Annotated in this window: 56 protein-coding genes (1 of these 56 only partly in view); 55 read left to right on the top strand and 1 reads right to left on the bottom strand. The window is 46.5% G+C overall.

What is annotated here, in order from left to right; all coding sequences use genetic code 11:
* From flgK to hpf, 31 genes are all read left to right on the top strand, one after another.
* Positions 1 to 741, top strand: partial view of a flagellar hook-associated protein FlgK gene (flgK, locus tag EV210_RS14005; protein WP_132081751.1) — the final stretch only. Its footprint begins 762 nt before the window's first position; 741 of the gene's 1503 nt are visible here — the last part of the coding sequence; its start codon lies beyond the left edge, outside the window; the stop codon is at positions 739 to 741.
* A 39-nt stretch (positions 742 to 780) separates the two neighbouring features.
* On the top strand, positions 781 to 1743 hold the full coding sequence (flgL, locus tag EV210_RS14010; protein WP_132081753.1) for a flagellar hook-associated protein FlgL: 963 nt from the start codon (positions 781 to 783) through the stop codon (positions 1741 to 1743).
* A 3-nt stretch (positions 1744 to 1746) separates the two neighbouring features.
* On the top strand, positions 1747 to 2316 hold the full coding sequence (locus EV210_RS14015) for a DUF6470 family protein (RefSeq protein WP_132081755.1): 570 nt from the start codon (positions 1747 to 1749) through the stop codon (positions 2314 to 2316).
* Between the two features lie 314 nt (positions 2317 to 2630).
* Entirely contained in the window at positions 2631 to 3089 is a 459-nt protein-coding gene (fliW, locus tag EV210_RS14020) for a flagellar assembly protein FliW (RefSeq protein ID WP_132081758.1), read from the top strand.
* A gap of 1 nt (position 3090) precedes the next feature.
* Positions 3091 to 3321, top strand: a complete 231-nt coding sequence (gene csrA, locus EV210_RS14025) for a carbon storage regulator CsrA (RefSeq protein ID WP_132081761.1) — start codon at positions 3091 to 3093, stop codon at positions 3319 to 3321.
* 216 nt (positions 3322 to 3537) lie between these two features.
* Positions 3538 to 4743, top strand: a complete 1206-nt coding sequence (locus tag EV210_RS23335; RefSeq protein WP_279388506.1) for a flagellin N-terminal helical domain-containing protein — start codon at positions 3538 to 3540, stop codon at positions 4741 to 4743.
* 74 nt (positions 4744 to 4817) lie between these two features.
* On the top strand, positions 4818 to 6731 hold the full coding sequence (locus EV210_RS14035; protein WP_132081764.1) for a tetratricopeptide repeat-containing glycosyltransferase family 2 protein: 1914 nt from the start codon (positions 4818 to 4820) through the stop codon (positions 6729 to 6731).
* A 29-nt stretch (positions 6732 to 6760) separates the two neighbouring features.
* On the top strand, positions 6761 to 7537 hold the full coding sequence (gene rfbF / locus EV210_RS14040; RefSeq protein WP_132082050.1) for a glucose-1-phosphate cytidylyltransferase: 777 nt from the start codon (positions 6761 to 6763) through the stop codon (positions 7535 to 7537).
* Positions 7538 to 8611 carry a CDP-glucose 4,6-dehydratase gene (rfbG, locus tag EV210_RS14045; protein ID WP_132081767.1) on the top strand — a complete coding sequence of 358 codons (1074 nt, stop codon included), beginning with the start codon at positions 7538 to 7540 and terminating at the stop codon, positions 8609 to 8611. It begins immediately after the preceding gene.
* Positions 8612 to 8617: 6 nt separating this feature from the next.
* Positions 8618 to 9505, top strand: a complete 888-nt coding sequence (locus EV210_RS14050; protein ID WP_132081770.1) for an NAD-dependent epimerase/dehydratase family protein — start codon at positions 8618 to 8620, stop codon at positions 9503 to 9505.
* A 25-nt stretch (positions 9506 to 9530) separates the two neighbouring features.
* On the top strand, positions 9531 to 10541 hold the full coding sequence (locus EV210_RS14055) for a CatB-related O-acetyltransferase (protein ID WP_132081773.1): 1011 nt from the start codon (positions 9531 to 9533) through the stop codon (positions 10539 to 10541).
* 38 nt (positions 10542 to 10579) lie between these two features.
* Complete coding sequence (locus EV210_RS14060; RefSeq protein ID WP_165898906.1) at positions 10580 to 12100, top strand: glycosyltransferase; 1521 nt, start codon at positions 10580 to 10582, stop codon at positions 12098 to 12100.
* 3 nt (positions 12101 to 12103) lie between these two features.
* Complete coding sequence (gene rfbC, locus EV210_RS14065; protein ID WP_132081779.1) at positions 12104 to 12634, top strand: dTDP-4-dehydrorhamnose 3,5-epimerase; 531 nt, start codon at positions 12104 to 12106, stop codon at positions 12632 to 12634.
* Positions 12635 to 12762: 128 nt separating this feature from the next.
* On the top strand, positions 12763 to 14013 hold the full coding sequence (locus EV210_RS14070) for a glycosyltransferase family 4 protein (protein ID WP_132081782.1): 1251 nt from the start codon (positions 12763 to 12765) through the stop codon (positions 14011 to 14013).
* Between the two features lie 16 nt (positions 14014 to 14029).
* The gene (locus tag EV210_RS14075; protein WP_165898907.1) at positions 14030 to 15139 is read left to right on the top strand and encodes an FkbM family methyltransferase; all 1110 of its coding nucleotides are present in this window, start codon (positions 14030 to 14032) and stop codon (positions 15137 to 15139) included.
* A 26-nt stretch (positions 15140 to 15165) separates the two neighbouring features.
* Positions 15166 to 16167 (top strand): radical SAM/SPASM domain-containing protein, encoded by a 1002-nt coding sequence (locus EV210_RS14080; protein WP_165898908.1) that lies wholly within the window; start codon positions 15166 to 15168, stop codon positions 16165 to 16167.
* Entirely contained in the window at positions 16157 to 17590 is a 1434-nt protein-coding gene (locus EV210_RS14085) for an aldo/keto reductase (RefSeq protein WP_132081792.1), read from the top strand. The genes EV210_RS14080 and EV210_RS14085 overlap by 11 nt, the downstream gene beginning before the upstream one ends.
* Positions 17580 to 18593, top strand: coding sequence for a radical SAM/SPASM domain-containing protein (locus tag EV210_RS14090; protein ID WP_132081795.1), 1014 nt, complete (start codon positions 17580 to 17582; stop codon positions 18591 to 18593). Before EV210_RS14085 ends, EV210_RS14090 begins: the two co-directional genes overlap by 11 nt.
* 2 nt (positions 18594 to 18595) lie before the next feature.
* Positions 18596 to 19747 carry an FkbM family methyltransferase gene (locus EV210_RS14095; protein WP_132081798.1) on the top strand — a complete coding sequence of 384 codons (1152 nt, stop codon included), beginning with the start codon at positions 18596 to 18598 and terminating at the stop codon, positions 19745 to 19747.
* Between the two features lie 156 nt (positions 19748 to 19903).
* Complete coding sequence (locus EV210_RS14100) at positions 19904 to 20272, top strand: flagellar protein FlaG (protein WP_165898910.1); 369 nt, start codon at positions 19904 to 19906, stop codon at positions 20270 to 20272.
* A 22-nt stretch (positions 20273 to 20294) separates the two neighbouring features.
* Complete coding sequence (gene fliD / locus EV210_RS14105) at positions 20295 to 22160, top strand: flagellar filament capping protein FliD (RefSeq protein WP_132081804.1); 1866 nt, start codon at positions 20295 to 20297, stop codon at positions 22158 to 22160.
* Positions 22161 to 22193: 33 nt separating this feature from the next.
* Entirely contained in the window at positions 22194 to 22592 is a 399-nt protein-coding gene (gene fliS, locus EV210_RS14110) for a flagellar export chaperone FliS (protein WP_132081807.1), read from the top strand.
* Positions 22592 to 22918 (top strand): hypothetical protein, encoded by a 327-nt coding sequence (locus EV210_RS14115; protein WP_132081809.1) that lies wholly within the window; start codon positions 22592 to 22594, stop codon positions 22916 to 22918. The genes fliS and EV210_RS14115 overlap by 1 nt, the downstream gene beginning before the upstream one ends.
* A gap of 17 nt (positions 22919 to 22935) precedes the next feature.
* Entirely contained in the window at positions 22936 to 23547 is a 612-nt protein-coding gene (locus EV210_RS14120; protein ID WP_132081811.1) for a hypothetical protein, read from the top strand.
* Between the two features lie 327 nt (positions 23548 to 23874).
* Positions 23875 to 24162, top strand: a complete 288-nt coding sequence (locus EV210_RS14125) for a zinc-ribbon domain containing protein (protein WP_132081813.1) — start codon at positions 23875 to 23877, stop codon at positions 24160 to 24162.
* A gap of 172 nt (positions 24163 to 24334) precedes the next feature.
* A complete protein-coding gene (locus tag EV210_RS14130; RefSeq protein WP_424218045.1) occupies positions 24335 to 25072 on the top strand; it encodes a basic amino acid ABC transporter substrate-binding protein in 738 nt (245 codons plus the stop codon).
* Between the two features lie 185 nt (positions 25073 to 25257).
* On the top strand, positions 25258 to 26034 hold the full coding sequence (locus EV210_RS14135; protein WP_132081817.1) for a basic amino acid ABC transporter substrate-binding protein: 777 nt from the start codon (positions 25258 to 25260) through the stop codon (positions 26032 to 26034).
* A 174-nt stretch (positions 26035 to 26208) separates the two neighbouring features.
* Entirely contained in the window at positions 26209 to 26874 is a 666-nt protein-coding gene (locus tag EV210_RS14140; protein ID WP_132081819.1) for an amino acid ABC transporter permease, read from the top strand.
* Entirely contained in the window at positions 26861 to 27580 is a 720-nt protein-coding gene (locus EV210_RS14145; RefSeq protein WP_132081821.1) for an amino acid ABC transporter ATP-binding protein, read from the top strand. The genes EV210_RS14140 and EV210_RS14145 overlap by 14 nt, the downstream gene beginning before the upstream one ends.
* 191 nt (positions 27581 to 27771) lie before the next feature.
* Positions 27772 to 27969 (top strand): cold shock domain-containing protein, encoded by a 198-nt coding sequence (locus tag EV210_RS14150; protein WP_132081823.1) that lies wholly within the window; start codon positions 27772 to 27774, stop codon positions 27967 to 27969.
* Positions 27970 to 28172: 203 nt separating this feature from the next.
* Positions 28173 to 28709 carry a ribosome hibernation-promoting factor, HPF/YfiA family gene (gene hpf, locus EV210_RS14155; RefSeq protein ID WP_132081825.1) on the top strand — a complete coding sequence of 179 codons (537 nt, stop codon included), beginning with the start codon at positions 28173 to 28175 and terminating at the stop codon, positions 28707 to 28709.
* A gap of 57 nt (positions 28710 to 28766) precedes the next feature.
* Here hpf and EV210_RS14160 read toward each other — a convergent pair whose 3' ends face one another.
* The gene (locus EV210_RS14160) at positions 28767 to 28967 is read right to left on the bottom strand and encodes a hypothetical protein (RefSeq protein ID WP_207900740.1); all 201 of its coding nucleotides are present in this window, start codon (positions 28965 to 28967) and stop codon (positions 28767 to 28769) included.
* A 238-nt stretch (positions 28968 to 29205) separates the two neighbouring features.
* On the opposite strand from EV210_RS14160, the gene secA reads away from it, so the two are divergent.
* The 24 genes from secA to rd all read left to right on the top strand — a co-directional run bounded on the left by secA (position 29206) and on the right by rd (position 57656).
* Complete coding sequence (secA, locus tag EV210_RS14165) at positions 29206 to 31722, top strand: preprotein translocase subunit SecA (protein WP_132081829.1); 2517 nt, start codon at positions 29206 to 29208, stop codon at positions 31720 to 31722.
* Positions 31723 to 32027: 305 nt separating this feature from the next.
* Positions 32028 to 33132, top strand: a protein-coding gene (gene prfB, locus EV210_RS14170) for a peptide chain release factor 2 (RefSeq protein ID WP_207900741.1) whose coding sequence is annotated in 2 segments (ribosomal slippage) — positions 32028 to 32099 and positions 32101 to 33132 — 1104 coding nt in all. Because the reading frame shifts where the segments join, the coding sequence is not laid out codon by codon here.
* Between the two features lie 33 nt (positions 33133 to 33165).
* Positions 33166 to 33861: an LmeA family phospholipid-binding protein gene (locus EV210_RS14175; RefSeq protein WP_132081831.1), complete on the top strand. Its 696-nt coding sequence runs from the start codon at positions 33166 to 33168 to the stop codon at positions 33859 to 33861.
* Positions 33862 to 33898: 37 nt separating this feature from the next.
* Complete coding sequence (locus EV210_RS14180; RefSeq protein WP_132081833.1) at positions 33899 to 34240, top strand: hypothetical protein; 342 nt, start codon at positions 33899 to 33901, stop codon at positions 34238 to 34240.
* Positions 34241 to 34304: 64 nt separating this feature from the next.
* Positions 34305 to 36335: a DUF5693 family protein gene (locus tag EV210_RS14185; RefSeq protein WP_132081835.1), complete on the top strand. Its 2031-nt coding sequence runs from the start codon at positions 34305 to 34307 to the stop codon at positions 36333 to 36335.
* Positions 36328 to 37422 (top strand): polysaccharide pyruvyl transferase CsaB, encoded by a 1095-nt coding sequence (gene csaB, locus EV210_RS14190; RefSeq protein ID WP_132081837.1) that lies wholly within the window; start codon positions 36328 to 36330, stop codon positions 37420 to 37422. The genes EV210_RS14185 and csaB overlap by 8 nt, the downstream gene beginning before the upstream one ends.
* A gap of 11 nt (positions 37423 to 37433) precedes the next feature.
* Positions 37434 to 38276 (top strand): YitT family protein, encoded by an 843-nt coding sequence (locus tag EV210_RS14195; RefSeq protein ID WP_132081839.1) that lies wholly within the window; start codon positions 37434 to 37436, stop codon positions 38274 to 38276.
* A 60-nt stretch (positions 38277 to 38336) separates the two neighbouring features.
* Positions 38337 to 39173, top strand: a complete 837-nt coding sequence (locus EV210_RS14200) for a transketolase (protein ID WP_132081841.1) — start codon at positions 38337 to 38339, stop codon at positions 39171 to 39173.
* A gap of 12 nt (positions 39174 to 39185) precedes the next feature.
* Positions 39186 to 40121, top strand: a complete 936-nt coding sequence (locus EV210_RS14205) for a transketolase family protein (RefSeq protein ID WP_132081843.1) — start codon at positions 39186 to 39188, stop codon at positions 40119 to 40121.
* 76 nt (positions 40122 to 40197) lie between these two features.
* Positions 40198 to 40941, top strand: coding sequence for a site-2 protease family protein (locus EV210_RS14210; protein ID WP_132081845.1), 744 nt, complete (start codon positions 40198 to 40200; stop codon positions 40939 to 40941).
* 122 nt (positions 40942 to 41063) lie between these two features.
* Positions 41064 to 41750 carry a cell division ATP-binding protein FtsE gene (ftsE, locus tag EV210_RS14215; RefSeq protein ID WP_132081847.1) on the top strand — a complete coding sequence of 229 codons (687 nt, stop codon included), beginning with the start codon at positions 41064 to 41066 and terminating at the stop codon, positions 41748 to 41750.
* Entirely contained in the window at positions 41740 to 42627 is an 888-nt protein-coding gene (gene ftsX / locus EV210_RS14220) for a permease-like cell division protein FtsX (protein WP_132081849.1), read from the top strand. The genes ftsE and ftsX overlap by 11 nt, the downstream gene beginning before the upstream one ends.
* 40 nt (positions 42628 to 42667) lie before the next feature.
* On the top strand, positions 42668 to 43783 hold the full coding sequence (locus tag EV210_RS14225; protein WP_132082051.1) for a murein hydrolase activator EnvC family protein: 1116 nt from the start codon (positions 42668 to 42670) through the stop codon (positions 43781 to 43783).
* 150 nt (positions 43784 to 43933) lie between these two features.
* Positions 43934 to 45088 carry a S41 family peptidase gene (locus tag EV210_RS14230; RefSeq protein WP_132081851.1) on the top strand — a complete coding sequence of 385 codons (1155 nt, stop codon included), beginning with the start codon at positions 43934 to 43936 and terminating at the stop codon, positions 45086 to 45088.
* A 70-nt stretch (positions 45089 to 45158) separates the two neighbouring features.
* Positions 45159 to 46406 carry a PDZ domain-containing protein gene (locus EV210_RS14235; RefSeq protein ID WP_132081853.1) on the top strand — a complete coding sequence of 416 codons (1248 nt, stop codon included), beginning with the start codon at positions 45159 to 45161 and terminating at the stop codon, positions 46404 to 46406.
* Between the two features lie 394 nt (positions 46407 to 46800).
* The gene (gene uvrB / locus EV210_RS14240; RefSeq protein ID WP_132081855.1) at positions 46801 to 48870 is read left to right on the top strand and encodes an excinuclease ABC subunit UvrB; all 2070 of its coding nucleotides are present in this window, start codon (positions 46801 to 46803) and stop codon (positions 48868 to 48870) included.
* A 30-nt stretch (positions 48871 to 48900) separates the two neighbouring features.
* Positions 48901 to 51780, top strand: coding sequence for an excinuclease ABC subunit UvrA (gene uvrA, locus EV210_RS14245; RefSeq protein ID WP_132081856.1), 2880 nt, complete (start codon positions 48901 to 48903; stop codon positions 51778 to 51780).
* Between the two features lie 127 nt (positions 51781 to 51907).
* Positions 51908 to 53734: an excinuclease ABC subunit UvrC gene (gene uvrC / locus EV210_RS14250; RefSeq protein WP_132081858.1), complete on the top strand. Its 1827-nt coding sequence runs from the start codon at positions 51908 to 51910 to the stop codon at positions 53732 to 53734.
* Positions 53734 to 54318 (top strand): molybdenum cofactor guanylyltransferase, encoded by a 585-nt coding sequence (gene mobA / locus EV210_RS14255; RefSeq protein ID WP_132081860.1) that lies wholly within the window; start codon positions 53734 to 53736, stop codon positions 54316 to 54318. Before uvrC ends, mobA begins: the two co-directional genes overlap by 1 nt.
* 132 nt (positions 54319 to 54450) lie before the next feature.
* The gene (locus EV210_RS14260) at positions 54451 to 54825 is read left to right on the top strand and encodes a response regulator (protein WP_132081862.1); all 375 of its coding nucleotides are present in this window, start codon (positions 54451 to 54453) and stop codon (positions 54823 to 54825) included.
* 75 nt (positions 54826 to 54900) lie between these two features.
* Positions 54901 to 55458, top strand: coding sequence for a LemA family protein (locus EV210_RS14265; protein WP_132081864.1), 558 nt, complete (start codon positions 54901 to 54903; stop codon positions 55456 to 55458).
* A 421-nt stretch (positions 55459 to 55879) separates the two neighbouring features.
* Positions 55880 to 56641 carry a TPM domain-containing protein gene (locus EV210_RS14270; RefSeq protein ID WP_132081866.1) on the top strand — a complete coding sequence of 254 codons (762 nt, stop codon included), beginning with the start codon at positions 55880 to 55882 and terminating at the stop codon, positions 56639 to 56641.
* Between the two features lie 88 nt (positions 56642 to 56729).
* Positions 56730 to 57407: a TerC family protein gene (locus EV210_RS14275; protein WP_243650558.1), complete on the top strand. Its 678-nt coding sequence runs from the start codon at positions 56730 to 56732 to the stop codon at positions 57405 to 57407.
* A gap of 90 nt (positions 57408 to 57497) precedes the next feature.
* Positions 57498 to 57656, top strand: coding sequence for a rubredoxin (gene rd, locus EV210_RS14280; protein WP_132081868.1), 159 nt, complete (start codon positions 57498 to 57500; stop codon positions 57654 to 57656).
* The last annotated feature ends 15 nt before the right edge of the window (positions 57657 to 57671 follow it).

Genomic DNA, 57671 nt, shown 5'->3' on the forward strand with positions numbered 1-57671 from the left:
GCGGATCAGACATCGCCGCTGGTAACAACCTATGGTACGCCTGCTTATGAAGTTATCGTCAAAGAAACAGGAGAAAACGTAAAATTAGGCAAGGGTGAAATCCAGGGGATGATTGATTCCCGGGACGATGAAACTTATGGGATTAAGGGCTATTTGGATCAGCTCAATACCATGAGTAAATTCTTGCTGACAGATTTTAACGAAATTCACCGTGCCGGATATGGCTTGGATGCCAGTGCACCCGATAATACGGGCAATAATTTCTTTGGTGCCGATACCGGTGTAATTGGTACTCCGGCAAACGGCAATTGGATTGATGGTCTGAAAGTCAGCTCGGCCTTATTCGCGACCAGTCCCAATAATGGGCTGAATAAGATTGCGGCTAAAGCAAAAGCCACCGACGGCGATGGCAGCGGCGACTGGGCTGTCAAAATGTCGGAAGCGCTCAAAACTACGAAATTCAGTTTGCTGAATAATAGCACACTTGATGGTTATTACAATTCACTGGTAGGGGCAATGGGGGTTCAAACCCAAAGCGCGAAAAGTCTTACCGAGAATCAGAAGGTTCTGGTCAATCAGGTGAATAACTGGCGGATGTCTATCTCGGGGGTCAATATGGACGAAGAAATGACCAATATGATTCGCTTCCAAAAAGGCTATAACGCTGCGTCGCGGATAATGACGACAATGGATGAAATGCTGGACAAGCTGATCAACGGGACCGGCGTAGTCGGCAGATAGTGGTAACTTTTTTAAACTCTATTGTGAGGTGAGTTCCTAGTGCGTGTAACCAATAATATGATAACAGGCAACTATTTATATAGTCTTAATAAGTCGCTGGAACGGCAGAATACAATTCAGGAACAATTATCTGACGGCAAGGCAATTCACCGGGCATCCGATGATCCGATTAAAGCGATTCGCTCGCTCCGCTTCAATACCAGTATTGGTGGAAATGAGCAGTATACACAAAACTTGAAGGATGCTGTATCGTGGATGGATACTACCGATGGTGCATTGCAGGATATCAGCAGCATTACCATTCGGGCTAAAGAGTTGGCAATCAAAGCGGTTTCGCCAAATCCAACTGAGGCATTTAAGGCGATTGCCAATGAAATTGATGGTATTATTAACCAGCTGGTTCAAATCGGAAATTCAAAGCTGGGTGACCGGTATGTCTTTTCCGGACAGAAAGATAAGACTGAACCGTTTACCACTGTAAAGGATGCGGTAGGCAAAGTTACGCATGTTGTTTATAATGGTGACAACAATAAGCTGTCTATGGTAATTCAGCCTGGCTTGGCAGATGCCAATAAAGATAGTGTTAATCTGACTGGAACAGAAGTTTTTGGGCCAGAGATAACAAAACCTGACGGTAGTAAGACAGTGACAATGTTTGACAACCTGATTGCTTTACGGGACGAACTAATGAAAGAGCCACCAGACCTGACAAAGATATCCGGTGAACCTGCGGCTTCGACCATTCAAGGGAAAATGGATGCTGACCGCAATGCTATGCTGCTGCAGCAGACCTATATTGGAGCCCGGATGTCTACGTATGAGATGTCGCTGAACTTATTGCAAAATAATAACACGATTATTAGTGCTGACTTGGCCGCCAATGAGGATCTTGACATCCCTAAAGCGATCATTGATGCTAAATCGGCTGAAAATGTCTACAATATGGCATTAGCTGTTGGTGCCCGTATTATGCCGATGTCGCTTGTAGACTTCTTGAAGTAAGCCATGGCAATTTCGAATATTCGTCTTAACATGGAAAGTCAGCCTGTAAAAGCAGAACTGGATATTCAAAAAACTGTTTTCAATCTCAGCACAACTCCGGCCGTACTTTCGATTGATACAGAACCGGCCGTAGTAGAAATTACCAGTCGTCCCTATGGTACATTGGAAATTGATCAGTCGCCCTGCCGGGCTTCTATGGGAATCAAGGATTTGGAAACAATGTCCCGTGAGACTGCTGAAAAGGGAAAGCAGGCAGTACTGGAATATATGGCCAATCATGCTCAGATCGGTGACCGTATGGCTAAGATAAAAGAAGATATCATAGTTAATATTGCAGCTGAATCAACAGTCCAACCGATCCCCAGTATTTCCTGGGGGTGGAAGGACTCGCCAATCATTCGATATACAGCAAATCCGGTCAAATACAATCCACAGCCAGCTAAGCTCGATATATCTTCGGAGCGGGGCACAGTGGATATTGACTACCGGGAAGGAAAAGTGGGATTGCGAATGACTCAATATCCCAGTATCCGCTTCTGGACAACCGGCGGTAATGTAGATATTACAAAGTAGATAAGCGCTTGGAGCTCCCAAGCGCTCTTATTATGCCTATATACTGCTTAACTTAGCTTACTGTCATTGCGAGGAACGCAGTGGCGCGGCAATCTCATTATGCCTGTATGTTGCTTCACTTAACTTCTTGTCATTGCGAGGAACGTAGTGACGTGGCAATCTCATTATGCTTGTATACTGCCGCCTCAAAGATGAGATATAATATAAATACAATGATTATATGTTACTTTTACTTAGCTTACTGTTATTGAGAGGAACGCAGCGACATGGCAATCTCATCTTTTTATCTAAAAATAAACAAAAGAGGTGCAATAATGAAAATCCTATCCACTCGTTTTGGTGAACTAGAAATCTCAAGTGAAAATATTCTACACTTCGAGCAGGGAATCCCAGGTTTTCCTGATGAAAATGAATTTGCTTTTTTACCGTATGAGACAGGCAGTCCTTTTGGTTTTCTTCAATCTACACATGACGCAGATCTGACCTTCTTAATTGTTGAGCCGTTTTCATTCCTACCAGAATATACTTTCGAACTTTCCGATGAGTGGAGTAAAGAAATTGGCATATCAGCAGAGAATCCGCCTCAAATCTTCAATATCGTATCCATCAAGGAGCCATTGCAGCAGTCTACTGTCAATCTCCTTGCCCCGGTTGTCGTCAATTGGCGGGATCGTAAAGCCAAACAAATTATTCTCGAAAAAGTAGAATATACAACCAAACAGTTGTTATTTCCTAATGGTCTGCCGGATCAGAAGACCCAAGGGGGTAAATAATATGCTGGCTTTAACCCGACGCGTTGGAGAACGTATTGTTATTGGCGATAATGTAGTGGTAACTATTGTTGATATTAAAGGCGACAGTATCCGTCTTGCTATTGATGCACCAAGAGAAATAAAGATATACCGGGGAGAAATATTTGATGCCATAGCAGCGGAAAATAAAGAAGCTGCAGTGCCGCAGATACCGGCAGCTTTAGATGCTTTAAAAGGATTTCACAAAAAATAGGTTATCGTTAGGAATTATTAAAATTTCCTTTAGTTTTATTAACTTGAGGCGAACTAGTGAGCTAGGACAAGCAAAACGATTAGCGAAGGACATTTTAGTCAAAAATCGACAAATTCGACCTTTAATCAGAGTTAAAACTCCCGCGATATAGTATATGAGGATGTTAACAGTCTGGTTTTCCAGCGGCCGATGGAAAACCGACTGATATTCATTCAAATGACTCGGGCAAGGATGCCTGAGATCGAAATTTCAGGGAGGAATACACTCATGATTATCAATCATAATATTGCAGCTCTTAATACTTATAACCGTTTGTCTTCTAACAACACTAATACTAGCAAATCGCTGGAAAAACTTTCTTCCGGTCTTCGCATCAACCGTGCTGGTGACGATGCTGCAGGTCTTGCAATTTCCGAAAAAATGCGCGGTCAGATCCGTGGTCTTGATCAAGCTGGACGTAATGCGCAGGACTCCATCTCCATGATTCAGACTGCAGAAGGTGCCTTGAATGAAACTCACAGCATTCTTCAAAGAATGCGCGAACTGGCAGTTCAAGCTGGTAACGATACCAACACCAAGGTTGACCGCGGCGAGATTCAAAAAGAGATCAACGCTCTTACTGATGAAATCGACCGGATTGCCAATACTACCGAGTTCAATACCCAAAAGCTGATTGATGGCAGCAAGAAAGGTCTTGTAGAAGCTGCAGCTTCCGAGACTAATATTCAGCTTAATACCCGTGCTAAGATTGGTATTTCTTCTGCAAGTGTTACCAACATCGCAGAAAGTGGTACTATCATCATTACCCGTACTTTGGTTTCGGGAACAGCTACTGCCGGAAGCTTTACTATTGGAAAAGCAGATTCCACTCTTACTGCAGCTTGGGCTTCTAACACTACTGTTACATTTGGTGGCAGCACCATTACGCTTGATGGTTCACTGGATAACCTTGCCGTTGGCGAGAGCATCACACTCAGCGTGAAGAAAGCGGTAGCAGCATCTACTGCTGTTGGCAATTCTTTCAGCATGCAGATCGGCGCTAACAGCGGTCAAAGCATTTTGGTCGGCATGAACTCGATGAAAGCCACTGATATCGGCGTCCGCAACTCCAAGGCTGAAGCGCTAGACGTTAGTTCTTATGACAAAGCTACTGCCGCCGTCAGCACTATTAACGATGCGATTGAATTGGTATCGGCAGAACGCTCCAAATTGGGTGCCGTTCAAAATCGTTTGGAACACACCATCAATAACCTGGGCACTTCGAGTGAAAACCTCACCGCCGCTGAATCTCGCGTTCGCGACGTAGATATGGCGAAAGAAATGATGAACTTCCAAAAGAACAACATTCTTTCCCAAGCTGCTCAAGCTATGCTGGCACAAGCCAACCAACAGCCACAAGGCGTGCTTCAGCTTCTCCGGTAATCCATATTTTACTACCCATAGAGGCCAGAGTGTATACTCTGGCCTCTATTTATAAAGAAAGGACAGTAGGCATAATGAAGATTTCAGCTTGCATGATTGCGAAAAATGAAGAAAAGGTAATTGCCCGTTGTATAGAGAGCTATCGTGCGGCAGTGGATGAAGTTATTGTCGTCGACACAGGCTCAACAGATCAAACGGTGGCAATTGCCAAAAGTCTTGGGGCGAAAGTTTTTCACTTTACCTGGATTGATGATTTTGCCGCCGCGAAAAATTATGCTATTTCTAAGGCTAAAGGCGACTGGATTGTATTTTTGGATGCCGATGAGTATTTTGTGGAAGGCACAGGTGGGAAGCTGCGTACATGTTTGGAAAAACTGGACAAGGCATTTGGTGCTGTAGCCTGCAGGATGATTAATATTGATGAAGTCAACGGAAAAACTATCAGTGAAATTGTTCATGTGCGGATATTTAAAAAGGATAAACAGCTTCGCTATGTCAACCCGATTCATGAAGCGCTGCATTACCGCGACAAAGACGGGAACATAAATGCTTACTTGGCTGATAAAGGGGAACTGCTCATCCATCACACTGGCTATTCAGCGACTGTTAATCAGGTAAAAGCGCGCCGAAACCTGGAACTGTTGCTGAAACAGGTTGATGACAATATCGCGGCAAAACCGGAATATTATTATTATATCGCGGATACTTATTTTACCTTGGACAAGTGGGATAAGGTCATTACCTACATTCGCTTGTTTATAGACACGGGTGCCAAACTGACAAATCTTAATGTACGGGTATACAATATTTTAATTGATGCGATGATGGAACTTGGGTATTCCTTGAACGAGATTATGCGGGAAGTGAATATCGCGATCACGCAATTTCCCCAGCATCCATTGTTTCATTTTTATAAAGGCAAGTTGCTATATGATGACAAATGCTATGACGCTGCGTTTACTGAACTGCGGCAAGCACTACAATTGCATGAAAACTATCAGGATATCGAAGTAAATTCTCTGGCCGTCAATCTTGGTACATTGTATAATCTTATGGCGGTTATCAGTGAATTCCGTAATGACGCTGGCACAGCAATTGAGTATTATCTGGAAACCTTGAAACTGGACAAATATGATGCAACTGCTTTTGACCGGCTGTTAAAGCAAATACGGTCGCAGCCGCTGCAGGATATAATTTCTTTTCTGAACACTTTATATGACGTTGAATATGAAGCCGATCTGGATTTTTTGGCGACCTCCTTGGTTAACCATGCCGTACCCCAGGTTCTGGCTTACTATACAAGTTTGCGAGAAAAAAAGTATCCAAAACAAGACTACGTGGTTTTACAAATGTTAGTGGCTAATGGGCATTATGATAAAGCATTTGCTGCTTTATTAGAATGCTATAGCAGGGATGGGGATGAGCGCCTGGCACTAGTGTCGGCGACAGCAGCAATGTTAAGTGGTAATGGAGCGTATATGGAGAAAGCTTCAGAACAGTTGCCGTCTGCCTATGCCAAGCTCCTTAAAGCGTATCGCGGCGATATTATATTATTTGCTGAAGAAGATAAAGCAGCTTTTCTTAACTTGGTGCGCACTTTTATCTTCTGGGCCGGTGATGACGCAATGCAGAAGATGCTTAATCTTATTGACCAATTCCCGAACGGCATGGGCATTTCGGTTGCCAGCCTGTTTGTTCAGGAAGGGTATTATCAGGCTGGGCTGCAATATTACGATTATGCTGTGCAGCGTTCTGTGTACGCAGGCATTCAGGTGCATTCGGGGCTGTATTTTAATCAGGGATACTGTCTGCACCGCTTGAATAACCCCGTAGCCGCTACGGAGGCTTTTCTTAAGGCGTATGAGGCAGGCTACCGCGTTAACGATATTTATGAGTTTTTGCGTTGGAATATTGGCAAGCTAGATGCAGACAGTTTGAGAGTGCGGGTTAATGAAATATTGCAGCATAGTTCTGAGGTTGAACCATAAAATTTAATTTCTAAGAGGGGAGACTAATGATGAAGGTTGTTATACTCGCCGGCGGATATGGGACTCGTATTAGTGAAGAGTCCCATCTGAAACCTAAACCGATGATTGAGATTGGGGAACGTCCCATACTATGGCATATTATGAAATTATATTCCCACTACCAGTTTAATGATTTCATCATTTGTTTAGGCTATAAAGGACATATGATTAAAGAGTACTTTGCTAATTATTTTTTGCATGGTTCGGATGTTACTTTTGATCTAGCCAACAATAGCACATCCACTCATTCCAGTACAGAGGTGGAACCCTGGAAAGTTACTCTGGCTAATACCGGTTTGGATACTTTGACCGGCGGCCGGATAAAGCGAATACAAAAATACATTGGCAACGAGACTTTTATGCTTACTTATGGTGATGGGGTCGCTGATATTAATATAGAAGAACTTGTTGCTTTTCATAAGTCCCATGGAAAGCTTGCCACGGTAACGGCCGTTCAGCCCAGCGGCAGATACGGAGTTTTAGGGCTTAACGAGGATGCCAGCGTTTTGGAGTTTATTGAAAAACCTAAGACTTTGGATGCATGGGTAAACGGTGGTTTTTTTGTCTTAGAGCCGGAAATTTTCGAGTACCTTGAAGGTGATCAGACTTCGTTTGAAGGCCATCCCCTCACCGAACTGGCAGAGGCGGGGCAAATTATGGCTTATAACCATAGTGGCTTTTGGAAATGCATGGACACGCAGCGAGATAAAATTATCCTGGAGAGTTTATGGGCGAGCGGGCAAGCTCCCTGGAAGGTATGGATGTAGTTGAGTTTTGAACAAGTTAAGAAAGCCTATTGCGGGCAGACGGTATTAGTAACAGGCTGCAGTGGCTTCAAAGGCTCCTGGCTGTCGGTATGGCTGAATACACTAGGCGCCAGGGTTGTCGGATATGCGCTTAAGCCGCCTACAGAGCCGGCTATGTTTCGCGCTTGCAGCTTAGATAAGCATATAATCAGTATAGAAGCCGATATTCGCGACAATGCTGCTTTGACCGCAGTATTCAAAACCTATAAGCCTGATATCGTTTTTCACTTAGCTGCTCAACCTCTGGTGCGTTACTCGTATTTACAGCCGAGGGAGACTTTCGAAACAAATGTAATGGGCACTGTTAATGTCTTAGAAGCTGTTAAAAATACTGGGACAGCTAAGTCTATTGTTGTTATTACAACTGATAAATGCTATGAAAACCGCGAATGGGTTTACGGCTATCGTGAAACAGATCCTCTTGGAGGCTATGATCCCTATAGTGCCAGTAAAGGCTGCGCTGAACTCGTTGTATCAGCATTTCGCAACAGTTTTCTCATGGGCAGCGGGATAGGTCTGGCTTCCGCCAGGGCTGGGAATGTAATCGGTGGCGGTGATTGGGCAATTGATCGATTATTGCCTGATTTTGTCCGGGCAGTCATAGCCGACAAGCCTATGGGGATAAGAAACCCCTTGTCTACCCGCCCTTGGCAGCATGTGCTGGAACCATTGTACGGTTATCTAGTGCTGGGAGCGCTATTGCTGATTGAGCCGGAAAGGTACAGCAGTGCCTGGAATTTCGGCCCCAGAGATACTGATGTGTTGTCTGTAGATGAGATTCTTAAGTTGGCAATAACGGAGTGGGGAGCGGGAAGGGTAGAAAAAGAAGCTGTTAAGCAACCGCATGAAGCTGCTTTGCTAAAACTTGATATTAGCAAGGCCGAGGCTTATTTACGATGGCATCCGGTATTTTCATGTAGTGAGGCAATAAAAAGAACTGTTGAATGGTACAAAAAATATTATGAAAAGCCTCAAAGTGATATGTTTTCCTTTACTGTTGAGCAGATTAGGGAGTACGAACGTATTCGGAGTTGAGATGGTATGGATAAGGTACTTGTAACCGGAGCTACCGGATTTATTGGCTCAAATTTAGTAAAAAGATTGATCGAAAATGATGTTGAAGTCCATATTATTACACGGGCCACTTCCCGGGTGGAGCAATCTGACATTAGCAGTCTTCCTGTTGTGATTCATCAGCATGACGGTACAACGGCAGGATTAGTAGAAATTTTTCAATTGGCACGGCCTGAAACGGTGTTTCATCTGGCAGCTAAGTTTGCGGCCGAGCATGAGAGTCGAGATATAGCAGAACTGGTGAACAGCAATCTGCTGTTTGGTGTGCAGCTTTTGGAAGCCATGGCGGTAACGCAGGTTCCCCATTTAATAAATGCAGGCACTGCCTGGCAGCATTTTAAGCAGGAAGCCTATAATCCGGTTAATCTGTATGCAGCAACCAAGCAGGCTTTCGAAACACTGGCTGCCTATTATGTCCGGGCCGGTTTATTAAAGATGGTTACGTTAAAACTGCTGGATACCTACGGACCTAATGATCCAAGGTCTAAATTATTTACCTTGTTTAAGCGCGTAAGCTCCGGCGGTGAGCGGTTAAAGATGTCTCCCGGCGAACAACGGTTGGGATTTGTCTATATTGATGATGTGGTAAACGCCTTCTTAACGGCAGAACAATATATTCAAGTGTTACCGGATTATGAAATGCCATCCTATAGTATTGCTCCTGACCGCTTGTATTCTTTGCGGGAAATTGCGGCTCTGTATGAGGTGGCCAGTGGCAAACGACTAAATATTGGCTGGGGAGAACGGACATACCGCCGCCGGGAGGTCATGGAACCGTATGTTGGCACACGGCTTCCCAACTGGGAGGCAAAGGTTGCTTTGGCAGAGGGGATAAAGAAGTGCTTGGAAATCTGAGGAATGAACGATAAGGGGTATTTTGATGATTTGTACTTTTTCCGATACAAGTTTTGCAGATCGTATAAGAACTGTTTTGGTTAATGATGGCGAATTTAATGAATTCCCTCTTATTACATTAGGTATTAAGAGTTATGTGGCGAATGCTGTAATTGAAACGTTCTTGCATAAAGAATCAAACCACTTGATGATAGGTAATTATTGTTCTATTGCTCATGATGTTAGTTTTTTAATTAATCTTGACCATAATTATAGATATGTTTCTACATATCCAATTGCCAATATATGCTCTTCTTGGAAACATGAGTGTTTAGAGCTGAGTAAGGGGCAAATTATTATAGGGAATGATGTATGGATAGGGCGAAGCGCTACGATATTAGATGGTGTTTGTATCGGTAATGGAGCGATTGTTGCCGCAAATTCGGTAGTTACAAAAAATGTTCCGTCATATGCAATTGTTGCTGGCAACCCTGCAAAAATTGTCAAATATAGATTCTCAGAGGAAATTATTCATAAACTTAATACGATAAAATGGTGGTACTGGGAGAAAGAAAACATTTTGCAAAATAAGGAGTTCTTTGAAAGTAGTTCCTTGAAAGGACTTGATTTGTTGTACCATGAGTCGCTCCGATGTCAAATGAGTAAAGGTGTGAAAGATACGGAGTTTTCTAAGTTCAAATCAAAATATTTATTCATCCCTGACTTTGGAAGTTCTTACTCGATCTGGCATAAAGTTCTTACTGATTTTATTAACCGATTTACTTTGGCTGATGATGCAGCATTAGTTTTATGGGTTCCCAATATAGAAAGCTATAATAAGGAAATTTTATATATTACGCAAATGCTTCAGTCGAATATAAATGCCCCCATTGTTTGTATAGAAGACAAAAACTCTTTTGCAAATGAAATTGAGCTATTGAGCTATGTCGATTATTACATATCCACACGTGATATAAGGTCGTTAAAGTGCATAGATTATGCGCAGGATCTGGGGGTTAAGTATATATCGGGCATGAAATGCCCTTTATTCATATGATAGTACTGGATGAGTGGAATTTAGGGAGGCATTATACAGTGAAGGACGATTGCTATGTTGAAACAATTGTCATAGATTCAGATACATTCACCCTACGGCCAAATTCTTTTAGTATATATGAAAATCGTAGAAACGCATATTTTATGTACGACAAGCCAGATGTGCCGACATGCTCCATTGTTGTGACGGGATATAACCGTCTGGATAAGACTAAATATTGCGTTGAGTGTATTTTGAAATATACGCAAGATGTGAATTACGAACTCATTCTAGTCGATAATGGCAGCAATGATGGGACGCTAGAGTTTTTCCAGTCGGTACACTATCCAAATAAGAAGATCATTCATGTGACACAGAACCGCGGAACATTTTTACCTTTTCGATATTATATCAATATGTTTAAAGGCAAATATCTTGTAAATATATCTAATGATATTTATGTAACCCGAAACTGGTTAACCAATCTGCTGAAGTGCTATCAATCAGACCCGAAAATTGGTTTTGTCGAGCCAGTTTCTTCTAATGTATCCAATCTGCAGGAAGTCAATCTTGGTTTTTCTGATCTTGATGATATGCAGAAAAAAGCTGCTGCGTTTAATCAAAGTGATCCGACAAAATGGGAGGAGCGTATGCGGCTCGTCAGTGTGATTAACCTTTTTTCACGAGATGTTTTAGATAATGTTGGTATAAACGATGCCGCTTACCTTTATGATTTTGCGGAGGATGACCTTTGCATCCGTATGCGGCGCATGGGTTATAAACTTGTACTCTGTCGCGATACGTGGATTTGTCATGACCACGATTTCCGTAATATGGAGGATAAGGATCCTGATGCATATCAGGCAAGTTTAGAAAGCGGCCGTGCCGTTTACCGCGAGAAGTATCATGGTATTGATCCATGGGATGATATAGTTAATTTAGAACTGACTCTTCTCGCTCCGCTTGATTCTGCTCATCTTCCAGAATCGGTAAAGGTCCTAGCGGTTGATGTACGCTGCGGTTCTCCGGTCCTGGAGATACGCAACCGCTTGAAACGGCGTGGGATTGCAAAAGTTATATCATATGCTTTCACAACGGATGCGAAGTATTTTCTTGATTTACAGACGGTGGATGCTGAAGTTGTGTGCGACAGAATTGACTTCATACAGCAGTATTATGCCAATGACATATTTGATGTTGTCGTAATCGGTGAACCCATCAATACCTATCCTATGCCGATTAGGCTTTTACAAAATCTGTACGGCTTTCTTAAGCCAGGTGGCATGTTATTGTTTAAAGTCCGCAATACCGATAATTATCGTGCATTTTTGCGTTCTATTGGGCTGGAGGTGGCGTCTGACCCGGATCTTCCTGCGGGCACACCGTTACATGAAGTTCTTGAGTGCCTGAAGCTTTTTGGTGCAAGTGAATGTACTGTTTCTACTAACATGGAAGATATATCGGAGGCTGATCAAAAGTTCTTGTTTGATAAGCTAACGGCAGCAAACCCGAACGCCGATCAGGCAACGCTGAACCGGCTGTGTATCAGGGATTATTGCGTTAAGGCTATCCGGAGGTAGAGAGTGAACATTATAGCAACAAAAATATCAGGTGTTTATGTTGTAAAACGTGAGCCTTTTGCCGATGAACGCGGGACGTTTTCCCGTATGTTCTGCCGCCGTGAACTGGAGGCCGCAGGACTATGTGGCGATATTGCACAAATAAATCTGTCGACCAATCGAAACAAAGGCACACTCCGGGGACTGCACTCTCAATCCGGCAATGCGTCCGAAGATAAATTGGTCACATGTGTACAAGGTGCGATATTTGATGTGTGTGTCGATGTTCGTAAAGAATCACCGACGTATGGGGAGTGGGTTGGCGAAACACTTTCGGCAGAGAATGGGGTTGGTTTGTATATTCCGAAAGGCTGTGCCCATGGGTATGTATCCTTGACTGACGATACACAAGTATTATATTTTACTACACAGTTTTATCAGCCCAATACAGAAGAAGGTTATCGGTTTGATGATCCCGCTTTTGGAATTGAGTGGCCTATCTCAGGACCATACATACTGAGCGAAAAGGACAAAGCCTGGGCCTATATTTACTGAGGGAGACGAGTCGTGATACATGCAATCATAACTGGCGGTACAACAGGATTTACTAAGGAAACAGGCCATGTGCTTCAGGACGGTCTAAAGCAGGCAATTCGAGGTGTAGCTAGGTGGGTGAAGATGAGATGAAAATCCTACATATTGCTGTGCATATGGGAGGGGGTATCGGCTCTGCCTACGCCGGTCTGGGAACCTGTGGGCGCCAACAGTCTATCCTTCTCCTGGAAGAACCGATCGATAAAAGCTCTCTTGCTAAAGTTCAGAGGGAAGGTTTTCGTATCTTTTTTGCAACAGATAAGGAGGAAATCAAGAGGGAGTTGGCGGAGGCCGATATCGTTGTATTTAACTGGACTCATCATCCTGCACTTACCCAATTTTTACATCAGTTCCCTGACATCCCCATTCGGAGCGTGCTCTGGTGTCATGTATCCGGTAACTATTTCCCCGCTTTGCGCGCTGAATTTTTAGAATGCTTCGAGCAAGTGATTTTTGCTTCACCGTATAGCCTGCAACTGCCGCAGATTCAAAAAATGGGTGCCAAATATATAAGCGAACATTTTGATGTGGTATATGGCTTGGGCGATTTGAGGCGGTTTGCGCAAAGCTCACGAGAGCCACATGGTAAATTTGTAATAGGTTATGTAGGAACACATGGCTTTTGCAAGCTTCATCCAAAGTTTGTGGACTTCTGTGCTGCGGTTACTGTTCCAAACGTAGAATTTGCGATGGTGGGAAGTCCTGTTACACGGGAGGAGATTCTTTCTGCCGCAAAACAAAAGGGAATTGAGGATCGGTTTACCTTTTATGGACAGGTCGATAATGTCCCCCAACTGCTATCAAGGATGGACGTATTTGGATATCTGTTGAATCCACAGCATTTTGGCGCTACGGAAAATGCATTGCTGGAGGCAATGGCAGCGGGACTCCCCGTGGTCGCCCTCAATCAGTGTGTGGAAAGCGTTATTATCAGGAATGGAAAAACCGGGATACTGGTCAAAAATCCGCAAGAATATGGGAAGGCAATCCAGCGGCTCTACGAAGACCGGGAGTTAATGGCTCATATGGGAGAAGCAGCTTGCCGGGATGTGCTGCAGCGTTTTTCTGTTGAAACAAATCGGCAGCGCTTTTTAGAGCGGTGCAGCCGGATAATGCACCAGCCGAAACGAGTACATCGTTTTGGTGATTTTTTTGGAGATACGCCGGCCGATTGGTTTCTATCCTGTGTGGGTGATGATAGGACTTGCTTTCTTGAGGAGCGTGCCGGGGATGCGGGGCTCATTTTCTATGAGCCCACGAAAGGATCTCCCCACCATTACCATACATATTTTCCAGAGGACAGACAGCTAGCTCTTTGGGCGAAACAACTTAGAAAGTAAAAGGATGTTTATATATATGGATAACTTTTATGAAGAATTGGCTCAGATTAAGCAAGAATATGCTAAGGGAGAGCATCGGAAAAAGCTGGATTTTCTTCTGAATACACTTCGCTCTCAGCCCTTTGTCATTTATGGTTCGGGGCATTTAGGACAAATCATTTATCAATATTTATTGAAGCAAGGAATCAAGGCAGAAGCCTTTTGCGATACATTTCGCAGCGGCATAGATAAAACTACAGGCGTTCCTTTAATCGTGCCGGAAGCGCTGAATGCAAGCTATACGAACAGGATAGTGGTTATGGGAACATCTAACTATAACGCCTATTACTATGACCAAATCTGTGCAAGGTTGAAAGAAATTGGATTTCAAGGGACGGTGGTAACGCCGGAGCAGCTTCTTCTTCCTGTTTATTTTTTAGAGGCAATTCAAGATGCGGATAATCCCCTCCCTCACGTGGAACGGTATGGGGAGATGTGGAACTTCCTTGCGGATGATACTTCAAAACGAGTTTTGTTGGATAGAATCCGTCATTTATTGCTTTGGGAAGCAATGCCCCATGAGCCATATGCCAATCAATATTTTGAACCCGGAATAATTCATTTAACTGAATCAGAAGTTTTTGTGGATTGTGGTTTTTATACAGGAGACACTGCAGAAACGTTTATCCGTCAAACAAAAGGAAGATATCAACACATCTACGGATTTGAACCGGATAGTATAAATATTGAAAAATGCAATTTAGACAGGGATAAGATTTCTCTTATACAACAAGGAGTGTGGAGCGAAGAAACAATTTTGCGGTTTACCACCTCGACATCATTTGGAACCATGTCTGCAGTTGGGGATATCGAGATTCCTGTTACATCGCTTGACTCCTTTTTTGTGAACAAACAGGATATACCGACTTTCATTAAAATGGATATTGAAGGTTCTGAAAAGCAGGCATTGCTGGGGGCAGCACATATCATCAAAAAACACAAACCCAAACTTGCCTTATGCGTTTATCATAAACTTGAAGATTTATATGAACTGCCTCGCATTATCAAGGATCTCCGGCCAGATTATCAGTTCTATCTACGCCATTACAGTGACTGTTATGTTGAAACTGTACTTTATGCTATCTAACTATGTTGCGAGGAAAGGAGGCTAACATGGCGATTTGCGGAATAAAAGGGGAAACTAAGCGAATTCAGTTGGAGGATCACATCCCGCTCAAAACTCCGCTGAAGGTTTTGTTGGAAGCCTCCAGCATTTGCAATTTTCGGTGCTCATTTTGTCCGCATGGAAACGGCGAGGCGGCAAAGCTCATGCCACAAGGTATTATGCCGGTTTCTCTTGCCCAAAAGTGTATTGATGATCTGGCGGCTTTTCCTGATAAAGTAAAAACACTTGCTTTTGTTAGTTTTGGTGAGCCGCTTGTTAATAAGAATCTGGAAGAAATCATTCAATATGCAAGAGAAAAAGAGGTTAGCGAGAAGCTGGAAATCACCACAAATGCCTCTTTACTGACAAGAGAACGCTCGGAGAAGCTGCTGGATGCTGGAATTACACTAATTAATATTTCTATATATGGGCTGAACACACAACAGTATAAGGAGTTTTCCGATGTATCAATAGACTTTGAGCGTTTGGTTCAGAATATTGAATATCTCTACTCTCTTTGCCAAAATACCCAGGTTGTTGTAAAAATTAGTGATGCTGTTTGTAACTCAGCAACAGAACGGGAAGAGTTTTACCGAATTTTTTCCCCTATTTGTCATAAGATGTGTATTGAGCACGCAGTTCCGCTATGGTATGAGTTGCACGGCAGTGCAGAGGATGGTTCCAGAGATATTTACGGGAATCCCGCATGCAATAAAGAGATATGCCCTTTACCCTTTTTTACTATGTCGATTAACTCAAATGGGGTGATCAGCCCCTGCTGCAATGATTGGCAGAACCGGTTGGTTATGGGGGATGCTTCGCATCAGTCCCTACTTTCCATCTGGAATGGAAAAGAGTATCTTGCATTGCGGAAAAAGCTGCTTGCTTATGGGAACAAAGGGGGAGCTCCCTGCTGCAATTGCCGCTATCATGAGCTGGTTGCCATGGACAACATTGATCCGTTCCGGGAAGTTTTGCTGAAAAGGTTGGAAGAAAAGCATGCTTTATAGACCATATGGGGATACGGGCAAGCAGGTATCGCTGGTCGGCATGGGCACCGCCAGACTGTCTGCAGACCCTGCTCTGTTTTCCTCTAATGTCGAGTTAGTCCTCAAAGCGGCTTCAATGGGCGTGAATTATTTTGATACAGCACCCACTTATGCTTCCGGGGTGGCAGACAAAATTTTAGGCGAAGCCTTTTCTGAAATGAAAGGTCAAAATTTTTATGTATCGTCTAAATCCATGCTGAGTATGGATCCGACGGCTAGTGATGTGCTGCGCCGGATTGAGGCCGCGCTAAAGATCCTACACGTGGAAAAAATCACTTTTTTTCACATGTGGAGTGTGCTGGATGTGGGGCAATACCGGAAGATTATTGCTCCCGGCGGCCCTTATGAAGGAGCACTGAGGGCAAAGGAAGAAGGGCTTGTTGAGCATATTTGTTTTTCTGCCCATTGTGATGGACAGGAAATTGCTCAAATTATTAATGATCGTCTGTTTGAGGGCGTTACCCTGGGCTTCAACGCTATCAATTACAGGCACCGCTTGGACGGGCTCAAGATGGCGAAGGGAAGCGGGCTGGGAACAGCTATTATGAATCCTCTGGCGGGGGGGATGATACCTGCAAATCCGGACTATTTCCGGTTTCTGAACAGAGCTGGAAATTCAGTAGTAGATTCTGCGATTCAATTTGTAGCGGCTCACCAGGAAGTCAGTACTATTCTCATTGGTGTGAATAACCTGCGCGACCTGACGGAGGCAGTATCTGCCATTTCCCGGACAGAGCATTTGTCCGAGAGCTTGTGGCATGAGATTGTTTCCGCAATCCCCGAACCGGAAGAACCCTTGTGCACTATGTGCGATTACTGCCGGGGCTGCCCCGCCGGATTACCGGTCAACCAGATCATGGGAACCTACAATGAGTACATCCTTTCCTCATACGATGAAAAACACTTCCATGAGTATCGCAAGATGTTTTATGGTCAGTACCCCTTTGAAACGCTTCCGTGCATCAAATGTGGCCACTGTGAAAGAAAGTGCACGCAGCACCTGCCGATTATCAGCCGGATAGAGAAAATAAATGCTATTTGTAATGAGGAAGCCGCTAAACAAAAAGCCTTGCTACAGCGCTTTTTCCCTGATGAAAGTTACCCTAAGACAGGAATTTATGGACTGTCTATTGACGCGGAAACGATGCTGAAAGCGCATCAGAATTTTTTTGGCGGCCTGCCGGAGCAAATTGAATTTTTCGATTCGAATCCGGCTAAATGGGGAAACTGCGTTTTAGGATCTGAGAAAACTATTCTGCCGCCTTCCGAAATAAAAGCGCGAAAGGTGAAACGCATTCTGATTACTGCTACAAAATACGCTGAGGAAATTACGCAATTTCTTAAGGATTACGTGGAGGAGGGCACCGAAATCGATGTCTTATAAGGCTCACATTCTTAGTCAGAAGCGCGTTGCGCTACAAGATGTCGTACCGTTGCCCGCGCCGTTTACCATTTTGATAGAGGTCTCACGGCTGTGTAATTTCCGCTGTGCATTTTGTCCACAGAGCCGAAGCGGCGATTTTCCACTCTTCTCTGTTAATCGGATGGATATGGAAACATTTGAGCAAATTGTAGAGCAGATGCTGGCGTTTCCCCAAAAAATAAAAAAAGTCTATATGCACGGGACAGGAGAATCTACGTTAAATCCGCAGCTTTCCAATATGATTAGTCTTTTAAAAAAGAGTGGAGCGGCAGAATATATTGATTTAACGAGCAATGGCGCGTTGCTTACTGAAAGTTTGGGCAAAAGTCTCGTGGACGCGGGACTTGACCATCTGCATATTTCCGTGGAGGGGCTTTCCACAGAGCAGTATGCTCAGGTCACCGGCACTCATTTTGTTAAGTTTGATGGGTTTGTAGATCAAATCCGGAAATTTTCAAAAGTAAGAAAGAATTGTCGGCTGACCATTAAAATAGCCAGTACCAGTCTACAGATGGAGGGGGATAAGGAGCGGTTTATTTCCACTTTTTCCCCTTGGTGCGATGATATTTTTGTAGAAAATATTTATCCTATCTGGCCCGACTTTGCTCTGCCTGATTCACAGGTAACAGGTCGCGAGGAAATAGGACAATATGGGCAGGCCGTAGCTGAAAAAGAGGTTTGTCCTCAAATTTTTTCGGTATTAGCAATAAAATGTGACGGTAGTGTATCTCCCTGCAGCGTGGATTGGCGCAATGAAGCAGCCTTGGGTAATATCCAGCAGGAAACCCTCTGCGAAATCTGGAATGGGGAGCAGTTGCGAAAGTTTCGTTTACAGCAGCTGAAGCTGGGAAGGCGTATTCTGAAGCCGTGCAAGGATTGTGGACTGCCCAAATATTCGTGTGTTGATAATCTGGACTTTTACCGAAAAGAATTAATTGAAAAAATTAGCACAACAGGAGGGTAAGAATGCACCAGAAATACTTACGGGAACTGGAACTTATTTTGCAGGAAAGGGAAGCTGCAGCGCCGATCTCTATTCGAGAGGTTATGAAAACTTTGTCTGACAAGCCCATCGTTCTTTATGGAGCTGGTGCGTTTGGCAGTGAAAATTTAGCTTTATTTCGCAAATATGGAGTAAATCCTGTCGCCTTTTTGGATCAAAAAGCAGAACCTGGAAGCTTGAAGGAAGGAATCCCGGTTTACCACCCGGATGACGCCGCGCTTTCTCCTGCATTTCGAGAGAATTGTACGATCTATATCTCCATCACAATTCCCAAAAGAATTATGGCGGCGATAAAGGAGAGCCTGTTTGAATGGGGCTATTCCGATTGTCGGGTGGTGCAAAGCGTAACTGCAAGACAGATCCAATTTGAGCATAATTCGGACGAAAACCCTGGAAATGATTATGTAACGATGCATAAAGAGCAGATTCTGCATGCGCTGACGCTGATGTCGGACGAAGAAAGCTGTAAAACTTACGTCTCCAGTATTCGGGCACATTTGCTGAGAGACTATGAAAACTGTGTGGAGACAGATTTTCCTGTACAATATTTTAATGCAGGTGTTCCACTGAAAAGGGGATTTTCTTCTTTCGTAGACTGTGGAGCCTATAATGGGGATAGCCTGAAGAGCATTCTACAATATTGCGATCATCTGGAAACTTACGTTGGCTTTGAGCCGATTGTACCAAATTTTTCTGCGCTGTCTTACGAGGCAGATCAATTGGGGACTGCTGTAAAGAGAGCATATCTATTTCCCTGCGGGGTGGCCGAACAAACAGGCAGTGCTCGTTTTACCATCGCAGCAAGCTCCAGCTCAATGACAGACAGCGGATCTGGTGAAGTATTGCCATTGGTTCGCATAGATGATGTAATAAAACGTGTTCCTGTTACCTTCCTAAAGATGGACATTGAGGGTGCTGAATTATCGGCGTTACGGGGCGCATCCACACTTATTATGACGCAAGCGCCGGATCTGGCAATATCTGTATATCATTATGCCAATCATTATTGGGAAATCCCTTGTTTGATCGAAAGCATGAATTCTGGATACCGATTCTTTTTGCGAGCGCATACCCCTGCTACTCTAGAGACAGTTCTATATTGTATTGAAGGATAGTAATTCAAATAGCCGCTATTGGCGTAGTGTGGGCGAATTTTCATCTGGTTGCTGCAGCATTAATTCTGCAGCAAATTTTTTATGAAAGGCTCTTTAGAAACAGTCAAAATTCTTCGATATAACAATAGAGAAGAATTTGACGAGGTGGAACAAGACATGGATGTCACTTTAAAAACTGCCGCGATACTTTCAACTAACTCGGCATCGAAGAACTCAGCAGATAATCTGCCTGGCGGATCTGCAGCAGCTAAGTTTGCCAAAAACTATGATTACCCTAAACAAACAGAAGCTAATCCCCTTAGCCGCGATGAGGCCGAGCAAGTCACCGATAAAATGAATAAGTTAATGCAACTCATAAATACTGATTTGCAGTTTTCTTTGCATGAGAAAACCAAGCGGCTGATTGTGCAAATGGTTGATAAGCGGGACGGTACGGTTTTAAAGGAATTTCCACCGCATGAATTATTGGATACAATTGCCAACATACAAGAATACGTTGGGCTATTGTTAGATAAAAAGGCATAGTTTAGATAGGGAGGTTGTACAGATGGTAATGAGAACATACGGGCTTAGCGGTTCGGGTATGGATGTTGACCAGATGGTTAAGGATTTAATGAAGGCCCGCAGGGCTTCCTATGATAAGGTGTGGCAGAAAAAGACACAGGTGGAATGGAAAAAGCAGGATGTTAATACGATTTATACATTAGCACAGGATTTCAGAAATAAAACGATTTCTGATTTTAAGAAACAGACTAATTTGTCGCCTAAGCAAGTGACCTCTACCAATGAAACAGTAGCAAGCGCTACAGCCAATGCTGACGCAGCTAATGTGTCTCATTCGCTGATTGTTCAGCAACTCGCAGATGGTGTTAAGATGTCGAGCAGTGACAGTATAACTGATACAACTAGTGACAAGACCAAGGGAACGCTGATTGAGCAGTTTGGATATGCCGCCGGAGACAGCTTTTCCCTGTCCGTCAACGGAAAAACGGTAAAAATTGATGTAACGGACACAACAACGCTTAGTGATGTAGTCAGCAGCATTAATAAAGCAGACGCAGATGTGAAAGCGAACTATGATTATACCTTAGATCGTTTTTATCTGTTTTCGAATAAAACGGGATCGACGGCTGCTATCAATTTTGAAGGTACTAATGATAAAGGGATAGACTTCTTATTCAATAAGTTGAAAATTGGTACATCCAGTGATAATCTTAGTACGGTCGGCATGACCAGTCAAAATACTTTTAGCAATGGTTCTGATACCATTGGAACTGCTCTTGGGATAAGCAGTGACTTTGTATTAAACATTGGTAAAAATGGAGTGAACACCCCAATCACGATAACCCCCGCAGATACAATTGACAGTATGCTGGGAAAAATTAACGGTCAATTAGGTGCTGGAGCAGCTACGCTTGATTCTGCAACCGGACGTATCACCATCAAGGCAGTTGACATCAATAATGGCTGGTCAATTGCAGGAGGAGACGATACGGGGAAAGATTTTTTAGCCAATAAACTTGGCATGAAGCAGTTGGTACAGAACGGTCAAAATGCAATTGTTAAATTGGATGGGGTAGAGCTTAGGCAAAGTTCGAATACTTTCACCGTTTCCGGTGTTACATACACGTTAAAATCTACTAGTTTTGTCGATTCTGCTAATAATCCAATCCCGACTAACATTGGTGTTCAACCGGATATTGATAAAACCATCGCCAATGTCCAAAGCTTCGTAGATAGTTATAATACTTTCATGGCCTTAATTCAGAAAGAATTAAAGGAAGATAAATATTCTGACTTTGCCCCGCTGACAGACGCTCAAAAGGCCGATATGAAGGACAGTGAAATTAAAGCCTACGAAGAAAAGGCAAAAAGCGGTTCCCTTCGCCGTGATCCTATTCTCACTCAGATGGTTTCTAATCTGCGCCTGAGCTTTACCGAGCCAATAACAGGGTTGACAGGAAAATATCAAAGTGCTGTTGATATTGGCATTGGCACAGGAAAATATTTTGATGACGATGGTAAACTTACAACAGAAGCAACTAATGGTGGCAAAATATATGTCACTGAAAGTGATTTGCGGGCTGCGCTTGAAGAAGATCCTGATGTTGTATTCAAAATTTTTGGTACACCCGGTGATACACAAAGTTCCGAAGGCGTAGCGAACCGATTATATGACCAAATGCAAACATCCCTTAATAGATTAAAAACTGAAGCGGGTACGCCAAACGTAACAGACACTACCAGCAATATGGCAAAAAGTATTGCCAGCTATAAAGACCAATTGTATGATATGAATAATCGCTTAGCTCAAGTCGAAGCTCGCTATTACAAACAATTTGATGCGATGGAAAAGGCGCTGAGCAACTTAAGCAAACAAAGCGCCTGGTTGTCTCAACAACTTGGAGGCTAGGCCCAATCTGAAGGAAAGCATGGAGGAATCCATATGAATGCTGCTACAACAGCGAATACCTACAAAACACAACAAGTAATGACCGCTTCACCGGAGGAGTTAACGCTCATGCTATATAATGGGGCTATCCGGTTTGTCAATGAAAGCATCCAGGCTACTCAGGTCGGTAATCTGGAGAAGGCGAATGCCGCTAATTTAAGAGCACAGGACATTGTGCGCGAATTTATGAGTACCTTGGACATGCAGTATGAGCTTTCGCAAAACTGGATGGCGTTATATCAGTTTATTGAGCAAAGCCTAATTCAAGGGAATGTGAAAAAGCAAGTTCAGCCGCTGGAAGACGCCAAAACAATTCTAGTCGATCTGCGAACTACCTGGGTCGAGGCAATGAAGCTGGCCAAAGGACAGCAGCGGGTGGCGGTGGCCCGCTAATGAAGGCGCCAAAGGAATTGTGGCAAGATTATTATTTTCTAACCCAGGAAATGTCCAAGTTCCTCATCAGAAATGATATTGACCTGTTTTTTGAACTGATGAACCAGCGGGAGAAGATCCAGGCTGAACTTGATAACTGTGAAGATGCTTATAAGCGAACTGCCGAAGGAAGGTCGCTGCTGGAGTCAATTCGACTGACCAATCAGGGGATTAGCCACCGGCTGCAGTTTTTGCTCAATACAGCTAAGCAGCAAGAAACCGTTTCCAACGCGTATGATGGCTATGGCGAGCGGCCTGTCGGCAACCGTCTGGATCAAAAAAGCTGATAGGCAGGTGAACGAATATGGCGATTACTTCTATTACATCTTCGATTACGACAACAGCGGGTTATCGCCAGCTGCCTTCATCCTCCGGCAGTTTGGCTGTTACAGCTGATGGGGCAATGGTATATACTGGGGACGGCAAATCACAGAAAGAAAAAGCAAGCTTAAGTGATGCCGTTCAGCAGCTGGACAAGAGCTTACGCGTCTTTAAGAGAGATGCCGTATTAGATGATTTATTTCTTGATGGGAATGACAGCTCCAGCTTTTATGATATGGTTTCTCAGTCAACGCGCACACTGGTTGACAGCTATAATAAGCTGAATGATGTACTGCGCTCTTCTAACCGGATTAGTAAGGAAGGGGCGGAGCTGCTGTCGCGTGTTCAAGGTATCATGCAAGGTAAGTGGCGTGAATTTGGTGACATGGGCATCATGCTTGATCCGCGTACCGGGTCTATATCTGTGAACGAGAATAGACTGGCTGATTATTGTGCTCAAGACCGGGGAGCAGTGAGAAAACAGCTGATAGAGGCGCCAGGAGGCTTGGCTCCGGCGTTGCTTGACGTTGTTAATGCTGTTACGAAGAAAACTGCTGGTTATTATTTCAACTCCACTTTTGACGTGTCTGTCTAAATCATTTTCAGATTTCCCTTGCATTTTTCCCGCATGAATCCTATAATTTAAGAGAAGAATCCCGTTGCTTAGGTCTGTGGTTGAAAATCGATGCCAGTCGCAGGCGAAACGATCCACGTAAGGAGTTCAAAGAATTCTGATCATGGTGCGGCTTAGAGATAAGACCTGCCGGCTTTAAGTAATGAAAGTACATAACAGCCGAGAGTGTTAGTAGTGAGGGTTTAAATTCTATTAGCGAAACCTCCAGCAGGCGAGTGTGGGGTCAAAGACCAGGTCAGCTAAGCAATGGTTCTTTGTAAAATTGGTAAGGTGAGGGGATTTTCGGTAATGGCTTTCCAAGACAAAACGTTAAAGTGCAAGGATTGTGGCTGTGATTTTATTTTCACTGTTGGCGAGCAGGATTTTTATGCGGAAAAAGGCTTTGAAAATGAGCCTGTACGTTGCCGCGACTGCCGCGAGACAAGAAAACGTGGTCGTGGAGATTCCAACTCTGCAGCTCCACAGCGCGAAATGCATGAAGCCGTTTGTGCCCAATGCGGCATAACTACCCAAGTACCGTTTAAACCACGTAATGACCGTCCAATCTACTGCCGGGAATGTTTTAAAAGAGCATAACTGAACTTATGGCAATGACGCCTGAGGAATTATTTCCTCAGGCTTTTTATTTTCCAAAAAAACAGCTTGACTGATGGTTTGTAGAGTGTATAATTATGATCAAGTTTACAATGTTACACATGAGGGGGAAGTTGTTGTGTCTAAGAGGTTTACAGCATTCTTTATTCTGGGTATGTTTATTTTGTCACTCGGTCTGGCTGGCTGTGGTTCATCTCAACCGCAGCAGGCAGCTAAAAAGGTTCTAAAGGTTGGTTCCGATACCGCATTTGCTCCGTTTGAGTTCCAGGATGAAAAGACAAAAGAGTATGTTGGTTTTGATATGGATCTCATCAAAGCCCTGGGCAAACAAATGGGCTATGAAGTAGAAGTACAAAGCCTGAATTTTGACGGCTTGATTCCTGCCCTGGAATCGGGTAATATCGATGCAACAATTTCCGCAATGACAATCACTGATGAGCGGGCTAAGAAAGTGAACTTTACGAAGCCTTACTACAAATCCGGTTTATCTATGGTCGTTAAATCAGACAATGACACAATTAAATCCTTTACAGATCTTGATGGCAAACGCATTGCCGTGCAAATCGGTACTACCGGTGCTGATGAAGCAAAGAAGATTAAAGATGCCAAGATCCGTGAGTTCAACACCGCTCCGGAAGCTTTTCTGGAACTGAAAAACGGTGGAGTGGACGCAGTAGTAAATGATATGCCGGTAAATGACTACTACATCAAGCAGGCTGGCGGCAAAGATGCGAAAACGGTGGGTGCTCCGCTTTCCTCCGAAGACTATGGGATTGCCACTGCCAAGAAAAATACCGAGCTGGCTAAGAAATTCGACCAGGCCCTTGAGGAACTGAAGAAAAATGGCGAGTATGAAAAAATCTATGTAAAATGGTTCGGTAAAAAACCTTAATAGCTTAGAATGATAAAGGCAGGTGATTCTTACGGATCACCTGCTTTGTTTTATTGCTTTATCAACGCCTGAAATGAGTCCGTGAGGGTTGTACTTTTTTGCGGGTAATGCTTGTATATGCACACATAGTGATGTATAATTATTTACAATAAGCTTATAAAGTATGTTTCTTAGGAGGTCTTGTTGTGTCTAAAAAATTAACGGCTATTATTCTCGGTGTTTTTGTATTGGCACTTGCGCTTGCCGGCTGTGGTGGTCAGGCAGATCAGAAGCAGGCTGCTAAACCCAAAGTATTAAAAGTAGGTACGGAACCAAGCTTTGCTCCTTTTGAATTTCAGGAAGAGGGCAGCAAAGAATATACCGGATTTGACATGGATCTGATTAGAGCGGTAGGCAAGCAAATGGGGTATGAAGTACAAATCGTCAGCATGGGCTTTGACGGACTTATTCCTGCACTGGAAAGCGGTCAAATTGACGCTGTTGCTTCCGGTATGAGTATTACCGAAGAACGGGCGAAAAAAGTTGCTTTCTCTAAACCTTATTATAAATCCGGTCTTACTATGGTAATCAAGAGCGACAACAATTCCATTAAAACCTTCAAGGATTTAGAAGGGAAAAGCATCGGCGTTCAAATTGGTACTACCGGAGCTGAAGAAGCCAGAAAAATAAAAGATGCAAAAATCCGCGAATTCAACACACCGCCAGAAGCTTTCATGGAACTTAAGAATAACGGCGTTGACGCTGTAGTGAACGATTTGCCGGTTAATGAGTACTTTATTGCCAAGACAGGTGCTAAAGATGTTAAACTTGCCGGTGAAGTGCAAAATGCAGAAAACTACGGTATAGCGATTGCGAAAAAGAATACCGAACTGTCCGAGAAAGTGAACAAAGCACTGGATGATATAAAAGCTAACGGCGAATATGAGAAAATCTACATGAAATGGTTTAATAAAAAACCGTAATATAGCAGTAGAGAAAACAATCAAGGGAGATTGCAGTGTAAGCGGCAATCTCCCTTTTTTTAACTATAAATTAATTATTGACAGGCTAATGTGAGATGCTATAATCTTAATGTGCATTTATATGCAAATGCTTAGCGATTAAACAAGATTATGATAGATAAAAGGTGAGAACTGATGAATTTTGATTTTGACTTGGTTGTCAATTCCTTTCCCTTGTTATTGCTGGGAGCAGGAGTTACCGTTCAAATTACGGCGTTGAGTGTAGGGTTCGGTCTGCTGATAGGCATGTTTGTGGGAATTGCCCGTCTGTCGCAGGTGAAACTGGTCAAGTTTTTAGCAACTGTATATGTCGATTTTATTCGGGGCACGCCCTTGCTGGTGCAGATCTTTTTGATTTATTTTGCTCTGCCGATGATCATTGGTCAGCGCATTGATCCTTTTATTGCAGCAATTACTGCCTGTAGCGTTAACAGTGGAGCTTATGTAGCCGAAATTTTCCGTGCAGGCATTCAGTCTATCGATAAAGGGCAAATGGAAGCAGGCCGTTCTTTGGGAATGACCTGGACTCAAACTATGCGGTTTATCATTCTGCCTCAGGCCTTTAAACGGATTATCCCGCCTTTAGGCAATGAATTTATCGCTATGCTGAAGGATTCATCACTGGTTTCGGTTATTGGCTTTGAAGAGTTGACCCGCCGGGGGCAGCTTATTATCGCCCGGACCTATGGCTCCTTTGAGATTTGGCTGACAGTGGCATTTATTTATCTGGTCATGACTTTGACCATTTCCCGCTTGGTGGATTATCTGGAGCGGAGGTACAAAATCGATGATAAGCATTAAAGGGATACATAAAAAGTTCGGTAAAATCCATGTCCTCAAAGGCATTGATGCTCATATTCAGGAAAAAGAAGTAGTGGTGATTATCGGACCAAGCGGTTCGGGAAAAAGTACCCTGCTGCGCTGCATAAACTTCCTGGAAGAACCGACGGAAGGTGAAATCGTTGTTGATGGCATTTCGTTAACAAGCGAATCCAATATCAACAAGGTGCGGGAAGAAGTAGGCATGGTTTTTCAACGGTTTAACCTCTTTCCTCATATGACGGTAGTTGAGAACATTACCTTAGCGCCAATGCAGGTGCGCAAGCTGAGTAAGAGCGAAGCCGAGAAGATTGCTCTTGCCCTGCTGGAAAAAGTCGGCTTGGCCGATAAGGCTCATGCTTATCCCGAGCAATTGTCCGGTGGTCAGCAGCAGCGTGTCGCCATCGCCCGGGCACTGGCAATGCGGCCGAAGATTATGCTGTTTGATGAGCCAACCTCAGCGCTTGATCCGGAAATGATCAAAGAAGTGCTTGATGTTATGAAAACCCTGGCTAATGAAGGGATGACTATGGTAGTGGTAACCCACGAAATGGGCTTTGCCCGTGAAGTTGGCGACCGGGTGATTTTTATGGATGAAGGCCGTATTGTCGAAGAAAATCTGCCTGATGAACTGTTTACTAATGCCCAGGAAGAAAGAACTAAGCTATTTTTATCCAAAATTTTGTAACCATAAAAATAAAATATAATTCAGAAAGCCTTCGGGAAAGCGCTTGACGCCAATGGATTACGGTAAAGTATGTAATGGCGGGGTGCTGGAGCGAAGGCCTTGTCACGTTGACAGTTATCCCCAGTTTGTGCTATAGTGTTTCTTGTGGTCATTGGCAAATGACTAGCAGTTTATTTTCAGGAGGAATTTTCATGATCGGTAAAGTTAAATGGTTTAGTGCTGAAAAAGGCTATGGTTTCATTGAAAGAGAAGACGGCGGCGACGTATTCGTTCATTTCTCAGCTATTCAAGAGCAAGGATTTAAAGCTCTGGCCGAAGGTCAGCAAGTAGAGTTCGAGATCGTTGATGGCGCTCGCGGACCTCAAGCTGCTAACGTCTACAAAGCATAAGACAAATGTCCAAACCCGGCATCTTTGCGATGCCGGGTTTTTATAATGCAATTTTGTAGCGAATTTTTTTAAAATTAAGTAATTTATAGGGACAGAACAGGATTTTTGTCTTTTATGGGGAATAATACTATAACAGACCAAATAGACTTTCCCCAATAGGGGAATGCCTAACAGTCTGGAATATCCGAAGGAGGATGGGGAATATGGCAATCGTCGTACGAGGAAAGAATATTGAAATCACACCAGCACTGAAAGACTATGTCGAGAAGAGGATCGGCAAGGTTACTAAGTATTTTGATAATCTCGGCGAAATTACAGCAGTCCTCACCGTGCAAAAAGGACGTCATATTGTGGAAGTAACAGTACCGGTAAACGGGATGCTCTTACGGGGCGAAGAAGCTACTGCCGATATGTACACCTCAATTGATTTGGTTATTGAAAAACTCGAAAGGCAAATTGAAAAATATAAAACCAGGATTGCCCGCAAGTTCCGCACGAATGGCGGTTTCAAAGGGGAACTGGTTGCCAGCCGCACTCCTGAAGGGGAGGCCGTGGAAGAGTTCCAGGTTGTTAAAACAAAGCGTTTTGCGGTGAAACCAATGGCAGTGGAAGAGGCTCTGTTACAAATGAATCTGATACACCATGACTTCTATGTCTTTATGAATGCTGATTCGGAAGAAGTCAATGTACTGTATCGACGCAAAGATGGTAACTATGGCCTAATTGAACCGGAGTTCTAAGAAATAAGAGAACCGGGAAGCGAATAATCGCTTCCCGGTTCTCTTTATTTCGTCTCATTACATGCGGCTGATTCGTCTTTTCATAATGATTTCAGCCATTGTTTCGCCTTCCAGCTCGGCCGCTTTACGGACAAATTCTTCGCGGGTAATCATCCCTTTGTCAATCAGTAAATCAATCAGTACGGAAATAGCCAGGGTATTACGGTAATCTACAGATTTTAGGTCGGCTAACTGGCCGACAACTTCCACTATATTCATCGCTTGCCTCCTCATGGCAAAGGAATTTTTATATTCATTTTTATTATTACCGGCATTTGTTTTTTTATACAGGATACACTAAAAAAAAGTCCGGCCTTTTTGCGGATATTTGGGCATACTAGTACAGTGTTGGCTCAGGAGCTTTTTTTGACTTATATCCCGTATTCTGGTAAAATCGTAAAATAGGCATATAATGTCTACGATAAGCGCAGGTGCGAATTCCGGGGGAGTGATTTTGGTGCTGAAGTTTTTAAAGAACCTGTTTGGCGATGATAATGAAAAAGAAATTAAGCGGATGATGAAATATGTAGACCGGATCAATTCATTTGAGAAGGATCTCATTAATTTAAGCGACTCTTCCCTGACAGGAAAGACGGCAGAGTTTCGTCGCCGTTTGGATAAAGGAGAAACTCTGGATGATTTACTGCCAGAGGCTTTTGCAGTAGTTCGTGAAGCATCCCGCCGGGTATTAGGAATGCGTCATTTTGATGTGCAGATGCTGGGGGGAATAACCCTGCATGAAGGCAATATTGCCGAGATGCGCACCGGCGAAGGTAAAACGCTTGTGGCTACACTGCCGGTGTATTTGAATGCGCTGGCCGGCAAAGGCGTTCATGTTGTTACGGTCAATGATTACCTGGCCCGCCGCGACAGCCAGTGGATGGGGCGTCTCTACAATTACCTGGGCCTTTCGGTTGGGCTAATTGTGCACGGCCTTGATTTCCATCAGCGCAAAATGTCCTATAGTGCGGATGTCACCTATGGTACGAATAATGAATTCGGCTTTGACTATCTGCGTGATAATATGGTTATTTATGCTGATCAGATGGTACAGCGGGAATTGAACTTTGCCATCGTCGATGAAGTGGACAGCATCCTGGTGGACGAGGCAAGGACACCGCTGATCATTTCGGGGCCTGGCGAACGTTCGACCGATTCGTATTACACACTGGCCAAAGTTGTACCCAAACTGATTCCCGGTCAGGATTATACGGTTGATGAGAAGGCTAATACCGTTGCGCCTACTGAGTCGGGGATTGCTAAAGTAGAAAAACAGCTGAATGTACATAATTTATATGAAGCAGATAACATGGAACTCAATCATTTATTGAATCAGGCTCTTAGAGCGCATGCACTGATGAAACGGGACCGCGACTATGTGGTAAAAGACGGCGAAGTGGTTATTGTTGATGAATTTACCGGCCGTCTGATGTTCGGACGCCGTTATTCTGATGGCCTGCATCAGTCGATTGAGGCTAAAGAAGGCCTGAAAGTAGAGCGCGAGAGTCAGACGCTTGCCTCCATTACGTTCCAGAACTATTTCCGCATGTACGATAAGCTGGCAGGTATGACCGGAACGGCGAAAACAGAAGAACAGGAATTCCGCAAGATCTATGGACTGGATGTACTGGTTATGCCGACCAACAAACCAGTTGTCCGCCAGGATATGCCTGATGTCATTTATAAAACGAAAAAGGCCAAATATAAGGCTGTTATTAAGGAAATTGTGGAGCGCCACCGTACGGGGCAGCCGGTGCTGGTGGGTACGACCTCTATTGTGCAGTCGGAAGAATTAAGTGCGCTTCTGAAAAAAGAAGGCGTGCCGCATAATGTCCTGAATGCCAAATACCACGAAAAAGAAGCTGAAATCGTGGCGCAAGCCGGTCAGCTTAATCAAGTGACCATTGCCACCAATATGGCCGGCCGCGGTACTGATATTGTTTTGGGGGACGGCGTACCTGAATTGGGTGGTTTACACATTATTGCCACCGAACGCCATGAAAGCCGCCGTATCGACAACCAGCTGCGCGGCCGTGCCGGACGTCAGGGCGATGCCGGTTCATCCCGTTTCTTCCTGTCGCTGGAAGACGATCTCATGCGTTTGTTTGGTTCGGCTAATATTGCAACAGTTATGGATAAACTGGGGATGGAAGAAGATGAGCCGATTGAGCATTCCTTAATCAGCCGGTCGATTGAACAGGCCCAGAAAAAAGTGGAAGCCCGTAACTTTGATATCCGTAAGTACATCCTGGAATATGATGATGTTATGAACCAGCAGCGCGAGGTTATTTATGACCAGCGCCGTAAAATCCTGCTCGGTGAAAACATGCGGGAAAATATCTTCGGCATGATTGACAAGTTAATTGAGCGGGGCATGGAAATCTACACGAATGAAAAAGTATATCCGGAAGAATGGGATCTGGATGGGTTGATCGAGTTCTGCGAAGGCTATTTTGCGCCTGAAGGACGGTTGACGAAGGAAGTTCTCGAAAACTTTAACCGTCAGGAAGTTCAGGAAGAACTGCTGAAAGTTGCTGCTGAAGCATATGATGCCCGTGAGGCACTGTTTGGTGTCGAGAACATGCGGGAACTGGAAAAAGTAGTAATGCTGAAAGTGGTTGACGCTAAGTGGATGGATCATCTCGATGCAATGGAAATGCTCCGCGAAGGCATTGGCCTGCGTGCCTACGGCCAGAAAAATCCGCTCATCGAATATAAAATTGAAGCATATGATATGTTCCAGCAAATGATTGAGCATATCCAGGAAGATATTGTGAAGTACATGTTCCGGGTTAACATCCTGGCTAATCATCAGCCTCAGGCTGAGGACCATCTGCAAAATGCCAAAGCCCGTCATGGGGAAGAGGATGAGCAGGTCAATCAGCCCATTGTTAACCATGATGTCACCGGCCGCAATGAATTGTGTCATTGTGGATCGGGGAAAAAGTATAAAAAATGCTGCGGCGCAAAGTAGGTAACGGTCGCCGATAAGGCCCCATCTGCGTTGTTGTCGCTGCGGGCGTTCGCTCGCCGTACCGCCGCTGTACTGTCTTCGCTCACGTCCTCGCTCCGCCTAGCATCTGGAGCCTTCTCGACGGCCTAGGCTTGTCGGCAGAGGGCGCACGGATGGGTGGCGTTTTGGGAAGGATGAGGAATGATGGGGGAAGGACGAGAGACGGGGCTTGCATCGCGTGACTCGCAAGCTTTACTGTCATTGCGAGGAACATGAGTGACGTGGCAATCTTATTTTTCTACAGTTTATATTAGAGGGTGAAAGTATTGTTGTTGGAAGATCTGCGCCGGGATATCGAGGCGCTTGGGGAAAAGCTTGATGAAGTGAGGGCTTCTCTTTGACTTAGCCGTTAAAGAAGAGCGAATTGCGGATTTAGAACGGAAGATGAGTGCTCCTGACTTTTGGGATGATCCGGCAACGGCCCAGAAAGTGGCCCAGGAAGTAACCGTCCTGAAAGAAAGTGTAGCAGCTTATCATAATATGAAGGAAAGCTGGCAGGACATGTTTACGCTGTGGGAGCTTGGGTCTGAGGAAGGGGACGAATCCGTTTACCCTGAGGTAGTTCAGATGATGCAGCAGCTGCAGCAGGACATTGAACATCAGGAATTGACGCTGATGCTGTCCGGTGAATACGACGGCAATAATGCCATACTCACGCTGCATGCCGGTGCGGGCGGTACCGAGGCCCAGGATTGGGCGCAAATGCTGCTGCGCATGTATGTCCGTTATGCGGAAAAAAGCGGGTTTAAGGTGGAAACAATGGACTTTCTGGCCGGTGATGAGGCTGGCGTAAAAAGCGCCACTCTTATGATTTCCGGTCATAATGCCTATGGCTATCTGAAAGCGGAAAAGGGGGTTCACCGTCTGGTGCGTATTTCCCCCTTTGATGCTTCGGGACGTCGTCATACCTCGTTTGCAGCCGTTGATGTAATGCCTGAGATTGATGACAACGTGGATATTGTTATCAATCCGGTTGATCTCAGGGTTGATACCTTCCGGGCGAGCGGGGCGGGCGGCCAGCATATCAACAAGACTGATTCGGCGGTACGAATGACGCATATTCCGACGGGAGTTGTCGTCCAGTGCCAAAGTGAACGTTCGCAGATTCAAAACCGCGAGCAGTGCATGAAGCTGCTGCGCGCCAGACTATTTGAGCTGGAGCGGCAGAAGCAGCAGGAGAAGAAAAATGAACTCGGCGGCGATTATCAGGCTATTGAATGGGGCAGTCAGATCCGGTCTTATGTGTTCCATCCTTACAATCTGGTAAAAGACCACCGGACCAGCCGGGAAGTCGGCAATGTTCATGCCGTCATGGACGGCGAAATTGAGCCCTTTATTGAAGCTTATCTGAAAAGCGGTTTAGGAAAGTAAGGGAAGACAGTAATGGTTAGGAGGCGTACCCTCATGTTCAAGCGCCTGGTGCTGATCCTGGTTATATTGATAGGGGTTGCCGGTATTGCGGCAGAGGTTGTGCTGCCGAAGCTTGCTTCTGATGCGGTTGCTCAGGGGATGAGTGAACTAACAGGAGCGGCGCAAGTGAAGGCTGTAGTACAGGAGCGGCCGGCTGTCGGCATGCTGACAGGCAGTTTTGACCAAATATCAATTGAAGCTGATAATGCCAAGATGGATAAATTAACCTTTAGTCATTTGGCGGCAGTGTTAACCGATGTGCAATTAGATCGGGAACGGTTGTATTTCCGCCGCTCTGTTGCCATTGAAAAAGTGAAGGATATTGACTTGACTGCAACGATCAGCCAGGACGAAATGGCCCGCTATATTAACCAGAATGTGAAAGGGGTTAAAAATGCTGCAGTTACCATTGATAAGGGTAAGATGCAGGCGTCCAGTTCTTTTGCTTTTGGCGGGATTGCCACAGTAGCAATTTCTTTGGAAGGCCGCATTATCGCGGATGGTCAAAGAATTAAGTTTGTTACTGAACGGTTTCTGCTCAATAACACACCGGTTGGCAATATTGGCGGTGCTATGCTGGCAGAAATTCCGCTGGTGGATTTGAAAAAGCTTCCCTTTGGCGTAACCGTCAGGGAAATTGTGCTGGATCAGGGGAAAGTCACATTGTTTACTGATAATCGACCTAAATAAGTGAGAAAAGATTGGCTTGTCACCAGGAGGTAACTACGTGCTCGGTATTTTAGCTTGTTTTGTGTTTGGTTCGGCAATCATCGCCCTCGGTGTTTCCTGGCAGGTCAAGCATATCAGCAATGACTGGTGGGCGCTGGCAAAATACAACCTGACTATTTCACCGCTGCTGTTTCTCGCCAATATCCTGCTGAGTATGGGGTTTGGCCTTGGACATAGCGTGATTAAAAACGTACCGGCTGTAGTTGCTCTGCAGACTATCATTTATTACGCTTTCTTAATACTGTTCTCTTATTTTCTGGTGGGGGATAAAATATCCCTTGTTAAGGCAGCTGCCGGAGTTACCCTGCTGGCAGCCGGTATCTGGGTGTTAAAAAGCTAGAGGAAACGACCCGCAAGAGCGGACAATATACCGTTACTTTTCAAAATGCAAGGTGGAGAGAGTTTTGGCTGATTTCAAATACAACAGGGTTTTACTGGCAATGATGCTAGTTGGCTTGATTGCCGCCCTGATGATCAACTGGCAGCGTCATACGGTAGAGGAAAACAGCAGCCGGGTTGAGCTCGTTATGGATTATGAAGATATTATGGAGCTTGCCCATACGGAAGGTGAATCTGCCGAATCGTTATTTCAGCAGTTTAAAGAGGCCGGTATTACCACATTGGCAGTCTATGATACTACGCTGGAAAAGCTGCACAAGGACGGTAAGCTGACTGTTTTGGCAGGCGTTGATGTGCTGGAAAAGAATAAGGGACTGCAAAAGACGGTTTCTCCCTCAAAAGTTTATATTTTTGCTAATCCAGTGGCCACTGCTGATGATACTTATACGGAAGTAAAAAGTGATTTGATACGCCGTCTGGGGGCTGAACGGGTAAGAGAAATACCAGATGCCAATCACCGTGTCCTGGAAATAGATGGAAATTATGAGAAGTTGATAAAATGGAATTTGGGCCTGTCGCGGCAAGAAATTCGGGAAGCTGCCGGCAAAGGCTTTTTTGTCATGCTGCGGCCTACTAACTTTACCAAGGTTGAGCCTGATGATGTTCATTCCGTTTTTGAGCGTAGTGCAGGTATCGATAATGTCTCAGGACTGATGTTTGTCGGTGATGAAGTACTAGGTTATCCGGACTTGCTGCCGTTAACGGCAGATAGTATGAAAAAACGTGATATGACCCTGGGCCTCATTGAGCACCCCCTGCAGCTGCAGTTTCTGCGCCAGGAGGGACTGACCCAGCTGGCGGTGCTGCTCAACTATCAGGCAGCACGGGTTTATGTGATTCCCAAAGATGAACAGCCGAAGCTAAAAATAAATGAAGCGATTCAGCGCTGGGTAGTAACGGATCAGGAACGGAATATCCGCATTAACCTGCTGCGCAAATATGACAAAGCCGAAGGGAATCGCACCGTTATTGAAACAAACCTGGACTATGTTACCGGTATCAAGGAAGGTTTGCTGGAAAAAGGCTTTGTTCTGGGAAAAGCCAGTACTTTCCCGGCCTATTTCCCCAGCCCGCTGCTGCTGGCGCTGGTTATCCTGGCAGCAACGGCCAGCGGTGTATTGTATCTTACCCAGGTATTTCCTTTTCCGGCCCGTTATCAGTATATCCTGCTGGCCTGCCTGGGAGCAGTGCTGGTATTCCCGGTCTTGAAAGGCAGCGGTACGCTGGTAAGACAGATGGCCGCGCTGGCCAGTGCGATCCTTGTCCCTGCGCTTGCCATGACCTGGCAGCTGGATCGCTGGCGTAAACGCCAGACAACCGGACCGGTTTCGCTGGGCCGTATTGTTCTGGATGGAGCGGTCAGCCTGACTTTGACGTTATTGTTGTCGCTTGTAGGCGGCATGTATGTGGCCAGTCTGCTGGGAGATGTGCGCTTTCTGCTGGAAATGGAAATTTTCCGTGGCGTAAAGGCGACGTTTATTCTGCCGCTGGTATTAATTACGTTAACCTATCTGACTCGTTTCCCCCTGGTTGGACCGCCGATTCGTTCTACCCGGGACATTTGGAGTCAGACAATCCAATTCTTGAATTATCCGGTACAGATTAAAACACTGCTCGCTGCAGGAGTGGCAGCCGTCGTTGCCTGGGTATTTATTGGCCGCTCCGGTCACACTGCCGGTGTGCCTGTGCCGGCTATTGAGCTGAAGCTGCGGGCTTTCCTGGAGCAGACGATGTACGCCCGGCCGCGGGAAAAGGAATTTCTGATTGGTCATCCGGCTTTTATGGTCGCTGTTATGGCTGTCTATCAGCGATGGCCGCAAGGGCTTCATTATGTGCTGGTCCTGTTAGCGACAATTGCCCAGGGGTCCCTTGTTGAAACATTTGCCCACTTGCGGACACCTGTCTTTATGTCTTTTGTGCGGGCCCTTGACGGCCTGGCAGTGGGAGTTGTATTTGGTGCTTTAGCGGTTATTGGTCTCTGGCTGCTGCAGTACCTATCCGGCGCAGTGGGAAGGAGACCGTCAGCCCATGAGTGAAGTTGTCATCTCCGGGTACTACGGTTTTGGCAATGCCGGCGACGAAGCAATGCTGGCGGCCATGATCGAAGCACTCACTGATCTGGATCCCCATCTGGGCATTACGGTATTATCAGGCAATCCGGAAGACACGCGCCGCCGTCACGGTGTTTCTGCCGTTTACCGGCTCAATTATCCGGAAATTACCCGGGTCTTGGCGAAAAGCCGCCTCTTGATCAGCGGCGGCGGCAGCTTGCTGCAGGATGTTACGAGCGACCGCAGTCTTTACTATTACCTGAGTATTATGATGCTGGCTAAAAAGCTTGGCAAGCAGGTTATGCTCTACGGACAAGGCATCGGCCCGGTCCGGGGCGGTATGGCCAAAGGCGCAATGCGTTATATTGGCAATATGGTGGATTTAATCACCGTACGGGATGAAGGATCGCGCGAGGAATTGCGCTATTTAGGAATTACCAAACCGCCTGTCTATGTAACGGCTGATTCCGTGCTGGCCATGCATCCCGTCGACAAGGAAATCGGCCGGGCCATTTTGCGGAAGAATGGCCTGGAAGGTGCTGCGCCGCTTATTGGCCTTTCGGTAAGAGAGTGGAAGGACTGGCGCCATTATAAGGATATTTTGGCCCAGGCTGCCGATGCTATGGCGGAGGAATTTGATGCCCGTATTGTATTTCTGCCGATGCAATGGCCGGATGATCTCGCTGTGGCAAAGAAGATTGTGTCCCGCATGCGGCGGCCGGCTGTAGCCTTAACTGAAGAGTATACGACCAGCGAATTGCTGTCACTCACCGGCAATCTGGATCTGCTGATTGGAATTCGCCTGCATGCCTTGATTTTTGCTGCTGTTATGCAAATTCCCATGATTGGGATCTCGTATGATCCGAAAGTGGATCGCTTTTTGCAGAGTATTGGTGATAGTCATGTAGGAACCCTCCAGTCTATTTCCGTGCCTGCCCTTTTGACGAAAGTCCGTTCCATTATGCAGCGGGAGGATCGTCAGCTGGATCGGAGCAATGAACGGATCAACCTTCTCAGGGATAAAGCTTTTCAGAACGCCGAACTGGCATTGGAGCTTATTCGGGACCGATAGGAGGTAAAGTTATGGTAAACAGTTTGCGCAGCTATGGAGGAATCATTTTAGGGGCTTTAATTACGGCAGTCGCGCTTAATATGTTTTTAATCCCCAATAAGGTAGCTGCCGGGGGAGTAAGCGGCCTGGCCACCGTTTTGCATCATCTCTTTGGCTTTCCGGTAGGACTGACGATGCTGTCCTTTGACATTCCGCTGCTGTTGCTCAGTGTCCGCATTTTGGGGTCACGCTTTGGTGTAAATACCCTGTTTGGTGCGGCAACACTTTCCTTGTCTATCGATCTTTTGGCACCCTATATCCCGGTTTTAACCAGTGACTTACTGCTTGCTTCCCTATACGGGGGAATCATGTCCGGTATCGGGCTGGGCATTGTTTTTCGCTTCGAAGGCTCTACAGCCGGTACTGACTTGGTAGCAGCCATGTTTAATAAGCTGTTTGGCTTTAGTGTTGGCCAGTCATTGCTGGGAATTGACTTTTTTGTTATCTCCATAGCAGGCTTGGCTTTTGGCAGTGCTGAATTATCTCTTTATGCACTTATATCGTTATTTCTCACTACCCAAATTATTGATTTGGTTCAGGAAGGTCCTACCTCAGCCAAGGCTTTCTTTATCATGACAGATAAGGGAGAGCAGGTAGCCCGTGAGATTATGGATAAACTCGACCGTGGTGTTACGTATTTGCAGGCCCGCGGCGCTTATACCGGGGAACCACGGGAAATGCTCTTTTGTGTTGTTGGCAAACGCGAAATTACGCGTCTGAAAGACATTGTTTATTATATTGATAAGCGGGCTTTCGTTATAGTAGCCGATGCACACGAGGTCTTAGGCGAAGGGTTTAATGCATACAAAAAATAGCCTGCTGTTTTTTTATCAAGCGGCGGGTCAAAGTTAAAGGATGAAAGAGGAGGTACAACGATGGCAAAACTTACTTCTGAACAGTTGGCCTGTGTTACCAGCCGGGCTAAGTCAATCCGGCGTCACATTGTATCCATGGTAACCGGAGCAAAATCGGGCCATCCCGGCGGCTCCTTATCGGCAACTGATATTTTAGCAACACTTTATTTTGCAGAAATGAATGTGGATCCTAAGCGGCCTGACGCTCCTGACCGCGACCGGTTTGTGCTGTCAAAAGGGCATGCTGCTCCCGTACTGTATGCAACCTTGGCGGAAAAAGGCTTTTTCTCCAAGGAAGAATTCAGCGGCTTGCGTAAAATAGACAGCATGCTGCAGGGGCATCCTGATATGAAAGGGACACCCGGCGTAGATATGTCTACCGGTTCTCTGGGACAAGGAATCAGCGCCGCCTGCGGGATGGCTTTGGCCGCTAAAGTGGATGGTAAGCAGCACCGTATATTCGCGCTGTTAGGCGACGGTGAGCTGGAAGAAGGCCAGGTTTGGGAGGCTGCTATGTTTGCCGCTCACTATAAGCTGGCTAACCTGACTGCTTTTGTCGATTTCAATGGTCTTCAAATTGACGGAAAGATTACCGATGTACTGTCACCACTGCCTATTCCGGAGAAATGGCAGGCTTTCGGTTGGAATGTCCTCCAAATTGACGGACATGACATTCCGGCTATTTATGATGCGATTCAAACCGCTAAAGCCTGCAAGGACAAGCCTACCGTGATTGTTGCCACAACCGTCAAGGGAAAAGGCGTCTGCCAGATGGAAAATGTCGCCGACTGGCATGGCAAGGCACCGTCCCAGGAAGAGTGCGATCTCTTTCTCAGCGAAATGGCAGAAGAAGATTAGGAGGGGTGACGTATGGGAAAAGCAACTCGTGAAGCTTATGGCGATGCTCTCAAAGAAGCGGGCAGCCTTTATCAGGATATTATTGTTCTGGATGCGGACTTATCAAAATCGACAAAGACCAATGTGTTTCAAAAAGCTTATCCGGAGCGTCATTTTAATGCCGGAATAGCGGAGCAAAATTTAATGGGAGTAGCGGCCGGCCTGGCGGCAGCAGGCAAAATACCCTTTGCTTCCACCTTTGCCATGTTTGCTACCGGTCGTGCTTACGAGCAGGTGCGCAATTCTATCTGCTACCCGAAGCTGAATGTTAAAATCGCTGCTACCCATGCCGGTCTTACCGTCGGCGAAGACGGTGCTACCCATCAGGCTAATGAGGATATTGCCCTCATGCGGGCGATTCCCAATATGACGGTAATTGTACCTGCTGATGCTGCTGAGACCCGTCAGGCTGTACTGTGGGCCGCACAATACAAAGGGCCGGTCTATTTACGGCTCGGCCGGGCAGGTGTCGATGACATCTTTGGTGACGACTATACCTTTGAACACGGCAAGGCCGTACAGATAGTCCAGGGAACGGATGTAACTTTGATCGCCACAGGCATCATGGTTGGACCTGCCGTAAAGGCAGCAGAAGAATTAAAGCAGCAGGGCATAAGTGCACGGGTGCTTAATATTCATACCATTAAGCCCATTGATAAAGCAGCGATTATCAAAGCTGCTCAGGATACCGGGGCAATTGTTACCTGCGAGGAACACAATATTATTGGCGGTCTGGGCAGCGCAGTTGCCGAAGTGCTGGTAGAAAATCACCCCGCTCTTATGGAACGGGTTGGTGTTCTGGATACCTTTGGCGAGTCGGGCACGCCGAATGCCCTGGTGGCAAAATACCAGTTAACAGCAGTGGATATTGTAAAAGCTGCGCAGAAGGTCCTCTCACGTAAAAAATAATTCCTATCAAGAGACAACCTCGCTATGCATACACATGTATAGCGAGGTTTTTTACTTTTTATACGGGAGAGATGATATGGCGTTATGGAGAGTATTTCGCATTGGCAGACAAGTGGCACGCCGTATCGTCCTATTTGTCATGGGACTGGTGGCAATGCTCAAGCTGGGCCCCACGGCAGCAATGGCACTATCCATGCTGGTATCGCTGGTCTTTTATGCAGCTGCTTTTGGCCTGCAGTTTGCCATAGGGTTTGTTGTTTTGCTGTTTTTGCATGAACTGGGTCATCTCATCGCGACCAGAGTGGTGGGGATTGCCGCTACCGGCCCTTTATTTGTTCCCTTTATCGGCGCGGTTATTAATTTGCGCAGACCGCCTGTGAATGCCAAAATGGAAGCGAATATTGCCATTGGCGGTCCGGCAATGGGCACCTTGAGTGCCTTAGCCTGTCTGGTGCTGTATTTCTGGACCGACAGCATGCTGCTGCTGGTACTGGCCTATACGGCCTGTCTGTTGAATTTGTTCAATCTCATACCCTGTTCCCCTTTAGATGGCGGACGGATAGCTGTTGCGATTTCCCCCCATTTATGGTGGGTCGGTTCGATTGTGCTTGCTGCCATGTTTTACTGGACCTACAATATATTAATTCTGATCATCTTTTTTTTCTCTTTAGCCCGTTTATGGCAGGGAGAAAAAACGGATGGCAACGAGAAATATTTTCAATTAACCCTTGCTCAACGGTTGACGGTTGCCTGGTGGTATTTTGGTCTTTTAGCTGTTTTAGGCCTTTTAGCTCTGTATCTTGTCGAATTGCTGCACTGAAGATTGGCCTGGGGATCGGGGAGATAAGTTGAATAAAAAGAAGGTTTTTTGGGTTTAGCGTCGAAAAACATTTTACTTATGGGCCATTTTGTCATATCAAGCCTAGAAAGGTCGGTACACCCATGATACATATGACCAATGTATCCAAAGTTTACAGCAATGGTTCAGCTGCCCTTGCCGATGTTACCGTCAGCATTGAGAAAGGTGATTTTGTCTTTGTCGTAGGTCCGAGCGGTGCCGGTAAGTCGACTTTCATAAAAGTGCTGTTTCGTGAAGAACAGCCTACCAACGGACAAATTCTTGTTAACGGCCGCAATGTAGCCGAAATCAAACCAGCCGAGGTACCTTATCTCAGGCGCAGTCTGGGGATTGTCTTTCAGGATTTCCGTCTGCTGCCTAATAAGAATGTGTACGAAAACGTTGCCTTTGCGATGGAAGTTATTGAGGCACCGCGCCGGGAAATTTTAAAGCGGGTTAACTATGTTCTTGATTTAGTGGGGCTTAGGGATAAAGCCAAAACGCTGCCAACGCAGCTGAGCGGCGGCGAACAGCAGCGGGTGGCAATCGCCCGTGCTATTGTCAACAATCCCGTGCTGGTCATTGCAGATGAACCAACAGGCAATCTCGATCCGGATACTTCCTGGGAGATTATGCAGATTTTTAACCGCATTAACAAATCGGGTACAACAATTGTTATGGTTACGCATGACAAACAGATGGTAGATGCCATGAAGAAGCGAGTCATTGCTATTGAAAAAGGCCGTATCGTTCGTGACCAGGTCAAGGGGGTTTACGGCTATGAAGATTAGAACACTGGAATACTTTGTCCGTGAGGCGCTTGCCTCTTTACGTAATAACGGCTTAATGAGTATTGCCTCTATAACCACGGTAGCATTATCCCTTTTAATCTTAGGGATGTTTCTCATCTTGGTGCTGAATTTGAATAATATGGCATCAGCGTTGGAATCCCAGGTGCAGATTACCGTTTATCTTCAGGATAATTTAAATGACCGCCAGATGCGCGAGGTCGGCACGCAGATAACCAAGCTGCCGGGAGTAACGCAGGTTAACTTCCTGACGAAAGAGGAAGCCATGGGCCGTTTTAAAGAACGGCTTGGCGAACAGCAGGGGCTGCTTACTGCTCTTGGTGATACCAATCCGCTGCCGAATTCTTTTGAAGTAAAGGTGGACAGGCCGGAGCAGGTTAAACCGGTAGCTCAGGCCATCGGCCAGTTCAAAGGTGTGGAAAACACCCGTTTTGGCCAGGAAGTAATTGAACACCTGTTTACTTTGACGAAAATGGTGCGCATTGCCGGACTGATTTTGATCGTGTTTTTGGCTTTAGCTGCCTTGTTTATTATTTCTAATACAATTCGGATCACCGTATTTGCCCGCCGGAAGGAAATCGGAATCATGAAATACGTGGGAGCGACCGACTGGTTTATTCGCTGGCCGTTTCTGCTGGAAGGAATGACCCTCGGTTTTGGCGGCGCACTGATTGCGGTGTTATTGCTATCCGAGAGCTACAGCCTGCTGATTGAACAGGTTCATCAGTCGCTGGCATTTCTGCCGCTTATTCCGAAATACCCTTTCCTCAATCACATTAGTATTGTTCTGCTTGTCGTAGGGACAATCATTGGAGCACTGGGCAGTACGATTTCACTGAAGCGCTTTATGAAGGTATGAGGTATCCTTATCGTCTCGGGAGGGAAGTTGCTTGAAAGATGTGAAAAAATGGGCCAGGTGGATTTCGGTCATTCTGGCAGTTTTGTTTCTCCTTACTTCCGTACTGCCTGCGCTGGCTAACGAACAGCAGCTGCAGGATGTGCAGCGCCAGATGCAGCAGCAGCAGAATAAAGCTGCTAAAGCGCAGCAGCAAATCAACAGTGTTTCGGAGCAATTGCGAACCATCCAGGGAGATCTGGATGGTGCATTAAGCGAATACAATTCGATTCAGGCTAAGTTGTCCCATACGGAAGAACAGATTGTAATCAATACAGAAATTACGCGAAAAGCAGAAAAAAATCTGGCTGAACGCAGTGATATACTGAACAAGCGGATGCGGGATATTTACAAAAACGGCCAGGTCAGTTATCTGGATGTGTTGTTCGGAGCCAATGATTTTGGTGATTTTACCACCAGAATGGAGCTGTTAAAGCGGGTACTGAACCAGGATGTTACGCTGATTGCGAAGGTGAAAGCTGAACGGGAGCTGATCCTGCAGAAGAAAGCGGAACTGGAGCGGGATAAAGCTGCTATTCTTGAACTCAAGCAGGCTGCGGTTGAAAAGAAGCGGCTGATTGAAACGCGCAAGGAAGAGCGGGAAGCAGTATTGGATTCGGCTGTCAATGAAAAAGAAACTGCTGATCGTGCTTACAAAGAACTAATGGAAACGTCCCGGCGCATTGAACAAATGATACGCAGCAGCCAGTCGGGAAATAAAGGAACAGAGGCAACCGGTGCCTTGGTGTGGCCGGCAGATGGTCCGATTACGTCCCCCTTTGGCTGGCGGACACACCCGATTTTTGGAACGCAGACGTTCCATACCGGTGTTGATATTGGCGCCGATTATGGTGATACCGTAGTAGCTGCTGATGGCGGTGTGGTTATTTATGCCGACTGGATGGGCGGTTACGGCAAAGCGGTGATCATTGATCATGGCGGCGGCATTTCAACCCTATATGCTCACAATTCCCAATTGGTCGTCAGTGAAGGCCAGCGGGTGCAAAAAGGCCAGCAAATTTCACTTGTCGGATCAACTGGTTATTCCACCGGACCGCATTTGCATTTTGAAGTGCGGCAGAACGGTTCGCCAACAAATCCAATGAGCTACCTGCCATAAATAAGGAGAGATTATCACGCTCCGCCTGCACTTTTTGCAGCGACGTGGTGATCTCCTTTTGTATTGGTGCATAGGTCAGGCTCTTTTTACATATGCTTAGTTGCAATGTGTTTTCGTTGAGTGTTTAAAATTACATGGGTGGTGTGTCGATTGAGTCGTCGTAAAATAATCTTCGGTGCTATTGCATTAGTAGTGGCAACCGTCTTACTCATGTCCGGCCTGTTGGTTTATCTGCTGCAAAGTACTTTAGGTGATGCCGCCGGAGCTATCCGCTTGTTTAAAGCGCTGCATATCATAAAAAGCCGCTATGTGGAAGATGTACCGGTAGATACGCTGATGACCGGAGCGGTCAAAGGGATGGTCAATTCCCTCGGCGATCCGCATTCCATTTACATGGATCCCAAAATGTATAAGGAATTTATGATTGAAACGGAAGGTTCCTTTGGCGGTGTAGGCATTGTGTTGGGGGCAAAGGATAAGGTGCTGACCGTTATCTCACCAATTGAAGGAACGCCTGGCGAAAAAGCCGGTATTAAAAGTGGTGATGAAATCGTAAAAATTGACGGACAGGATACGAAAGGCCTGGCTCTTGATGAAGCGGTAAGTAAAATTCGTGGTCCCGAAGGGACAAAGGTGACGCTGACAATCCGTCGCGGTCAGGAAACGAAGGATTATGCCTTAACCCGGTCCAATATCCAGATCAAAACGGTTTCCGGTAAAATGCTGCCGGACAATGTCGGGTATATTCGCATATCGATGTTCAATGAGAATACGGGCAGTGATTTAGCGAAAAAGTATCAGGAACTGGAGAAGGAAGGCATGAAGGCGATCGTCTTGGATCTGCGCGATAATCCTGGTGGTCTTCTGGACGAAAGTGTAAAAGTTGCCAATAAGTTTGTACCGAAAGGGCCAGTTGTGTCGGTCATTACCCGCGATGGGCGGCGCGATACGAGCACTTCCAACTTGGAGGCAGTAAAATATCCTTGTGCGGTATTAATCAATGGCGGCAGCGCCAGTGCTTCCGAAATTGTTGCCGGTGCCGTTCAGGATACAGGGGCAGGAACGCTGGTCGGCACGAAAAGCTATGGCAAAGGCTCTGTTCAGACCTTAATGCGTCTTGATAAAGATGATGCCATTAAGTTGACGATTGCCAAGTATTATACACCTAAGGACCGGTCCATTAATGGAATTGGCATCGAGCCGGATGTGAAAGTGGAACTGCCTGAGCATGTTCAGCCTGGCCTGGAAGTAAAGGATGTTCAGCTGGATAAAGCAGTGGAAATTGTAAAAAGTAAAATACAATAACTGAATGATAGCGGCGGGCTGACAGCTCGCCGCCTTTTGCTATTACATTCGTTGTGGAGGTGCAATTTTCGTGTTTCCTGTGGACCAGATTGCTTTTTTGCTGATTCGCGGCGCAATTGCAGCATTGTTTGAACCGATGTTTTGGATGATTTTGGCCTTGGTTGGTTATCAGTACTGGCAATTGCAGCGCAATCAGACCCGCATGTTTGGCGTTTACGGATATACACTCAGGCGGCAGGTTACATTAGCTGCGGTATATGGCCTGACCGGAGGGCTGATTGGCAGTTTTTTACTCGTTTCGGTGGGGCTGACTGTGAATCAGCTGGGACTGGCCTATATTTGGCCCGTGGCCTTGGTGCTGATGGCTGTCCATATGCGCTTTTTATGCTTTGCTTATGCGGGCGGATTGGTAGCGCTGTCCAATGTGCTCTTTGGCTGGCCGGAAGTAAATGTGCCGCAGCTATTGTCCTTAGTGGCAATTTTGCATATTACCGAAAGCATTCTGATTTTTATCAGCGGCCGCTACAGCGCAGTGCCGCTGATTATGCGGCGCGAAGACGGGCGGATGGTAGGCGCCTTCAGTTTGCAGAATTTCTGGCCGCTGCCACTGGTGATGCTGGGAGCTGTGTCTATGCCGGAAGCATCTATCCCGCCGGGAGGCGTAATTCAGATGCCAGACTGGTGGCCTTTGCTGCCGCTTAACCTGGAAGTGGAAGAAGGACATAAATGGATTTACGCTATGACTTCAGTTATTGCCGCATTAGGCTATTCGGATATTGCTATTACCAGCCTGCCGGGAGAACGGCGCCGGCAATCGGCTTTCCATCTGGCGATCTATAGTGTGGTATTGCTTGTTCTTGCCGTGCTTTCGGCCCGTTATCACTGGCTGCAGGCGGTGGCGGCCATCGTTTCGCCGCTGGGGCATGAACTGTTGATCCAATGGGACAATCGCAGGGAGTTAAATGGACCTCCCCGCTATGTGCCGCCCGAGGCAGGGGTAATGATTCTCGATACAGTCTTTGATTCACCGGCACGAAAAGCCGGTTTGCAGTCCGGTGATATTATTGATTATTTAGCCGGAAACCCTATCCTAAGTGGGTATGATTTGGCTCATGCCCTGAGCTTTGCGCCCGAACAGTTCGCAATCCAGATTAGGCGGGAGGGCAAAGTGCGCCAGTTTCAGGTCCGGTTTGTCAACAGCGAGCGCCGCCTGGGCGTCATTCTTGTACCCCAGGGAAATGAAGAGCATTTTGTGGAGATGAGGGATGAGCGGTTGTGGCTATGGCAATGGCTGAAGAGAAAAGTCGGCCGCCAATAAGGCCCCATCTGCTGGAGGGACGGCCGCCGATAAAGGCCCATCTGCGTTGTTGCCGGAGCAATCGAGATCCTCACCGTACGCCCCTGTACGCCTCCGGTCACGCTTCCTCCGGCGTCTAGCAGTTGAACCTTTCTCGACGGCCTAAGCTGGGAGGCAGGGGATACGCCTGGGAAAAGGGGACTGTCCCCTTTTCCCAGCGGCTAACTGCGAATAATTGCCAGCTGGTTAGTGCCGTTGATTTGCAGCAGTTTATGGTATAATTACTAATGGATAATTATCATTATCATGAAAAATTTAATGATATCCTCTTTTCTTACGAACGAATGTTTGATACAATAAAACAAACACTCGTTCTGTAAGAATGATATTTTACGATAAGACAGGTGATCTGGTAATGGCTGTAGTGCCTAGTTTAAGCACGGTTCATAAAGAGGGGATCGTCCCTTTTGCGGTAGAGGCTCCGTTTCAGCCTACAGGCGATCAGCCTGTGGCAATTGATAAGTTAGCCAATGGTGTGTTTCGGGGAGACTGGGCACAGGTTTTGCTGGGGGCGACCGGTACCGGTAAGACGTACACCATTGCCAAGGTTATTGAGAAGGTGCAAAAGCCCACCCTGGTAATTGCGCACAATAAGACACTGGCTGCTCAGTTAGCCAGTGAGTTTAAGGATTTTTTCCCGAATAATGCGGTAGAGTATTTTGTCAGTTATTATGACTATTATCAGCCTGAAGCGTATATTGCCCATACGGATACTTACATTGAGAAGGATGCTTCCATTAATGATGAGATAGACAAGCTGCGCCATTCGGCTACCAGTTCGCTGTTTGAGCGGCGCGATGTCATTATTGTCGCCAGTGTTTCCTGCATTTATGGCTTGGGATCGCCGGAAGAATACCGTGATCTGGTTTTGTCACTGCGAACCGGACAGATGCGGGACCGTGACGAGATATTGCGTAAACTGGTCGATATCCAGTATGAGCGCAATGATATTAACTTTACTCGCGGTACATTCCGGGTCCGCGGTGATACGGTGGAAATTTTTCCTGCTGCCTATGGCGAGCGGGCTATTCGGGTTGAATTGTTTGGCGATGAGATAGACCGGATTTTGGAAATTGACGTCCTTACCGGTGAAATTCTGGCTGATCGCAAGCATATTGTCATTTATCCTGCGTCTCACTATGTTACGACCCGGGAGAATTTGCAGCGGGCGGTAGCCGATATTGAAGCGGAACTGGAAGTCCGGCTGACGGAGCTGAAAGCGGAAGGGAAGCTCCTGGAAGCGCAGCGCATTGCCCAGCGGACAAAATATGATATTGAGATGATGCTGGAAATGGGCTATTGCTCCGGCATCGAAAACTATTCCCGGCATATTACCGGACGCCAGCCCGGTGAATCACCCTTTACTTTAATTGACTATTTTCCGGATGACTTTTTAATTGTCATCGATGAGTCGCATGTAACCATTCCGCAGCTGCGGGCGATGTATGCCGGTGACCGGTCACGGAAAGAAGCATTGATCGGCCACGGGTTCCGGCTGCCTTCCGCCTTTGACAACAGGCCGTTGAAGTTTGAGGAATTTGTTGAGCGCATTAATCAGATTATTTACGTCTCGGCTACACCGGGACCTTATGAAATGCAGGTAACCAATCAGGTCGCCGAACAAATTATCCGGCCCACAGGGCTGATTGATCCGGAGATTGAAATTCGCCCGATCAAGGGCCAGATGGATGATCTGCTGGGAGAGATCAAGGAGCGGGCGGCAGCTCAGGAACGGGTTCTTGTGACAACGCTGACGAAAAAGATGGCCGAGGATTTAACCGAATTCCTGAAGGAAACGGGTGTGAGGGTGCGGTACCTTCACTCGGATATTGTTACCATTGAGCGGGCGGAAATTATTCGTGATTTACGGGCCGGTGTTTTTGATGTGCTGGTAGGGATTAATCTGCTGCGGGAAGGGCTGGATATGCCGGAAGTATCGCTGGTGGCTATTCTTGATGCCGACAAAGAAGGCTTTTTACGCTCTGATACGTCACTGATTCAGACAATTGGCAGGGCGGCGCGCAATGTGAACGGCAAGGTCATCATGTATGCCGACCGGATTACCGGTTCCATGCAGCGGGCCATTAACGAAACCGATCGCCGCCGGGCAACACAGGAAGCCTATAATCTGGAGCACGGCATTACGCCGCAAACAATACGCAAGCAGGTTAAGGAGCTTATATCGCTGACCAAAGTGGCGGAAACGCCTGAAGAGTATAAAACTGACCGGCTGAATACCATGACCCGCTCGGAAATGCTTGAACTGACGGGCAAAGTGGAGAAAGAAATGAAACAGGCAGCTAAGAATCTGGAATTCGAACGGGCTGCTGAATTGCGTGATATGCTGGCTGAACTGCGCCAGCGTGTTGCCGATGCTAAACCGGATGGGAAAGAGAAAAGGACAGGCGCCAGACGCAAATCATAATACTGGCCTGCTTTAGGGGAGGAAATTTACATGAAAGAATATATTGTTGTTAAAGGCGCCAGACAGCACAATCTGAAAAATATTGATGTCACCATTCCGCGCAATGAATTGGTCGTGATTACCGGCTTAAGTGGTTCCGGCAAGTCGTCGCTGGCTTTTGATACGATTTATGCCGAAGGGCAGCGCCGTTATGTCGAATCGTTGTCAGCCTATGCCCGCCAGTTTTTGGGACAGATGGACAAGCCGGACGTCGATTATATCGAGGGCTTATCACCGGCCATATCCATTGACCAGAAAACAACCAGCCGTAATCCCCGTTCCACTGTCGGTACGGTTACCGAGATTTATGATTATCTGCGGCTGCTGTTTGCCCGGGCAGGCAGGCCGTTTTGTCCGAAATGCGGCAAGCCGATCAGTCAGCAGACTGTAGAGCAAATGGTTGATCAGTTAGCGGCTTTTCCTGACAGCACAAGAATGATTGTGCTGGCTCCGGTGGTGCGGGGGAAAAAAGGAGAGCACCAGAAGGTATTGGAAGATATCCGAAAAAATGGCTACACCCGTGTACGCATTGACGGACAAGTCCAGGATATAACGGATGAAATAAAGCTTGAAAAAAACAAAAAGCATACCATAGAAGCGGTAATTGACCGGATTGTTATTAAAGAGGGCATTGCTTCCCGTCTGGCAGATTCCCTCGAAACGGCGCTCAACCTTACCGGTGGTATTGTAAATGTGGAAATCGTCGGCGATAAGGAGCTGACTTTCAGTCAGAACTTTGCCTGCGTAGACTGCGGAATCAGTCTGCCGGAAATTGCCCCCCGGATGTTTTCCTTCAACAGCCCTTTTGGGGCATGCCCTGATTGTACCGGTCTTGGCAATAATATGGAAATTGATCCGGCACTGGTTATTCCTGATCCAGGGAAGGCGCTGATTGATGGCGCCATTGCTCCGCTCAGTAAAAACTCCAACTCCTATTTCATGTGCCAGCTGGAAGCGGTACTGACTCACTACGGCTTATCCTTGTACAATACCTGGGACAGTCTGCCGGAAGAGGTTAAGCAGGTTGTGTTGTGGGGATCAGGAAATGAGCGGTTTACGTTTAAGTATGAAAATATGTATGGTGAGGAAAAAACCTACCATTCTGTCTTTGAAGGCGCGCTGCCAACCCTTAGCCGCCGTCACCGCGAGTCGACCTCGGATGCTGCCAGGGAAGAGATTGAGGAATATATGAGCTCCAAGCCGTGCCCGACTTGCAAAGGGGCTAGGCTTAAACCGGAGTCGCTGGCAATTAAGGTGGGCGGCAAAAATATTTATGAAGTCACCCGGCTGACGATTGCCGACAGCCAGCAGTTTTTTAACAGCCTGGATTTGACGGAGCGGGAAAAGACAATAGCCAATCAGATCATGAAGGAAATTCATGCCCGGCTGGGGTTCCTAATTAACGTAGGGCTTGATTATCTCAGTCTTGACCGGGCAGCAGGCACCTTATCCGGTGGTGAGGCCCAGCGCATTCGCCTGGCGACACAAATAGGGTCAGGCTTGGTCGGTGTTCTGTATATCCTGGATGAGCCGTCTATCGGGCTCCATCAGCGGGACAATAACCGTCTGCTGGCGACACTTAAGCGCCTGCGGGATCTCGGTAATACCCTGTTGGTAGTGGAACATGATGAAGATACGATGAATGAGGCGGATCATATTATTGACATTGGCCCGGCGGCAGGCGTCCATGGCGGCCGCGTGATTGCCCAGGGGACAGTTGATGAAATTAAAGCCTGCGAGCATTCGGTTACCGGTCAATATTTAAAGGGGACGAAATTTATTCCGGTTCCGGAGCAACGGCGCCAGCCCAATGGTAAGTGGCTGGAAGTCAGAGGGGCCAGGGAGAACAACCTGAAGAAGCTCAATGTCCGCTTTCCGCTGGGGTTGTTTACAGCTGTTACCGGTGTATCCGGATCAGGCAAAAGTACCCTGGTTAATGAAATTTTGTTCAAAGGACTGTCCGGCCGGATTTACAAAAGCCGCAGCCGTGCCGGTGAGCATGATGATATCCGCGGGGTAGAGTATATTGATAAGATTATTGATATTGACCAATCGCCTATTGGCCGTACACCCCGTTCCAACCCTGCTACCTATACCAGCTTGTTTGATTCCATCCGGGAACTGTTCAGCCAGACTCCGGAAGCGAAAATCCGGGGCTACAAGCCCGGCCGGTTCAGCTTCAATGTAAAAGGCGGCCGCTGCGAGGCCTGCCGCGGCGATGGTATTATTAAAATTGAAATGCACTTCCTGCCGGACGTCTATGTACCTTGTGAGGTATGCAAAGGGGCGCGCTATAACCGGGAAACACTGGAAGTCCGCTATAAAGGCAAAAGCATTGCCCAGGTACTGGATATGATTGTGGATGAAGGGGTAGAGTTTTTTCAAAATATCCCGAAAATCCATCGTAAGCTGCAAACTTTGCAGGATGTTGGCTTAGGCTATATCAAACTGGGACAGCCGGCTACGACCTTGTCCGGTGGTGAAGCGCAGCGGGTCAAGCTGGCAACGGAGCTTGCCCGCCGCAGCACCGGTAAAACACTCTATATTCTGGACGAGCCTACTACCGGCTTGCATACTGCCGATATTCACCGCTTGATGGAGGTACTGCAGCGTCTGGTGGACGGCGGGGATTCGGTTGTGGTCATTGAGCACAATCTGGATGTCATTAAGACTGCCGATCATATCATTGACCTTGGACCGGAAGGCGGCATCAGGGGCGGTACGATTGTTGCCCAGGGAACGCCGGAACAAGTGGCGGCAGTAAGAGGCTCCTATACCGGACAGTTTCTGAAGCCTGTCCTGCAGCGCGGCAAAGAGCTGGCTGAAATGGCGGAAGCGGCTGCGACTGTCAGTGAGCAGATAAAAGTATAATAGGCTTTTTACGAAGTCCATCAGGACATTAAGCTGGCAATTGAGCGTGAAAAGCAAATGAAAGCAGGACCCCGCCGGAAAAAGATAGAATTGGTTACGACAACTAATCAGGATTGGAGCGACCTTTATGGAGAACTCCGTTACTAGCGAATTAGAACAAAAGTTGGCCCATTTACCCGATAAGCCTGGCGTATATTTGTGGAAGGATAATCAGAAACGGATTATCTATGTTGGTAAGGCAGTAAACCTAAAGAACCGGGTACGGTCTTACATGCAGTCCAGCCGCAATCATTCGCCGAAAGTGCGGTCCATGGTTTCCAGGATAGCGGATTTGGAGTACATTATAACAGGCTCTGAAATTGAAGCGCTTATTCTGGAATGCAATTTAATAAAAAAACACCGGCCAAAATACAACATCAGCCTGCGGGATGACAAAAGCTATCCCTATGTAAAAGTAACGTTGAATGAACAATATCCGCGCGTCTACGCAACCCGCAAAGTAGTAAAAGACGGCGCCCGTTATTTTGGTCCTTATACGAATGCCGGTGCTGTTCATGAGACGCTGAAATTGCTCAAACGGCTTTTTCCTTTGCGTACCTGCCGGCAGCTTGATGCGCAGCGTCCTTGCCTGCAGTATCATATCAAACGCTGTCTGGCACCTTGTGCCGGTAAAGTAGAGCCTGAAGTTTATGGGGAAATGATTAAAGCAGTCTGCCTCTTTCTGGAGGGCCGCAGTGATGATGTGGTGAAGAGCCTAAAGAAGCGTATGGAGCAGGCAGCAGAAAACCTGGAATTTGAGCTTGCTGCCCAGCTTCGTGATCAGCTGACTGCTGTGGACAAAGTGCGCGAGAAGCAGAATATTGTTACCGGCAGCGGTGATCAGGACGCTGTTGGCCTGGCCCGCTCAGCGGTGGGAACCTGTGTGCAGGTATTCTTTATCCGCAGCGGCAAGATGGTTGGCCGCGATCACTTCCTACTCACGAATAGTGAAGAGGAAGAAGATGCGAAGGTGCTGGAGGCTTTTCTCAAGCAATATTACAGTCAGGCTGCCTTTTTACCGCGGGAAGTACTGCTGCCGTTTGATGTGCCCGAGCAGCAGCTGCTGTCAGACTGGCTGACGGAAGTGAAGGGCGGCAGGGTAGCGGTCGATACGCCTAAGCGGGGAACCAAAAAAGACTTGGTCAGCATGGCATCAGGTAACGCTGCCAGAGTGCTGGAGGAACAAGCCCTTCGACTGCAGGCTGCCAATGAGCGCACTGACGGCGCGCTCCTCGAATTGGCCGATTATTTGGATTTGGAAGTTCCGCCGGAACGGATCGAGTGTTTTGATATTTCCCATATTCAAGGCGCTGAGACGGTGGCCTCTATGGTCGTCTTCGAGGGCGGACAGCCTAAAAAAGAGGATTATCGCCGTTATAAGCTGCAAACGGTGGAAGGGAAACCGGATGATTTTAAATCCATGCAGGAAGTTGTCGGACGGCGTTACCGCGATCTGACAAGCGCTCCTGTCCCCGATTTGATTATTATTGACGGTGGCAAGGGACAGCTGAGTTCTGCGCTGGAAATTATCCGCAGCTGCGGGCTTACTTCGGCTGCTGTAGTAGGGTTAGCCAAAGAATTCGAGCATATATTTAAAGAAGGCGAAAGCGAGCCTGTTATTTTGCCGCGCCACTCCCAATCCCTGTACCTGGTGCAGCGCATTCGCGATGAGGCTCACCGGTTTGCTATTACCTACCATCGTAAATTACGCTCTAAGCGCAACATGGTGTCCGTTTTGGATCATATTCCCGGCATCGGTGAAAAGCGGCGCAAGGCTTTGTGGGATCACTTCGGCAATTTGGCTAAGATTAAAGCGGCTGAGGTGGAAGAAATGGCGGCAGTCCCTGGTATGAGCCGGCCGGCAGCGGAAGCTGTTTATCAGTTTTTCCGGCGCAAGCCAGGGGAGGTGTTGTGATGAATGGCATTGTTTTAGCAGGCGGCCTCAGTACCCGTATGGGACGGGATAAGGCTTCACTGCCCTGGGGAAAAAGCGATTTGCTGCACACCATTTTGCAGCAGCTGGTTCCAGTATGTGAGACCGTGATCGTTGTTACCAATAGTCCGCGGGAAATCGGGATTGAAGGTATTCAGTTTGTTGCCGATCATTACTGCCGGTGCGGTCCTTTGGCGGGGATGCAGGCCGGACTAACGGCTTCCGGGCAGGACTATAATTTTATTGTCGCTTGTGATATGCCGTTTTTATCAACGGCAGCTATTACCTATATGGAGCAGGCTGCTCTTGGTTATCAGGCAGCTGTGCCCTTTGTCGAAGACTATTTTCATCCGCTTCATGCCGTATACCACCGCGATTGTCTGTTGCAGATTGACAAGCTGCTGGCAGAAGGAAGGTACCGGATTGCAGACCTTTATCCATATATACGGCTTAGGCAGATTACCAAAAAGGAATTAGTCCAATTTGATGAGGAACTAAAGATGCTGAGTAACGTGAATACGCCGGACGAGTACCGGCTGCAAGCTGCAAGGCAGGGAAACCACTGAGGATGGTTTCCCTTTTTTTGTTTATACTAGCCTTATGGGAAGCGATCGTTAATAGTTTTCCATTTTGAGCAAAAGAGGAAATATTAGGGTTTTATAGAATAAAATTCCACCAGAGAGGATTGAGGTGGAACAATGCGGGTTTTAGTAGTTGAAGATTCCCAGGTTATTCGTACGATTATTATTAAAGAATTGCGTGATCTAGGAGTCATTGATATTGAACAGGCAGAAGAAGGGCTGGCAGCAATGCGTAAAATCGGCGGTAAATTTTTTGATCTAATCACGCTTGATATTACGATGCCTGAGGCAGATGGAATTACCGTTCTAAATCATATCAAGGCGGTGTCACCCAATTCCAGGGTGGTAATCTGCAGTGCTCACAATCACAAGGATACCGTCATGGAAGCAATAAGAATTGGCATTGATGATTATATTATCAAGCCGTTTGCTGTAGAACGATTAAATGAAGTCTTAAAAAGGCAGATTAAGCTGCTGAGCAAAAACGGTTGATTGGTAAATCCAGTGGAAAAGTGGTAAAATAAGGCTAGTACCTTAAGGTACTAGGCACAAGAAGGAGGAATCCCAATGAATAAAATAGCACCATGGATTGTCTTGGGGCTGATAGCCGTGCTTATCCTGATGGGTGTTTCCAGCTATAACGGGTTGGTTGGTCTTAGCGAGCAGATTAACGGCAAATGGAGTCAGGTGGAAAACCAGCTGCAGCGCCGTTCTGATCTTATTCCCAATTTAGTCAATACGGTCAAAGGTTATGCCGCCCATGAGCAACAGGCTATTCAGGCGGTAGCTGATGCCCGGGCCAGGCTGGCAGGAGCACCGGGGCCTGCTGCCAAAGCAGAGGCGAATAATGAACTAAGCGGGGCACTGAGCAGGTTATTAGTAGTTGCCGAAAACTATCCCGACCTAAAAGCGGATAAAAACTTCCGGGCATTGATGGATGAGCTGTCAGGTACGGAGAACCGCATTGCTGTGGCGCGCAAGGATTATAACGATGCCGTACAGGTATACAATACAAAAATACGGTCCTTCCCGGCCAGTCTGTTTGCCGGTATGATGGGCTTTAGTGCTAAGGAATACTTTAAGGCGGAGGAGGGGGCGAAGGCTGTCCCCCAAGTCAAGTTCTAGGGCGGCCGCCGATAAGGCCTCATCTGCTGATAGGGACGGCCGCCGATAAAGGAACATCTGCGTTGTTGCGGGCCTTGCCGGAATCCTCACCGTACGCCCCTGTACGCCTCCGGTTCCGGCAAGGCCCACGCCTAGCATCTGAACCATTCTCGACGGCCTAAGCTGGTGGCAAGGGAACGAGGGGAACGGGGGCTTACTGACAGTTGGTGGTGGCTAGCTCCCCTGCGGGGTGTGCAGACAGGCCGATGGTTAGCTTGTGCCCTATTGTCATTGCGAGGAGCGCAGCGACGCGGCAATCTCATCTTAGTTTCTTAGTATTTGAGCCTGCTTGACAGATTAGCCTGATGGTAAATTTAAAAATTCACTTCTTAAATAACAAGATCGCCCATAGACTAGGATTAAGACGAAGCGAGGGATGACCATGAAAAAATGGCTGGCCTGGTTAGTGCTGGGCATTTATCTGACCATCGCCGCAGTCGCTTGGGCCCAGCCGCAGGTCCCGCCTGCTCCTGCCAGCAGCTTGTATGTGCAGGACTATGCCGGAGTATTATCAAATGAGTCCAAGAGCCGCATAAACAGCCTGGGATCACAACTAGCGGCGAAAACAAAAGCACAGGTTGTTGTTGTTACGGTGAAGAGCCTGGAGGGTGCTGCTCCTGAAGAGTATGCCCTGGCTATTTTACGGGAATGGGGAATCGGCGATAAGACACTGAATAACGGTGTGCTGATGCTGGTTGCGGTTGGAGACCGGCAGTCCCGGATTGAAGTAGGGTATGGCCTGGAGGGTGCACTGCCTGACGCCAAGACAGGGCGAATTCAGGATGAGTACATGATTCCCTTGTTTCAGCAAGGGGATTATAATAAAGGCATAGTAAACGGCTACATGGCTTTAGCAGGCGAAGTGGCCAAAGAATACCAGCTGGAATTAAAAACCGATGCCAAACCTGTGCAGAAAAGTAAAGCTCACCAGGATCAGTCCTGGTTCGATACATTGCCCTGGTGGGGGCAGTTACTGCTGGTGGGCGGTGTATTGTCGCTTTTCGTTATGGATTGGCTCTTTTTTGGCGGTACCATTACCTATCTCCTTTTGTCATTGCTGCGTGGCCGTGGCGGCGGTGGAGGAGGTGGCGGCGGATGGGGCGGTGGTTCCGGTGGAGGCGGTGGCTCGAGCCGGAAGTGGTAGTTAACGAATGAAGCCCTAAAGAACTGCAAGGTTCGTTAGGGTCTTTTATTTTACACCAATATTGTGCCTGCAAAGGAGGGAATGAGTAGTGGATTTTGCCGGAATTGGTTCTGAATGGTTTTTGGCATTAGGCAGCATCTTATTAATTAATTTAATTTTAAGCGGTGATAATGCAGTCATTATTGCTTTGGCCAGTAAGAATCTTCCCTTAGAACAACGAAATTTTGCAGTTTTCTGGGGCAGTGCAGGAGCGGTTGTGCTCCGGATTATTCTTACTTTTGTTGCAGCGTATCTGTTAGATATTCCTTATCTGCAATTTAGCGGTGGTTTGGCTTTACTGTGGATTGCCATCAGTTTATTGAGCGATAAGGGGGCGGATCACGGGTATGGACCGGCGGCTTCTTTGAGTGAAGCGATCAAAGTCATATTGTTCGCCGACCTGGTAATGAGTTTGGACAATGTGCTGGCTCTTGCGGCGATTTCCCAGACAGTTCCCAGCGGGAAGTATGCGTTGATTAGTATTGGCCTTGCGACAAGCATACCGCTGGTTGTTGTTGGTGCGCAAATGCTGATGCGATTAATGGACCGTTTCCCGGTTATCGTGTATTTGGGAGCAGCTGTGCTGGGCTATGCAGCGGCAGAAATGATGATCAATGATAAGGCCGTTGGCCCAGTGGTTGACGGGTATGAATTCGTTATTCAGCTAGCGTTAACCATTACAGTAGTGGTAGTTGGCTATTGGCAGAAAACAAAAAGAACGAAATGATCAAAATATAAAAATGTTGGCATAACTTACCACAAATATGGTAAAATAAACGCGTAATGTCACAATTATTGATAAGAAGGAGTGTTTCTGATGGCAACTTGGGAATGCGTAGTTTGTGGCTATATTTATGATGAAGCAGCAGGCGATCCTGATAGCGGAATCGCCCCTGGCACGAAATTCGAAGATATTCCTGATGACTGGGTCTGTCCGGTCTGTGGTGTAGGCAAAGATCAATTCGAAAAAAAATAATGCACAGATAAGATG

This window comes from Anaerospora hongkongensis (assembly GCF_004339805.1).
Taxonomy (GTDB): Bacteria; Bacillota; Negativicutes; order Sporomusales; family DSM-15969; genus Anaerospora; species Anaerospora hongkongensis.

What these genes read in the sequence shown, in the direction of transcription:
- EV210_RS14015 (WP_132081755.1), top strand. Translation starts at nt 1,747, where the DNA reads ATGGCAATTTCGAATATTCGTCTTAACATGGAAAGTCAGCCTGTAAAA.
- fliW (WP_132081758.1), top strand. Translation starts at nt 2,631, where the DNA reads ATGAAAATCCTATCCACTCGTTTTGGTGAACTAGAAATCTCAAGTGAA.
- csrA (WP_132081761.1), top strand. Translation starts at nt 3,091, where the DNA reads ATGCTGGCTTTAACCCGACGCGTTGGAGAACGTATTGTTATTGGCGAT.
- EV210_RS23335 (WP_279388506.1), top strand. Translation starts at nt 3,538, where the DNA reads ATGACTCGGGCAAGGATGCCTGAGATCGAAATTTCAGGGAGGAATACA.
- EV210_RS14035 (WP_132081764.1), top strand. Translation starts at nt 4,818, where the DNA reads ATGAAGATTTCAGCTTGCATGATTGCGAAAAATGAAGAAAAGGTAATT.
- rfbF (WP_132082050.1), top strand. Translation starts at nt 6,761, where the DNA reads ATGAAGGTTGTTATACTCGCCGGCGGATATGGGACTCGTATTAGTGAA.
- EV210_RS14050 (WP_132081770.1), top strand. Translation starts at nt 8,618, where the DNA reads ATGGATAAGGTACTTGTAACCGGAGCTACCGGATTTATTGGCTCAAAT.
- EV210_RS14055 (WP_132081773.1), top strand. Translation starts at nt 9,531, where the DNA reads ATGATTTGTACTTTTTCCGATACAAGTTTTGCAGATCGTATAAGAACT.
- EV210_RS14070 (WP_132081782.1), top strand. Translation starts at nt 12,763, where the DNA reads ATGAAAATCCTACATATTGCTGTGCATATGGGAGGGGGTATCGGCTCT.
- EV210_RS14075 (WP_165898907.1), top strand. Translation starts at nt 14,030, where the DNA reads ATGGATAACTTTTATGAAGAATTGGCTCAGATTAAGCAAGAATATGCT.
- EV210_RS14080 (WP_165898908.1), top strand. Translation starts at nt 15,166, where the DNA reads ATGGCGATTTGCGGAATAAAAGGGGAAACTAAGCGAATTCAGTTGGAG.
- EV210_RS14085 (WP_132081792.1), top strand. Translation starts at nt 16,157, where the DNA reads ATGCTTTATAGACCATATGGGGATACGGGCAAGCAGGTATCGCTGGTC.
- EV210_RS14090 (WP_132081795.1), top strand. Translation starts at nt 17,580, where the DNA reads ATGTCTTATAAGGCTCACATTCTTAGTCAGAAGCGCGTTGCGCTACAA.
- EV210_RS14095 (WP_132081798.1), top strand. Translation starts at nt 18,596, where the DNA reads ATGCACCAGAAATACTTACGGGAACTGGAACTTATTTTGCAGGAAAGG.
- EV210_RS14100 (WP_165898910.1), top strand. Translation starts at nt 19,904, where the DNA reads ATGGATGTCACTTTAAAAACTGCCGCGATACTTTCAACTAACTCGGCA.
- fliD (WP_132081804.1), top strand. Translation starts at nt 20,295, where the DNA reads ATGGTAATGAGAACATACGGGCTTAGCGGTTCGGGTATGGATGTTGAC.
- fliS (WP_132081807.1), top strand. Translation starts at nt 22,194, where the DNA reads ATGAATGCTGCTACAACAGCGAATACCTACAAAACACAACAAGTAATG.
- EV210_RS14115 (WP_132081809.1), top strand. Translation starts at nt 22,592, where the DNA reads ATGAAGGCGCCAAAGGAATTGTGGCAAGATTATTATTTTCTAACCCAG.
- EV210_RS14120 (WP_132081811.1), top strand. Translation starts at nt 22,936, where the DNA reads ATGGCGATTACTTCTATTACATCTTCGATTACGACAACAGCGGGTTAT.
- EV210_RS14125 (WP_132081813.1), top strand. Translation starts at nt 23,875, where the DNA reads ATGGCTTTCCAAGACAAAACGTTAAAGTGCAAGGATTGTGGCTGTGAT.
- EV210_RS14130 (WP_424218045.1), top strand. Translation starts at nt 24,335, where the DNA reads ATGTTTATTTTGTCACTCGGTCTGGCTGGCTGTGGTTCATCTCAACCG.
- EV210_RS14140 (WP_132081819.1), top strand. Translation starts at nt 26,209, where the DNA reads ATGAATTTTGATTTTGACTTGGTTGTCAATTCCTTTCCCTTGTTATTG.
- EV210_RS14145 (WP_132081821.1), top strand. Translation starts at nt 26,861, where the DNA reads ATGATAAGCATTAAAGGGATACATAAAAAGTTCGGTAAAATCCATGTC.
- EV210_RS14150 (WP_132081823.1), top strand. Translation starts at nt 27,772, where the DNA reads ATGATCGGTAAAGTTAAATGGTTTAGTGCTGAAAAAGGCTATGGTTTC.
- hpf (WP_132081825.1), top strand. Translation starts at nt 28,173, where the DNA reads ATGGCAATCGTCGTACGAGGAAAGAATATTGAAATCACACCAGCACTG.
- EV210_RS14160 (WP_207900740.1), bottom strand. Translation starts at nt 28,967, where the DNA reads ATGAATATAGTGGAAGTTGTCGGCCAGTTAGCCGACCTAAAATCTGTA.
- EV210_RS14175 (WP_132081831.1), top strand. Translation starts at nt 33,166, where the DNA reads ATGTTCAAGCGCCTGGTGCTGATCCTGGTTATATTGATAGGGGTTGCC.
- csaB (WP_132081837.1), top strand. Translation starts at nt 36,328, where the DNA reads ATGAGTGAAGTTGTCATCTCCGGGTACTACGGTTTTGGCAATGCCGGC.
- EV210_RS14195 (WP_132081839.1), top strand. Translation starts at nt 37,434, where the DNA reads ATGGTAAACAGTTTGCGCAGCTATGGAGGAATCATTTTAGGGGCTTTA.
- EV210_RS14200 (WP_132081841.1), top strand. Translation starts at nt 38,337, where the DNA reads ATGGCAAAACTTACTTCTGAACAGTTGGCCTGTGTTACCAGCCGGGCT.
- EV210_RS14205 (WP_132081843.1), top strand. Translation starts at nt 39,186, where the DNA reads ATGGGAAAAGCAACTCGTGAAGCTTATGGCGATGCTCTCAAAGAAGCG.
- EV210_RS14210 (WP_132081845.1), top strand. Translation starts at nt 40,198, where the DNA reads ATGGCGTTATGGAGAGTATTTCGCATTGGCAGACAAGTGGCACGCCGT.
- ftsE (WP_132081847.1), top strand. Translation starts at nt 41,064, where the DNA reads ATGATACATATGACCAATGTATCCAAAGTTTACAGCAATGGTTCAGCT.
- ftsX (WP_132081849.1), top strand. Translation starts at nt 41,740, where the DNA reads ATGAAGATTAGAACACTGGAATACTTTGTCCGTGAGGCGCTTGCCTCT.
- uvrB (WP_132081855.1), top strand. Translation starts at nt 46,801, where the DNA reads ATGGCTGTAGTGCCTAGTTTAAGCACGGTTCATAAAGAGGGGATCGTC.
- uvrA (WP_132081856.1), top strand. Translation starts at nt 48,901, where the DNA reads ATGAAAGAATATATTGTTGTTAAAGGCGCCAGACAGCACAATCTGAAA.
- uvrC (WP_132081858.1), top strand. Translation starts at nt 51,908, where the DNA reads ATGGAGAACTCCGTTACTAGCGAATTAGAACAAAAGTTGGCCCATTTA.
- mobA (WP_132081860.1), top strand. Translation starts at nt 53,734, where the DNA reads ATGAATGGCATTGTTTTAGCAGGCGGCCTCAGTACCCGTATGGGACGG.
- EV210_RS14260 (WP_132081862.1), top strand. Translation starts at nt 54,451, where the DNA reads ATGCGGGTTTTAGTAGTTGAAGATTCCCAGGTTATTCGTACGATTATT.
- EV210_RS14265 (WP_132081864.1), top strand. Translation starts at nt 54,901, where the DNA reads ATGAATAAAATAGCACCATGGATTGTCTTGGGGCTGATAGCCGTGCTT.
- EV210_RS14270 (WP_132081866.1), top strand. Translation starts at nt 55,880, where the DNA reads ATGAAAAAATGGCTGGCCTGGTTAGTGCTGGGCATTTATCTGACCATC.
- rd (WP_132081868.1), top strand. Translation starts at nt 57,498, where the DNA reads ATGGCAACTTGGGAATGCGTAGTTTGTGGCTATATTTATGATGAAGCA.